54 protein-coding genes and 1 tRNA gene (1 of these 55 running past the window's edge) are annotated in these 57,671 nt (G+C 47.8%); 6 read left to right on the top strand and 49 right to left on the bottom strand.

Annotation, left to right across the window (positions count from 1 at the left end):
* Window positions 1-21: 21 nt before the first annotated feature.
* Window positions 22-897 carry a PAS domain S-box protein gene (locus NTY76_06295; protein ID MCX5678701.1) on the top strand — a complete coding sequence of 292 codons (876 nt, stop codon included), beginning with the start codon at window positions 22-24 and terminating at the stop codon, window positions 895-897.
* A 10-nt stretch (window positions 898-907) separates the two neighbouring features.
* Here NTY76_06295 and NTY76_06290 read toward each other — a convergent pair whose 3' ends face one another.
* The 22 genes from NTY76_06290 to NTY76_06185 form a co-directional block, all read right to left on the bottom strand.
* Window positions 908-7,360 carry a 2-phospho-L-lactate transferase CofD family protein gene (locus NTY76_06290; protein MCX5678700.1) on the bottom strand — a complete coding sequence of 2,151 codons (6,453 nt, stop codon included), beginning with the start codon at window positions 7,358-7,360 and terminating at the stop codon, window positions 908-910.
* Window positions 7,361-7,430: 70 nt separating this feature from the next.
* Entirely contained in the window at window positions 7,431-9,809 is a 2,379-nt protein-coding gene (locus NTY76_06285; GenBank protein ID MCX5678699.1) for an ATP-binding protein, read from the bottom strand.
* Window positions 9,810-9,842: 33 nt separating this feature from the next.
* Complete coding sequence (locus NTY76_06280) at window positions 9,843-10,220, bottom strand: response regulator (GenBank protein MCX5678698.1); 378 nt, start codon at window positions 10,218-10,220, stop codon at window positions 9,843-9,845.
* A 13-nt stretch (window positions 10,221-10,233) separates the two neighbouring features.
* Window positions 10,234-10,695 (bottom strand): hypothetical protein, encoded by a 462-nt coding sequence (locus NTY76_06275; protein MCX5678697.1) that lies wholly within the window; start codon window positions 10,693-10,695, stop codon window positions 10,234-10,236.
* Window positions 10,696-10,792: 97 nt separating this feature from the next.
* Window positions 10,793-11,596 (bottom strand): ABC transporter permease, encoded by an 804-nt coding sequence (locus NTY76_06270; protein ID MCX5678696.1) that lies wholly within the window; start codon window positions 11,594-11,596, stop codon window positions 10,793-10,795.
* A 4-nt stretch (window positions 11,597-11,600) separates the two neighbouring features.
* A complete protein-coding gene (locus NTY76_06265; GenBank protein ID MCX5678695.1) occupies window positions 11,601-12,344 on the bottom strand; it encodes an ABC transporter ATP-binding protein in 744 nt (247 codons plus the stop codon).
* Window positions 12,345-12,359: 15 nt separating this feature from the next.
* The gene (locus NTY76_06260) at window positions 12,360-12,692 is read right to left on the bottom strand and encodes a hypothetical protein (GenBank protein MCX5678694.1); all 333 of its coding nucleotides are present in this window, start codon (window positions 12,690-12,692) and stop codon (window positions 12,360-12,362) included.
* Window positions 12,689-13,030 (bottom strand): DUF5674 family protein, encoded by a 342-nt coding sequence (locus NTY76_06255; protein MCX5678693.1) that lies wholly within the window; start codon window positions 13,028-13,030, stop codon window positions 12,689-12,691. Before NTY76_06255 ends, NTY76_06260 begins: the two co-directional genes overlap by 4 nt.
* A gap of 82 nt (window positions 13,031-13,112) precedes the next feature.
* Complete coding sequence (locus NTY76_06250; protein MCX5678692.1) at window positions 13,113-13,664, bottom strand: hypothetical protein; 552 nt, start codon at window positions 13,662-13,664, stop codon at window positions 13,113-13,115.
* Window positions 13,665-13,758: 94 nt separating this feature from the next.
* A complete protein-coding gene (locus NTY76_06245; protein MCX5678691.1) occupies window positions 13,759-16,857 on the bottom strand; it encodes an efflux RND transporter permease subunit in 3,099 nt (1,032 codons plus the stop codon).
* A complete protein-coding gene (locus NTY76_06240) occupies window positions 16,844-18,268 on the bottom strand; it encodes a TolC family protein (GenBank protein MCX5678690.1) in 1,425 nt (474 codons plus the stop codon). The genes NTY76_06245 and NTY76_06240 overlap by 14 nt, the downstream gene beginning before the upstream one ends.
* Window positions 18,265-18,723, bottom strand: a complete 459-nt coding sequence (locus tag NTY76_06235) for a MarR family transcriptional regulator (protein ID MCX5678689.1) — start codon at window positions 18,721-18,723, stop codon at window positions 18,265-18,267. The genes NTY76_06240 and NTY76_06235 overlap by 4 nt, the downstream gene beginning before the upstream one ends.
* A 106-nt stretch (window positions 18,724-18,829) precedes the next feature.
* The gene (locus tag NTY76_06230) at window positions 18,830-19,159 is read right to left on the bottom strand and encodes a cupin domain-containing protein (protein MCX5678688.1); all 330 of its coding nucleotides are present in this window, start codon (window positions 19,157-19,159) and stop codon (window positions 18,830-18,832) included.
* 19 nt (window positions 19,160-19,178) lie between these two features.
* Window positions 19,179-19,739, bottom strand: coding sequence for a YSC84-related protein (locus NTY76_06225; protein MCX5678687.1), 561 nt, complete (start codon window positions 19,737-19,739; stop codon window positions 19,179-19,181).
* A 68-nt stretch (window positions 19,740-19,807) separates the two neighbouring features.
* A complete protein-coding gene (locus tag NTY76_06220) occupies window positions 19,808-21,172 on the bottom strand; it encodes an SH3 domain-containing protein (protein ID MCX5678686.1) in 1,365 nt (454 codons plus the stop codon).
* A 125-nt stretch (window positions 21,173-21,297) separates the two neighbouring features.
* The gene (locus NTY76_06215) at window positions 21,298-21,807 is read right to left on the bottom strand and encodes a hypothetical protein (GenBank protein ID MCX5678685.1); all 510 of its coding nucleotides are present in this window, start codon (window positions 21,805-21,807) and stop codon (window positions 21,298-21,300) included.
* Between the two features lie 97 nt (window positions 21,808-21,904).
* The gene (locus NTY76_06210) at window positions 21,905-23,146 is read right to left on the bottom strand and encodes a M48 family metallopeptidase (GenBank protein MCX5678684.1); all 1,242 of its coding nucleotides are present in this window, start codon (window positions 23,144-23,146) and stop codon (window positions 21,905-21,907) included.
* Window positions 23,147-23,171: 25 nt separating this feature from the next.
* Window positions 23,172-24,974 (bottom strand): tetratricopeptide repeat protein, encoded by a 1,803-nt coding sequence (locus NTY76_06205; GenBank protein ID MCX5678683.1) that lies wholly within the window; start codon window positions 24,972-24,974, stop codon window positions 23,172-23,174.
* 52 nt (window positions 24,975-25,026) lie between these two features.
* Window positions 25,027-25,440 carry a hypothetical protein gene (locus NTY76_06200; protein ID MCX5678682.1) on the bottom strand — a complete coding sequence of 138 codons (414 nt, stop codon included), beginning with the start codon at window positions 25,438-25,440 and terminating at the stop codon, window positions 25,027-25,029.
* Window positions 25,441-25,464: 24 nt separating this feature from the next.
* On the bottom strand, window positions 25,465-25,662 hold the full coding sequence (locus NTY76_06195; protein MCX5678681.1) for a DUF6485 family protein: 198 nt from the start codon (window positions 25,660-25,662) through the stop codon (window positions 25,465-25,467).
* A 76-nt stretch (window positions 25,663-25,738) separates the two neighbouring features.
* The gene (locus NTY76_06190; GenBank protein ID MCX5678680.1) at window positions 25,739-26,323 is read right to left on the bottom strand and encodes a hypothetical protein; all 585 of its coding nucleotides are present in this window, start codon (window positions 26,321-26,323) and stop codon (window positions 25,739-25,741) included.
* A 5-nt stretch (window positions 26,324-26,328) separates the two neighbouring features.
* Window positions 26,329-26,778, bottom strand: coding sequence for a hypothetical protein (locus NTY76_06185; protein MCX5678679.1), 450 nt, complete (start codon window positions 26,776-26,778; stop codon window positions 26,329-26,331).
* Between the two features lie 90 nt (window positions 26,779-26,868).
* On the opposite strand from NTY76_06185, the gene NTY76_06180 reads away from it, so the two are divergent.
* On the top strand, window positions 26,869-27,234 hold the full coding sequence (locus NTY76_06180) for a hypothetical protein (GenBank protein MCX5678678.1): 366 nt from the start codon (window positions 26,869-26,871) through the stop codon (window positions 27,232-27,234).
* A gap of 14 nt (window positions 27,235-27,248) precedes the next feature.
* Here the strand turns inward: NTY76_06180 and NTY76_06175 are convergent, their stop codons facing one another.
* The 3 genes from NTY76_06175 to NTY76_06165 are packed head-to-tail and all read right to left on the bottom strand — an operon-like array spanning window position 27,249 to window position 28,488.
* Entirely contained in the window at window positions 27,249-27,719 is a 471-nt protein-coding gene (locus NTY76_06175) for a hypothetical protein (GenBank protein ID MCX5678677.1), read from the bottom strand.
* A 19-nt stretch (window positions 27,720-27,738) separates the two neighbouring features.
* A complete protein-coding gene (locus NTY76_06170; GenBank protein ID MCX5678676.1) occupies window positions 27,739-27,891 on the bottom strand; it encodes a hypothetical protein in 153 nt (50 codons plus the stop codon).
* A 3-nt stretch (window positions 27,892-27,894) separates the two neighbouring features.
* A complete protein-coding gene (locus NTY76_06165) occupies window positions 27,895-28,488 on the bottom strand; it encodes a zeta toxin family protein (GenBank protein MCX5678675.1) in 594 nt (197 codons plus the stop codon).
* A 119-nt stretch (window positions 28,489-28,607) separates the two neighbouring features.
* Here NTY76_06165 and NTY76_06160 point away from each other — a divergent pair.
* Both NTY76_06160 and NTY76_06155 read left to right on the top strand, forming a co-directional pair.
* Window positions 28,608-28,683: transfer RNA gene (locus tag NTY76_06160), tRNA-Asn, on the top strand.
* Window positions 28,684-28,944: 261 nt separating this feature from the next.
* Complete coding sequence (locus NTY76_06155; protein MCX5678674.1) at window positions 28,945-29,274, top strand: hypothetical protein; 330 nt, start codon at window positions 28,945-28,947, stop codon at window positions 29,272-29,274.
* A gap of 4 nt (window positions 29,275-29,278) precedes the next feature.
* On the opposite strand, the gene NTY76_06150 is transcribed toward NTY76_06155, so the two are convergent.
* Window positions 29,279-30,712, bottom strand: a complete 1,434-nt coding sequence (locus tag NTY76_06150; protein ID MCX5678673.1) for a radical SAM protein — start codon at window positions 30,710-30,712, stop codon at window positions 29,279-29,281.
* A gap of 116 nt (window positions 30,713-30,828) precedes the next feature.
* Here NTY76_06150 and NTY76_06145 point away from each other — a divergent pair, with 116 nt between their 5' ends.
* Entirely contained in the window at window positions 30,829-31,644 is an 816-nt protein-coding gene (locus NTY76_06145; protein MCX5678672.1) for an alpha/beta hydrolase, read from the top strand.
* A gap of 12 nt (window positions 31,645-31,656) precedes the next feature.
* Here the strand turns inward: NTY76_06145 and NTY76_06140 are convergent, their stop codons facing one another.
* Window positions 31,657-33,438, bottom strand: coding sequence for a diguanylate cyclase (locus NTY76_06140; GenBank protein ID MCX5678671.1), 1,782 nt, complete (start codon window positions 33,436-33,438; stop codon window positions 31,657-31,659).
* A 65-nt stretch (window positions 33,439-33,503) separates the two neighbouring features.
* On the opposite strand from NTY76_06140, the gene NTY76_06135 reads away from it, so the two are divergent.
* Window positions 33,504-34,181 carry a hypothetical protein gene (locus NTY76_06135; GenBank protein ID MCX5678670.1) on the top strand — a complete coding sequence of 226 codons (678 nt, stop codon included), beginning with the start codon at window positions 33,504-33,506 and terminating at the stop codon, window positions 34,179-34,181.
* Here NTY76_06135 and NTY76_06130 read toward each other — a convergent pair.
* The 22 genes from NTY76_06130 to NTY76_06025 all read right to left on the bottom strand — a co-directional run.
* On the bottom strand, window positions 34,166-35,125 hold the full coding sequence (locus NTY76_06130) for a thiamine pyrophosphate-dependent enzyme (protein MCX5678669.1): 960 nt from the start codon (window positions 35,123-35,125) through the stop codon (window positions 34,166-34,168). The two genes, NTY76_06135 and NTY76_06130, sit on opposite strands and share 16 nt — an antisense overlap.
* Window position 35,126: 1 nt before the next feature.
* Entirely contained in the window at window positions 35,127-36,317 is a 1,191-nt protein-coding gene (gene porA, locus NTY76_06125; GenBank protein ID MCX5678668.1) for a pyruvate ferredoxin oxidoreductase, read from the bottom strand.
* A gap of 2 nt (window positions 36,318-36,319) precedes the next feature.
* On the bottom strand, window positions 36,320-36,646 hold the full coding sequence (locus NTY76_06120) for a 4Fe-4S binding protein (GenBank protein MCX5678667.1): 327 nt from the start codon (window positions 36,644-36,646) through the stop codon (window positions 36,320-36,322).
* Window positions 36,647-37,225, bottom strand: coding sequence for a 2-oxoacid:acceptor oxidoreductase family protein (locus NTY76_06115; GenBank protein MCX5678666.1), 579 nt, complete (start codon window positions 37,223-37,225; stop codon window positions 36,647-36,649). It abuts the gene before it with no gap.
* Between the two features lie 5 nt (window positions 37,226-37,230).
* Window positions 37,231-38,028 (bottom strand): hypothetical protein, encoded by a 798-nt coding sequence (locus NTY76_06110; GenBank protein MCX5678665.1) that lies wholly within the window; start codon window positions 38,026-38,028, stop codon window positions 37,231-37,233.
* A gap of 169 nt (window positions 38,029-38,197) precedes the next feature.
* Entirely contained in the window at window positions 38,198-38,803 is a 606-nt protein-coding gene (recR, locus tag NTY76_06105) for a recombination mediator RecR (GenBank protein ID MCX5678664.1), read from the bottom strand.
* Window positions 38,803-40,461, bottom strand: coding sequence for a DNA polymerase III subunit gamma/tau (gene dnaX, locus NTY76_06100; protein ID MCX5678663.1), 1,659 nt, complete (start codon window positions 40,459-40,461; stop codon window positions 38,803-38,805). The genes recR and dnaX overlap by 1 nt, the downstream gene beginning before the upstream one ends.
* 61 nt (window positions 40,462-40,522) lie before the next feature.
* Window positions 40,523-41,827 carry an MFS transporter gene (locus NTY76_06095; GenBank protein ID MCX5678662.1) on the bottom strand — a complete coding sequence of 435 codons (1,305 nt, stop codon included), beginning with the start codon at window positions 41,825-41,827 and terminating at the stop codon, window positions 40,523-40,525.
* 12 nt (window positions 41,828-41,839) lie between these two features.
* Entirely contained in the window at window positions 41,840-42,391 is a 552-nt protein-coding gene (locus NTY76_06090; GenBank protein ID MCX5678661.1) for a hypothetical protein, read from the bottom strand.
* A 45-nt stretch (window positions 42,392-42,436) separates the two neighbouring features.
* Complete coding sequence (locus NTY76_06085) at window positions 42,437-44,860, bottom strand: hypothetical protein (protein ID MCX5678660.1); 2,424 nt, start codon at window positions 44,858-44,860, stop codon at window positions 42,437-42,439.
* Window position 44,861: 1 nt separating this feature from the next.
* Window positions 44,862-45,233: an EamA family transporter gene (locus NTY76_06080; protein MCX5678659.1), complete on the bottom strand. Its 372-nt coding sequence runs from the start codon at window positions 45,231-45,233 to the stop codon at window positions 44,862-44,864.
* A complete protein-coding gene (locus tag NTY76_06075; GenBank protein MCX5678658.1) occupies window positions 45,233-45,643 on the bottom strand; it encodes an EamA family transporter in 411 nt (136 codons plus the stop codon). Before NTY76_06075 ends, NTY76_06080 begins: the two co-directional genes overlap by 1 nt.
* A complete protein-coding gene (locus tag NTY76_06070) occupies window positions 45,633-46,808 on the bottom strand; it encodes a GNAT family N-acetyltransferase (protein MCX5678657.1) in 1,176 nt (391 codons plus the stop codon). The genes NTY76_06075 and NTY76_06070 overlap by 11 nt, the downstream gene beginning before the upstream one ends.
* 48 nt (window positions 46,809-46,856) lie before the next feature.
* The gene (hemW, locus tag NTY76_06065; GenBank protein ID MCX5678656.1) at window positions 46,857-47,987 is read right to left on the bottom strand and encodes a radical SAM family heme chaperone HemW; all 1,131 of its coding nucleotides are present in this window, start codon (window positions 47,985-47,987) and stop codon (window positions 46,857-46,859) included.
* 73 nt (window positions 47,988-48,060) lie between these two features.
* Window positions 48,061-48,735 (bottom strand): hypothetical protein, encoded by a 675-nt coding sequence (locus NTY76_06060; GenBank protein ID MCX5678655.1) that lies wholly within the window; start codon window positions 48,733-48,735, stop codon window positions 48,061-48,063.
* An 84-nt stretch (window positions 48,736-48,819) separates the two neighbouring features.
* Window positions 48,820-51,129 carry a vitamin B12-dependent ribonucleotide reductase gene (locus tag NTY76_06055; protein MCX5678654.1) on the bottom strand — a complete coding sequence of 770 codons (2,310 nt, stop codon included), beginning with the start codon at window positions 51,127-51,129 and terminating at the stop codon, window positions 48,820-48,822.
* A gap of 159 nt (window positions 51,130-51,288) precedes the next feature.
* Complete coding sequence (locus NTY76_06050) at window positions 51,289-51,492, bottom strand: hypothetical protein (protein MCX5678653.1); 204 nt, start codon at window positions 51,490-51,492, stop codon at window positions 51,289-51,291.
* A 65-nt stretch (window positions 51,493-51,557) separates the two neighbouring features.
* Complete coding sequence (locus tag NTY76_06045) at window positions 51,558-53,069, bottom strand: glycosyltransferase family 2 protein (protein MCX5678652.1); 1,512 nt, start codon at window positions 53,067-53,069, stop codon at window positions 51,558-51,560.
* A complete protein-coding gene (locus tag NTY76_06040; protein MCX5678651.1) occupies window positions 53,056-54,000 on the bottom strand; it encodes a PEGA domain-containing protein in 945 nt (314 codons plus the stop codon). The genes NTY76_06045 and NTY76_06040 overlap by 14 nt, the downstream gene beginning before the upstream one ends.
* A gap of 1 nt (window position 54,001) precedes the next feature.
* Window positions 54,002-55,033: a 23S rRNA (adenine(2503)-C(2))-methyltransferase RlmN gene (gene rlmN, locus NTY76_06035; GenBank protein MCX5678650.1), complete on the bottom strand. Its 1,032-nt coding sequence runs from the start codon at window positions 55,031-55,033 to the stop codon at window positions 54,002-54,004.
* A 118-nt stretch (window positions 55,034-55,151) separates the two neighbouring features.
* Complete coding sequence (locus tag NTY76_06030; GenBank protein ID MCX5678649.1) at window positions 55,152-56,705, bottom strand: sodium:calcium symporter; 1,554 nt, start codon at window positions 56,703-56,705, stop codon at window positions 55,152-55,154.
* A gap of 26 nt (window positions 56,706-56,731) precedes the next feature.
* Window positions 56,732-57,671, bottom strand: partial view of an aminotransferase class III-fold pyridoxal phosphate-dependent enzyme gene (locus NTY76_06025; GenBank protein MCX5678648.1) — the 3' portion only. Its footprint extends 416 nt past the window's final position; only the last 940 of its 1,356 coding nucleotides appear in the window; its start codon lies beyond the right edge, outside the window; its stop codon occupies window positions 56,732-56,734.

Below are 57,671 nucleotides of genomic sequence, written 5' to 3'. Positions count from 1 at the left end.
TCAGGAGAGGAAAAGGGAATCATGAAAAATAATCGAAAAGAGAAACCGCCCGCCGCAATTAATGAAGAAGATTTGCGGCTGAAGAATATAGCGCTGGAAGCCGTAAAGCGCAGTTATGAAACGGCAAAGGCCGAGCTGGCCGAGACTAAACAAACCCTCGAAACTATCGTTAACGGCATAACAGACGGAATCCTGCTGATCTCCAAAGATTTTAAGATCATATGGGCAAACAAAGCTATGCTGAAGAAAGCGGGCTGTCTGTCTGAGGAGATAATCGGCAAACATTGCCATGAGATCACACATAAAAGAAATAGCCCATGCGTGCCGCCAAATGATATATGCCCGATCAGGGAAGTCCTGCGAACAGGAAAATCTACAGCTGTTACCCATACTCATTTTGACCGGCAAAATAATAGAAGGTTTGTGGAAGTTACGGCCTATCCCATTAAGAATAAAAGCGGCGAGGTGTTTCAGTATGTCCATATCGAAAGGGACATTACCGAGAGAAAGAAAGCTGAGGAAGCACTGATAAACTCAGAGTCGATCTACCGCACCATATTCAACTCCGTAAACGATGCGATAATAATACATGACGGCGATAATCTCAACATAGTTGAAATAAACAAGCGTGGAAGCGAGATGCTCCTCTCTACATCTGAAGAGATGAAAGGAATGGGCATTGAAAAGCTATTGTGTGACGAGGAGGGTTACACCAGAGAAAAGTTTTCCGAATTTTTCAGGAAGGCATCGCAGGATGAACCGCAAACATTCGAATGGAAGCTCAAGGATAAAGCCGGAAGATGTTTCTGGGTCGACATAGGCCTGAAACGCGCGATCATACATGGGAACCATCGCATAATCGCCGTCATTCGGGATATCAGCGATAGAAAACAATAATCTTCATACATTAGGCCGCTGCGTAAGCCTCTCGGGCCAGTTCATATAGTTCCCTAAGCTGCTCTGCATCAAATTTGGCAGCTTTAGGCACAATATATATTATTCTGTCCCTTATCATCTTTTTCAATTCATCCGGATCAATAGGCTTATCCGCTATCGTGTCATAGAAATGCTTGATAGCATCTGTATCGGCATTTAGATAGGCCATCATATTCAGGGTTATTGCTTCAAATACGGGCAGATAATCACCTGGCACTGAATCATTGATAGCGGATATCCACGCCTTACCTTCTCCTTTTATCGCATCATATACCGTAGTATTATCTACACTGTCTTCCCTGGCGCCTATGAATGCATTGCTTAGATTTAATTTCCTGCCTTCTTCGTCTCCATTTTTATTCAGATTTTTTACCATTTCCGCAAGTTTTGTGGCGCCTTCTCTTTTCATAATGAGGTTTGGAAAAAGGGGATTCCCTTTGCTATCTTTCAAATTCTGAATTTCATCAACCGCTAAGCATAGAGGCATCATCGTTTGAGTTTCCTGATGATCATCCGGACTAGTTTCGATACCCATAAAGAAGATTTGGTCGGGATGACTGGTTAATATTTTGATAAGATTAAACTTAAGCTTTTCGGCGCGTGCGGGCAGATCTTCGGAAATTTGAGTTTTCAGGTTATGGCTCGCCACCGCTTCAGTTGATTGCGGTGTAATAACGCCTGACACGGATAGCTTGCTTCCCTTAGTACGCTCCAGCCAAAGAAGCAGTTCCCGCGCCTGACGCTCATTCATAGTTTGAAAACTTGCGATACCAAATTCACTAAGCGGCCTGCCGCGCAATGCCGCCTCTATTTCCCGTCGAATCTGCGCGTTTTCTTCAATCAGTTTACAGGACTCGCCCCTCTGTGTATTAACCGCGCTATAGGCCATTAAATAGACTACATCGTGCGGCATCAATGCGGATTTACCATATAAAGTGGTGGTATTTGGCAAAGTCTCTATGCCTCCGCCTGTCTTCCCGACGTGTGTCAAAAGGTAAGGGCTGATATCACCCTTGATGGCCTTATACGCTACGGAGTAATCGTTGCCTGGGATCTTCTTTAAATTTTCTTCTCCGCGGTCTTTGGCTACCGGTATCATCGCACTGCTCATCTCATCTCCAAAGAAAGCGATCGGCATTGTTTCTTTTGCTCTGCCGCTATGATCCCGGATAACCTGTTCCACTGTAGGAATCTGCGCCCCCTTACCCATAGAGAGAGGGTCCGGCGCCTGGAGAGGGCCGGAAACCTCTTTCTCCGACACATCGTGCGGCTCTTTCCCCATAGGAGAGAAGATGATCGTGGTCTCTCCGCTGGGCTGATATAAGATATCTATGGGTTTATTAAGCCTCTCTCTCAGTTTGGGTTTTTCGGACAATAACCCTCCGATCCTTCCATAAAGATCTCTGATAAATTCGTGTTGTTCCGGCAGGACAACGACCCTCTCTTCTCCGGAACCGTTTCTGACCAGCAACTGCCATTTCTCATTGCCGCCTTCCGAAGCCAGCAAGCGTTCGACCTGCGCCATAATCTTCGCGGGATCCAGCAATAACTCCCGGACACGCTTACCATGCAGCGTCCTTTTAACACAAGCTGGGCGGGGATCCCAGGTACGCTGTTTATCATCTCTGCCGGACGAAAATATGGATATAGCTGTAAATAGGGTGCTGCCATCCGGCTGCGGATATGGCTCTTCGACCTCCGCCTGATATCCATTCACAGGATAGCCCGCATCCGGCATGGTGAGACGGGCAGCTAACTCGATAAACAATACCGTAAAGTCGTCCATCGGCTCCTGATATACCTTCGCATATCCCGGATTATCCGGATTATTACCATAGCACAATACCGCCCTGCCTGAGGAAACGGTTGTCGGCACCTGGGACAGAAAATCGTTCCCGGCGGTCCCGTCTTCTAAGCTTACTCCGGAGCGGGTCTCTATCCATCTCAGGCGTCTTGTTACGCGCTCAACTTCCTCCAGGACATATTTAAGCGGCCATTCGAATTGCCGGGCTGTTATTATAGTCTTGAAACTCCTGGGGCTTTTGAAAAATTTCCATGCATAGTAAGCCATCTCGGGCGTATGGGGGGTGCCGGAAGCAGCAAATGTCCCATCCATATCGAACATAGTGTTGGGGATACTACCTACGGCGAGTGAGGAACGCAAAAATCTTAAATAAGGGATGGCGGCGGACAGTTCGGCGAGTATGGCGCTGTAATCCTTGCGTTCTCCTGTGGAGGCAAGACGGAGGGGTTCGATAGCCTTCTCATGCGCGGAGCTTTCATCGGTAAAACCGTTTTCCAAAAGATTTTTTGCTTTTTCCAGTTGAAAAGAGAGCGCGACCTCAATGCGTTTTATCCTGTCTTTAAGCGAATCACCGGCGGCCAGAAGATCATAAGGAAGGAATATCAATATATTGTCATTCTGGTAAATAGGCCCGCGAATAACGCCCAGGCGATGCAGTTCCTCATTACGCAGAGCTTCTATATCACCGGTCTCGGCCATGAAGATACGGGACGGCGGAAATATCGACTCCGTTGCGTGCGGACTCAGGAACTCAACTCTGACATCTTTGCCGTGAATATTAGAAACAGTTATCTCCTCGTCTAATTTTATCTTCACGTCAGTTGGAAGATGTCCGGCGGAGCGTTCCACGGCTTTTCTGATCATAAACTGGAAGGTTGTTTCCTCCGGTCTCTTGTCCATCGCCCAGGCTGGGGTTCTACCGCTATTTAACCATTCGCTGAGCTCTTTAGCCAATGTGGGGTTAAAGATAACTTCGTGAATCTGCCCAAGGCCAATGTCCGACAGAGTAAACCCCTTTTCGTGTAATAATCTCTCTATCTCAGCCCCTCTTCTTATCAGATCCACTTCGCGTCCGGATCCTAAGAAGTCTTTCGCTTTATCGCTGATTAAGCTCCATAACCCTTCGGCAAACCGTTCCGGCTCATAATGTACGGCCGCAATATATGAATTAGGATCCGCCCTGGTCGGAGAGAGCTTCACCGAGGCCATCTCCGACGTGACCATCTTTATATTATTACGCTTCATGTAAGCTACATCCTCCGGCGTCGGCGTATTCTCGCCGGCATATCCGCCTGAAGGGTTATTGTAAACCTGCCTTACAGTTCCGAGTTGCGGCCTGGCGGCTAAAACAAGCCTGTCTAAGTTACGATTGACATTTGCCAGGACACGATTAAATACGCTGCCAAGGGGACGCTTCATTAAATTCTCCGGAAAACTCACTGTGGACTCCCGCCAACTCATACCGCGGGTTTCGCCATCACGTACGGGATTAGTAACTAATATCTTATCGGCATTAACGTTATCCGCAACCGCACTGACCAAAGATGGATTCTTAAGTAATATGCCTATGCTTGTCTGCCAGCTCCCGAGGCCGAATAGCAATAATTTCGCCCGGCTTATCGCGCCCATGACACGGCTCCGGACAGCTACCTCCGGATAATAATAATCAATATCCGCGGGCCTTAAAGTCGGACTCTGGCGCCCTCTGTTAAACCCTCTCGGCACGTGCGAATAATAGGACTGGCCTATATATTCCTCGCCATCGACCGACTTGATAATGATTTCATTGCCGATCGGAATATCCGGGATAGCCAGCGATTTCGCGCCAACGAGGCGCCGGAAAGCTTCGAAAGAAGCATAGATACCGTCCGGGTTCATCAATCCGTCACCGATGCCTTCGGCCTGGTACATAAGGCCTTCCAGGATCATATTCTTAACGCTGTTGAAATCTCCGCTCATTCCCTCCGCGTCGATCTTTGCGGCGATCTCTAATAGCTTTTTATAAATCTCTTCGAACCTTTCCGCTTCTTCCGGCCCGGACTGTCTCGCCTTTTTAAGCTTATCGGAATGTTGAGCCTTGATCTCCTCCACCAAGGTCCTCGTTGGGCTGCCGAAACGATGATTCAGGACGTCTCTGATCATTAACGCTCCCGGTGCCCCATCCAAAACCGCCGCTTCGTACATAAAACGAAGGTGGTCGCCGAAACCGCCGACAAAGATACCGTTCTGAATTGTCTCGAATGACCTTACCAGCAATGTAGCTCCGCCGTTATCCGTAGCCCCGATAATAGCAAGGGCAGGATCGGTCACTCCGGACATGGACGCCGACGCTCCTCCGCCTGAGCCGATAACGATATCGCGGTTAAAATTAAGATATTCCTCCCCCTGGCTAAAACTTTCGAGCTTATCCAGACGGTCCAAATTTCCTAAAGTCACATGTAATTTACGACCGACCTTTCGAAATCTTCCCAGGTCATACTCATATCTCCCCTGCGAAATCCCATCCAAAAACAGTATATCTCCAGATAACTCTTTAGCTAAGAGCGCATTTTTTGCTTTAAGCCTTGGCAAAACAGCGCGGGCTATACGCGAGATCACCTTAAGAGCCGCTTGACGTATGAGCGGGTCTTTTAAATCCTTAGAGACTTTGTTATTTTGAAATATTCTGGCGTATTTATTACGCTGGCCCTTTACCATCTCCTCCATCGCATCCAAAAGGAAATTGGCGGCAAAAGCCGTTTCATCATCCTCGATACCGGATATGCGATTCATAATTTTTATCCGTATATCATTACTTATCTCTTCACTACCCAGTGCATCTAATGCGGCCACCAGGCGGACAAACCTGTATTGCCTTTGTTCGAAATTAAACGTTTCAGGATTGTCGATAATCTCTTTTTCCGCCTTTACGCGTTGAATATGCAACATGCTCTGGCCTGCAGCCAGGCCTATGGTCAAAGCGTTAGGGTTAGCCGCTTCGAGATTCGCCGCTAAAAAAATGGTGGACGGCTGCGGAGCCCGGCCTTCAGGCCGGTTCTTGTCCATAGCGACGCTTAAGGCCGCTATCGTCTCTTCTGTCGAATAATCGCGCAAACGATAAGCAGCCTGCTGTCTTACCCAATAATACGCCTCTCCCGCGGCCTGATAATTCAACATTACCGCAATTAAGAAGTCATTGGCTTGTTTGTATTCCGTGCTAGCACTCTCCGCGCGTAATCCCAGATTACTTATGCACTTCGAAATCATATTTTCCATCGCCATCCATCTTCGGACCGCTTCAAAATTGCTCGAAAAGACGATATCGTATTTGCGCTCGACGTCTTTATTCTGCTGTTTTTTCGCGTTATCCAGACGTTTCTGCATCACTTCAAGGCCCGCCTCTTCTCTATGCGCCGCTAATCCTATCTCGGCAAGCATAAGCAATTCAGTTATAGCGCTCGTTTCGCCCATCTTCTCCAGAGTATCAGCCGCCTGCATGCTGGCAAAAAAAGCTTCTTCGTGCATCTCCTCGCGCGGCTTTAGATTCTCCATTTTATCATTCGCCGTATTGTAGGCGATGGGACCAAACCCATTGACTAAATTAAAATATTCCTTCGATTGATTCAGCATAAGCTGCCTTACTGTCTTTCTATCGGCAGGTTCAAGGGGGGCCTTTGCTATCCATTCTTTTATCTCGCGAATCGCCTCATCGGCAACATCAGCGTTGAACTTTTCCTTTAGCTCTACTTTAGCAATGTTGCGGATATAGCTATAAGCGTTATTAAGCCCGGGCCCGACAGCGCCTGAACTTATCAGTTGCCGCATCGCGCCTAACATCGCCTTATATTCCGGGCCTGCCCGAATGCTGTCGCTTCCCCATCTGGCAGGCGGGCTATCCTGAACTTTTAAGCTCTCTTTTTCCTGTAAGGGAAATTTCTCATCTATAACTTCACGCCAATTTTCCTCGAATGCGCTTACCTCCTTCGGCCCGAATATAGCTGACTTGATTCTTTTGTATACGGCTTCATGGCCATCTTTTTCGGTAACCATGCCTTCTTCCGGAATGCATATGTGGAATATATATTGCGCAAGATGTTCGGGTGAAAGCCGATTGATGAGCTCTATCGCATACCCGCGATCATTTCCAGAATTGAACCCTAATAAATAATCTTTCCGGCTATTGATATCGGCATTAAACAGATATGCGTACTTTGATAAATTATTCTGGAGGGCAATGAGATTGGCCGTAGTCTTTTCTACCCTGTCTTGATGCTCCGCAACCACATTATTTTTATTATCAACTCTTAGCTTTATAGCCAGGTCTATAGCCTTTAATAGTTTTTGAATGATAATCTTATTTTCATCTTCCGGCAGTATTATCCTGGGTGGCGGATTTCCACGTAGCAATTCTAATAGCGGGGCACCGTCTCCAATAGCACCCGGATTGGCTTCTCTAGCGACTGCGGTTCGGACAGGATTGACTTCGCCTGGAATTATGTCGGGATCGGAGGCTAAAGGCGGGCTTAACTTATCATTAGAAAAATTGGATGGGATATCGCTAGCAAAGACCTGCGTAGCTATAAAGGTTATAGCTAATGCGGCAGAGATAAATCTGGTAGATATCAATGGCCTGATTATCATATATAGCTATAGTTTATAGCATATAATATGTTAAGTCAATAGAAAGATATCTACCTTTTTTCGCTTTAACTTACTCTTTCGGCAGGATAAATGTGAATTTACTCCCCTTGTCTGACTTACTCTCAACAAATATCTGGCCTTTATGCAATTCTATTATATTCTTTGATATCGCAAGGCCAAGGCCGGTGCCCTTCTCTCCGGGGCCGGCCAAGCGCCCAAACTGCTGAAATCTCTCAAATACCTTTGGCAGGTTTTCTGCCAATATGCCTATGCCTGTATCAGCGACTGAACATTCTACCATCTTACCTTTATCTTCGAGCGAGACATTCACGCTGCCTTCGCTTGTAAACTTTATAGCGTTACCGATAAGATTGACGAAGACCTGAGTTATCCTGTCGGCATCTGCATAAACATATATATCTTTATCGGGAACTATCGCCTTGATCTCGAGCTCTTTCTCCCGCGCCTTAAGAACAAAAGAATGGGCGGTTTTGACCACCAGGTCCTTTATGTTGAACTTCGTTTTATTAAGACTCGCCTTGCCAGCCTCTATCTTGGATATATCGAGCAGGCTGTCTATAACGCGGGCCAGCCGATCGATATTATCTTTCGCGGTCGTTAATATATGGTCCTGTTTCTCGTTTACTTCGCCCGCTATCTTATCCAGGACGAGGCTTATGCCTTCTTTGACTATAGAAAGCGGCGTTCGCAGTTCGTGTGACACTGTTGAGATGAAATCGGACTTAAGCTGGTCCAGTTTGCGCAGTTCCTCATTCTTTCTCTCCAGCTCTTCCCTGGCTTTTCTCATCCCTGATATATCTTTTGCTATATGGACTGAGCCTGTCAGGTTTCCATTCTTATCAAATATAGGCGAAGTTGTGATCAAAAGCGGTATCCCGACATGCGGGTCGTCCACTTCCTCGGTATGCGCCTGCATATCCTCCTTAGTTTTTTTAAAAGGGCAATTGGGCCACGGCACATTATCCTTATGCACAACCTGATAACACTTTTTACCTATGATATCCCCGACCTTCATCTTCATTGCATCCGCGAATGCTTTATTCGCCTTGATTATCGTAAAATCTTTGTCCTGGATGAAGACCATATCCGTTATAGAATCAAAGGTCTTTTGCCATTCTTTCGCGGCGGCAACTATCGCCTCCTCCGCCTTCTTGCGGTTATCGATCTCCTGATTGAGCAGTTTTATCGATGTCGTCTTGGATTTCAGGCTCATCGTCATCGAATTTAAGGCCTCTGCCACATCTTCCACTTCATCATTCGTCTTTACATGTATTCTATAATCCAAATTGCCTCTACCGATCTCCAACGCGCCCTCTACAATTCCCGTTATAGGTCTTACAATAGATCTACCGAATATGAACCCTATCGGTATCATTGTCAATATGGCCGCACCAAAAAATATAAGCATGGCGGTTGCAAGATCATTTAAAGGAGCAAACACCTCTTTGACTTCCTGGGCTATAGTCACAAACCAGACTATATTATTCTTCGCGAGTATAGGGTGCTCAACTCTTTTGAAGGTTGTGAACATATTGGCGTGGTGCAAAATATTCTTATTCAGTATCTCAAAACTGCTGTTTTTACTTAAAATGCGGCTTAGCACATCGTCGCTTAACGCTTTAATACTTAGCGGCTTTACGCCTTCATGGAATACTATCATGCCTTTATCGTTGATTATAGAGGCATGGCCTGTTAGGCCAAGCTTAAATTTATTTAAGCTTGAAAATAACTTTTGAGCATCGAATATGGTTTTACATACTCCTATCACCCTATGTTCATCATCCATGATGGGAGTGGCGATCGTCACACCAAGCATATTGCTTGATTCATCAAGCTCCACATCACCGATGAATACATTGCCTTCGAACGCTACCTGCCACCATCTTTCATCTGCCTGATAGAAATCGCTAGTCTTTCTCGAACTGGCCACGAGGCCGCCAAACTTATCCGTTATAAACAGCTCCACCACTTCATCATTATTTTCCTTCATTTCCGGCATCAGCTGTTTCCTGCTGGTTTCATTGTCGGCGTATTCTTTCACCAAGGGACTATCAACCGGCGCATTTATCCACTCGACATCCATGTTCGCGAGATAACGCCCTATGGCCTCCCGGGACATTTGACTATATTTTAAGTTACTTTCCCCGACGACCTTTTTAATTAAAATTCGTGTTGTAAACACCCTGACCTGTTCAACCTGTTCATCTATCAGATCCGCGATAAACGCTGATACTGTCTCGGCTGTCTTTAGCTGATTTTCTTTAGCCGTTTTGCTCATAGCGGAAATTATCCAGAAGTATTCTATGGCGGAGCCGATAAGGAGAACAATTAATATCGATAGGCAAATAAGCGCAGTGATTTTTCGCCTTAAGCTGACCCGCGCTTTTGGTTTCTCTTTTTCATTATCAAGCAGCCTGCCGATATTCATCGATTTCCCCGTTGTATTGGAACTGACGCCACGCTATTTTTTATCTATTTGCCTCTTTATTTCCGACAAAAGCTCATTTTGATCAAAGGGTTTGGCTACAAAAAAATTGCCATGTATTGTATGTCCCTGCTTCTTTTCTTCTTCCTTTGCGTACAGACATGTTAAAAAGACGATCGGTATACTTTTAGTTTCAGGATTGTCTTTTAATATCCCGGCAACTTCACTTCCGTCCAGCCCCGGCATCATTATATCGAGGAGTATAAGATCCGGGCGCTCTTCTTTCGCAAGGCGTATGGCATCATTGCCATTATTAGCCGTCACGACAGAGTACCCGTTCGCCGCTAACCGCAGTTCTAAAAAATCCAGCATATCTTCTTCATCATCCACAACCAGAATTTTATTTTTACTCATAGAAGCCGCTCCTTTATAATTCAAACATTACTTTGTCTTCGGGAGTTAACTCGTCTGTATATACCAATATTGAAAGCAGGTTGATCTCATTAATGATCTTTATAAAAGTCCCGTCTGTTTTTATCTCCTGGCCTTTACTAAGCGGCTCAACCTTTGCCTTGTCCTTATATAATATCGATATTTCATAAGAGATGCCCGCCTTGGCCGTCTTCGATTCTGTAATTACTTTATAATAATGTCCGGCCGTGTCTGTCTTCTCATCAAACGTGTTCCAGTCTATAACGTCTTTTATTGTGCCGCTGACGCTTATCGTCTTATATCTATATTCGGACTCTATCTGCTGGCGCTGGACTTCGGTCGCATTGACATACCGCGTGACCAGCTCATCTACGCTTATAGTTTCACAATAAGAAAATGAGGATGCCAGCGTTAAAAACAGGACCGCCGCAAAAATACTTTTTATAGCCCGTCTCATATATTTTTCTCCTTTTTTGTAAGTATACACTATATTTTGGCATGTACGAATATTTATTTTTTGGATATCAGAAAAAGGCGGGGGCATTGGTCAGGGGCTAACTCAGGCTTTCCGCGCTATAGCGGGCTATGAGGCCCGTACGCAAGGCGTTCCTGTAGACCTTTGTAAAAAACCAATATGCCAAAAGGATATATCCGACGGCAAGGAACCCGCTGAATAGAAGCATAACTCCTGAGGCTTTACCGCCCAATACGATCGCTCTCAATCCTTCGAATACATATGACGGCGGCAATAGGCGGGAAATTAACTGCATCCACTGGGGGAGCGTCGAAATGGGATATAGAACGCCGACAAACGGCGAGACCAGGGCCGGGATCGGCCAGATAAACCATTCCGATGCAGGACCAAAGTGAAGCACCAGCGCGCATCCGAAGATACCGAGCGATATTCCGAATAAAAATAGCACAAAAAGGGACGGTATAACTGTGAGGCCATAAACAAAAAAAGAGAGCTTGAAAAACGTGACGGCTATAAATAACATTACGCCGAGGCCGACCATACTCGTCGCAATACTTGACAGGATGAGGCCGCCGACATATTCCGATATTAAAAGCGGCGTCGCGAAGATGTTCAGGAAATTACGCGACCAGACGTCCTCGAAGAACGCCATGGTCACGCCCTGCATGATACGGATAAAAAAGTCCCATAGAAGGACTGCGCCTAAAAGCGCTGTAACAAAATTAAATCCGGGAGAGGCGACGGTATTGAGATATTTGGTAAGAAAGCCCCACAGGACCATGTCGACCGCCGCCCACGCAAACAGCGGGAAGACACGCGAGAAACTGCCGCGGATAAGATAGAATTGTCGGATTACGATCGCGAAGATACGGCGGAAAGACATATATTCAGTCTGCCTCCAGTGTAAGCGGTTCACGCGCTACCGCGATGAAAAGCTCCTCGAGCGTCTTCTTGCCATGTTGGGCAGGCATCGTCTTCGGATCCCCTTCGAGCAGGATCTTGCCGTGCGAAAGAAAGAGCACCCGGTCGCAAATATCCTCGACCTCATACATATTATGCGATGTCCATAGCACTCCTCCTGTTCCCTGTACCGCGAAGCCGCGGATCTTAGCGCGGATTTCATGAGCGGTGGCCGGATCAAGCGATGTCGTCGGCTCATCAAGCAGAAGAAGGCGCGGACGATTGAGCATCGCCTTGGCAAGGCCGACGCGCGTCTGCTCACCGGAAGATAGCACTCCGCACTTTTTATCGCGGAAAACCTCAAGATCGAACTGCTCGAGAAGTTCATCGACGCGTTTCGACAGGCCTTCTACTCCATATAAACGACCAAAGATACGCAGATTTTGGGATACGGTTAAATTCCCGGGTAAAGGAGTGTACACGGCCGCAAAATTAGTATGCGCGGCGGCCTGGGAACGGTGCGAGGCTATATCGAGGCCCTCGATATGAACTGTCCCCGCGGACGGCGCGAGGACACCAAGTATAATATTTATAATGGTGGTCTTTCCCGCACCGTTTGGGCCTATGAGCCCGACTATCTCATTACTATTAACATCGAAGGACACACCATCCACAGCGATGGTGTCGCCGTATGTTTTGCGCAGCGTTCTTACCGATAGCGTCTTTGGCATGATTGTCTTATTCGGCTAATGATTTTTACGCGCGGCGTAAGTGAAATTTGAAAAGTATTTCTTTAGCGATTCTTCCGTAGAGATGAATTGATTCGTTCCGAAGAAATAATCCGTGATTGATTCCCGCAAACGGGCAAGCTCTTTAAGGCGGGCAAACCCCCTTACGCTATCCAGCGTCAAATCTATTAACTCAAGAGAGCGCTCGAAAGCCTGTTGGCAATAGGCGGCGTTATGCTTTGCGCGCCAATTGAGAGCACGCTCTACCTCGCTTCCGATATTTGCCATTTGCTCTAAAAACGATAATTTACTCCAACGGCCTGCCGCAAGATCTTTATGCTGATAGTTCATCGTTTAACCATTTTCGTAACAATTTCGATGATCTTTTTACGCACCATTTCATTTTCCACGCCGCGGCTCCTATTGCCTCGAGACGGACGCATATTGATCATGGAATCAAATTCAATGAAATCATCGCCTTGAATTTCCGTATAAAGATTTATTCCCCAAAGGTTATTCTGTTTTGAGCCGTCCTCTAAGAGCAGCGCTTCAAGGTCCGAATGAAGTTCGGCATCAACTGCAATCAGCTCTCTCTCGACATCGATAACTGCCTTTACCAGGTTTCCAAAGGTGGCGACAGCCATCTGCTTAAGCTCGTTAACCGCCAATGTTGTTTTTATTATTTTCATATGACGAATTATACCTTAAACAAAAACCCTCCGCAAGCACTTTACTTGCGGAGGGCAGAGACGCGCCTTCTGGTAATAACCCTTACTTCCCGTACAGAGTTTTTAACTGTAATACGGTCGGATTTTCAGAGTAATATTCGCCTTGTGGTCCGACGAATCCATTGCCGGATTTTTTCAGTGTAACCGCCGTGTAACCACCACTCGAGTTAGGAATATTTATTGTCACCATATCCTGACTCTGAACCTGATATTGCGCCGAAGGCATGGGAGCGGTCATAACGACCGGAGGGGGCGGCGGGGGGACAGTCACAATAGGCTGAGTAACTAAAGGCGGTGGAACGACTACATATCCGCCGGGATACGGCCTGTAATAATAATTGTCATAATAGTAGTATGGTACGCCTCCGACTATAACAGTGGTATGCCTTGGCGGCAGCGAATCAACAAGCGCTCCTATAGCAAGAGCGGAAACGGCGATATCAAATCCCAACAAACCATGCCTATACCATGTACCATCACGGTAGTAATGCCCTCCATCACGACCTCCGTCGCGCGCGAACGCGTCTGAGTAAAACAGCGTCAGCGCCAGGCACAAACCTATTATTACCCGAAATGCTAAAGTTCGATTTTTCATATGCCTTCCTCCTTTTACATATTTAGACAAGCTAGGTGTCAAAAAAGTTCCCTAAAACAGTTTTATGAGATAGCGCCAAAATCATGAGTGAGAATTATTCTTTTTTATCGCCGGATAACTGATTGCGATGAGCTTCAAATTTAGAGAATATCTCATAAGCGCATGGAACGACAAACAACGTCAGGATCGTGGAAAGAGCCACTCCGCCGATAACGGAAACAGCCATAGGCACCATCGTCTCTGAACCGGAACCTTTTGAAAGCGCTTCCGGTACGGCGGCCGCGATTATAGCGATAGACGTCATGAGGATCGGCCTTAAACGTATAGGGCAGGCATCAAGAAGCGCTTCACGCACTCCCATCCCCTGCTTGCGGCGCTCGTTCGTAAAATCCACCAGCAGGATGGAATTTTTCTTAACTATGCCCATTAAAAGGATAAGTCCGATCATGCTATAAAGATTCAGAGAGTTACCGGTTAGAAAAAGGAACAGGAACGCGCCGGTGATACTGAAGGGTAAAGCCAGAAGCACCGTAAGCGGATGGATGAAACTGTCGAACTGAACGCCTAAGACCATGTACGCTACAAAAATTCCCAGAATAAGGGTAAATACTAAGCCCTGAAAAGATTCTTTGAAGGCCTGAGCGCCACCGGAAAATACTATACGGTAGCCTTCGGGCAAAACTTTCTTCCCTATTTTTAAGACTTCGTTCAGCGCTTCCTGCTGAGAGTGTCCCGGAGCCGGATTTCCATAAATGCTCACAGCGCGCTCACGGTTCTTACGGGTAATCGAAAACAACGAAGGCTTGACATGCGCCGTTACAACGTCCGACAATGGTACGACCTCTCCGAATTCATTACGGACCCACATCTTATTGATATCCGTCGTGTTTGACCGGTCGGCTTCGAGCAACCGGACCCGGACATCGTAGCGTTTACCACGGCTTGTGAATTTACCCTGGCGGACCCCTCCTATCATAGCATTGATCGTGTTGGCTATTGAAAGGACACTGACGCCGTGCGAGGCGGCCTTCTCGCGGTCAGGATAGATCTGCAGCTCCGGCATACCAAGCTGATAGTCGGTATCGACATCCGTCATAAAACCGGATGCTTTCATCTGTTTCATGATCTCCTGGCCGTATTCTCCCAGCTTATCCCAATCCGGCCCCCTGACCGTAAATTCGATGGGAAAACCGCGCTGCGCCGTGAATCCGGATAGAGAAAGGTCCTGAATTACGGCGCGATCGACTCCGGGCAGCGAACCGAATGCTTTACGGGCGATCTGCATGAATTCGGCTTGAGTTTCGTAATGGCCGTTTACCAAGGGCCTGTTCTTCCGGTCTTTCATCGTGATAAATAGAAATCCCGAATTGACCTGTCCGCCCGTGAAACTGCCCACTGCGCTGAAATACGTCTCTATATCTTTTCGCCCCATCAGGAACTTCTCGGCTTCTAAGAAAACACCGTTCGTCTTTTCGATCGATGAGCCGAGAGGCAGCATTATCCTGGCAAGAAAACGGCCCTGGTCCTGTGAGGGAACGAACTCTTTTTTCAAAACCGCCGTCAGGGCCAAAGAAGCTATAAAGACGATGACTGCCACGGTCAATACCAGCTTCGGCATATTTAATAAACGGGAGAGGGTCGCGCGATACCAGTCGGATGTCCGCTTCATGAGCTTATCGACAAATTTCCCTAAGGCGGATGTATGCCCTACGGTCAGAAATTGCGAACATCTCATCGGTGTTATAGTGATCGCTTCCAGTAAAGAGAACATTACAGCTACGGAGATAGTAACTCCGAACTGGAAGAAGAACTTACCGATGATCCCCTGCATGAAGATGACCGGCAGAAATATCGCCAGGATCGCTACCGACGTAGCGATCGCGGCAAATGTGATCTCGCGCGCACCTGTCAGCGCGGCGTTCATGCGCGACTGGCCCTGCTCCTGATAGCGCGAGATATTCTCCAGTACCATGATCGCGTCATCCACTACTATACCTATGACCAGGGAAAGCCCGAGCATGGTAAATACGTTAATAGTGAATCCCATGAAATACAGGACCAGGAAGGCGCCGGCGAGTGAAAATGGTATCGATAGTAGGACGTTAATGTTCGCGCTCCAGGAGCCCAGGAATATAAAGCATACGAGAGAGGTCAGGATAATAGAAAGAAACAGGTTACGTTCCAGCTCATTTACGGAATCCTGAATAAATTGAGTCGCGTCAAATACAACCGCCAGATGCATTCCTGAGGGTAAAGTTTTTTGCAGCTCCGCCGCCCTCTTCTTTACGCCTTTAGCCACATCCATGGCATTTGTGCCGCGCTGCTTTACTATCCCAAGCCCGATCGCGGTCTTGCCTCCGCTGCGAGAGATCCTGCGGATATCCGCCAGGCCGTCTTCTACCCTACCCACATCCCCGATGCGCATATTCTTCCAGATGGGCCCGCCGCGCACACGTTGAGGTATTATTATATTTTCGAATTGTTCCGGAGTTGAGGCCTCGCCATAGACGCGGACATTGACCTCCTTAAGGCCTGTATCGATGTAGCCCGCCGGAAGGTCCGCGTGCTGGAAACCGATAGCATTCAGAACATCTTCAACCGTAAGCTGCTTATCCTGCATCTTCCCTGCATCCAGCCAAACTCTCAAGTTGGGATCGACAAATCCCCCCAGCCTGATTTCGCCGACGCCCGGGACAGTGGTAAATTGATCTTTTAATGTTTCGTTCACATAGTGAATGAGCTCTTTAAGAGGCTTGTCTCCGGAAAGCCCTACAAACATTATCGGTTGGTCTTCGGGATTAGTTTTGGTCACGATAGGCGGATCGATATCGCGCGGCAGGTTCCTCTGCGCCTGAGAGATCTTAGTCTGGACTTCCTGCATGGCAACGTCGATATTACGGCTAAGGTCAAATTCTATCGATATCTGCGTAATACCCTGCATCGATACCGAAGTGACTTCCTTGACGCCTTCCACACTCATTACGGCGTCTTCGACGATATCGGTTACGTCTGTTTCCATTACCTCCGGGGCCGCTCCCTCCCAGGTTATCGCCACAGTTACGACGGGAAAATCGATGTCGGGGAGCTGACTCACTCCCAGGCGCGTAAAACCTATGGCGCCAAAGACGATGACACCGATCATCAGCATCCAGCCGAATACCGGCCTCTTAATCGATAGGTCAGAAAGCGTCATTTAAACTCTCCGTTCCGCTCTGGCCGATAGCCACTCGAAGCTGCCAGTACTGGCGCTTCGCTTCATAGAGCGCATGTATGTAATTTCTCTCCGAATCCTGCAGTGTCTGTATGGAGGCAAGAACGTCCAGGTTATTGACAAGATTCCGCATATAGTCTTTCCTCTGCAGATGATAATTAAGTTTTGCGGTGGTATATGTTTTCCGAAGCGCGTCGCAAACAGCCATCGCGGTCTTCAGGGTTACGTAGGTATTCTTGATATCGTATGGCGCCAGCCGTTTTGTCCGGTGAAATAACAGCGCCGCCTGATCCGCCTGCAAATTCGCTTCCTTCGAATTACCCAGCGTCAAGCCGCCGTCAAAAATGGGCACGTCCACGGTCAGCATAATATCCCAGTCAGTCCCTTTATCAAACCCGGTCCGCTGTGTATAATAATTGGTCTCGAAATTCACTTCCGGCAAGAAGCCGCTGTCCGCCACTAATATTCCCTCTTTCTTCAATTGCCAGGCGTATTTTGCGGCCGCAACATCCGGCCGATAATCGGCCTTCGCGACATAATAGCTCTCCGATAATAACCTCGATGGGAATCTGTACATATCAACAACTTCCCCGACAGGCTGCCCCACCAAAAATTCCAATAACTGGCGCGCGATGACCTCCTGGCTCCTCGAAACTTCGAGCGCAGCCTCAACACTGTAGAATTGAGCCTTAGCATTCACTATTTCGCTGGGCCTCGATTTACCGATGTCCGCTCTGTCCCGCAGTTCTTTGACGCGGTTGGCAAGAGCGTCCCTGGTCATGATAAGCACTTTAATATCCTGCCGCTTTTCGATCAGAAGATAGAACGCGTTGGATACGTCGACCAGGAGCAGCTGCTCGGCGCGTGTCTTCTCTTCTGTACGCTGACTGCGCTCATATTTTGATCCTCTCATGGCGGCTATCGCCTTAAAACCGTTAAAAAGGGTCTGTGTAGCATTAAAGTTACGCGTGGAATTCTTAAGGCTTGCAGAGGCTGAGGATGCTCCCCCTCCCGTATCTTCAATGGTAGCGTCCGCCTGCTGAAAATCGCTCGATTGGAATGAGACGTGCGGCAATCCTATCGACAGGGCCTGCAGGAAATGGGCCTCGGTCACTTTAATGAGATCCGCGCTGATAGCGATTATTTCGCTCTGCACCAGGGACATCTGGTAGCAATCGGAAAGCGTGAGAGCAGGCCTTACTTGAGAAAGTTGGACAGGCAAAGAGCCGGACTCATGGACCGCCGGGGCCAAATCATTATTTTTCGGCCTTGCCTTAGCGGATGTTTTATGCGCGGCGAGCGACGCAGAATCGCTTTCGCTCAATACATAGGTTGGGTTATAACCTAACGCCAGAGCGCACATCATTATAACAGCGAGTATTCTTTTTATCACGTCGTTACTGCTCCTGGCGTGCCTATACGATCGCGTATTATCGTCAGTATCCTTAAATACTCTTCCCTATCATCCTGGGATATGACCCCAAACATCTTTCGAAAGATGGCTTTTTTATGCTCGAGCGCGCTCTTCGCGACCCGCGCGCCTTTAGCGGTAGGCTTTATCTTTATAACGCGCCTGTCCTCTAAATCGCTTGTCCGTGTAACGTATCCATCCCTTACAAGCCTGTCGACTATGCCGGTCATCGCGGCGGTTGTGACATTTATAGAACGGGCAAGGTCCGTCATACGCGACTCGCCGTCACGCGTCAGCATCTCGAGCACCACAAGCTGAGGAATAGTGATCTTTACATTATAAAATTTATCTGATTCCTGTTTAAGAAATTCCCGCATGATCGCGGGCATCATCTCGCTCAGCTTATCCACGAATTCCGACAGCGTCAGCTGGGACATTTTTAACCTCCTTGATATTTAACTACATTAAATATCATTGGAGTTAATATACTCCCTTGGCTCGCCGTTGTCAATCTTTTTCGGATTATTGGGGAAGGTATTCTGTTTAAACGCGGGACCTTATCATTATTAAAAGCATCTTAAAACGCTCTATCGCTTTTAAGGCATGGGGCTTATTTGCCGGCATCATTATAATCTCTCCCATCTTCAAAAGATGCGGCCTCCCTTCGATCGTTACCTCCGCCTTACCGTCAAAATTATATACTAAGGCATCGAAAGGAGCGATATGCTCGCTCAAAGCCTGCCCTTTATCGAAAGCAAACAGCGTGACCGTACCCTTTTCGCTCTTGATAATCTCTTTGCTTAAAATAGAGCCTTCCTGATAATCGACCAATTCGGAGAGTTTTGCCGCCTGGGCTATTATGCTCTTTATCATACTACCATCCTTTTTATACCTACCTTTGGATCTTCGAGACCTTCGCGCCGTTAATGCTAAGATCGTACATCAGTCCTTTTTCGCCGAACACAAACGCGACTATCGGCTTATTAGAAATCTGGCTGCTGACCGTGGTGCCGGCTCCGAGCGCTATAACAGCTACGGAGGCATCAGCGCCTATCTTCCAGCCCTGGCTATCCCTGAAATTCTTCAAGGCCTCGTCATTCATGAACGCGATTATAATGCTCTTCTTCTGTCCGCCCAGCTGAATCCCTATCGAAGCGGCGGCGGTGCTGTAATAATCAACCGTCTTGCCGTGTATCCTGAGGGCGCCTTCGCCGTATTCGCCGCCTATCCCGATAGCCCCCTTAAACACTCCCGGAAAAATAAGAAGCCCCTTAGCCTTATTTATAACGTCATCGCCGCCCTTTATATCTCGAAGGTTTTTAAGCGCTATCTCCACTCCGGAGTCTATGTCCTTTGCGCTTACAGCGTATGAAGACGTCTCCACGCAAAACATCAATACAAAGACCATACATAAAAGAGAGAACACTGCCTTTACTATGTGTACTGTTTTCATATCCGCCTCCCAGCGTTTGGTTTATCTATATCCTTATTTTACCATTTTTTTGCAAAAGGGGTAGTCCGCTAATTGACATTGCGTATGGAGATGATCCGTTCCAGCAAAGAACCTTTTTGAGAACCCTTGCCCAGAGAAAGATCACTGACCACCACCCTATTAACTTCACGGGCTATATCACCACCCCACCACATTCTTTGCCTATATGCGTGAGTTTCATGTATAACATATGGCCTGTCTTCATACATCCCGAGGTATAAAAATATATGGCCGTTTAATTGCATGATCGCCACTCCCGCGATAGCCTGATCTTTTAAAACGTGCATCTTCAATTCATCGCCTGTCTTCTCTGTAAATTCGCCTAAAGAGCGGCCGACCTTGCCCTGATCCGAAGAATTTCTCGGTAAGGCTATTCCGGTCGTGGAGAAGACTTCCTGAAGGAAGCTGGAGCAATCCTGTTCGCCGTTCTTGCCTCCCCAGGCATAAGGAGCATTGAGCAGCTTAAAAGCCTGTTGCATGATATTGCGCGAAGTATATGCTAAGTATCCGAAATTCACGTCCGATCTTCTTATATAGGCGGCTCTCTCGGCAAATTTCCCTCCTTCCGCCTGAAAAGGAATACTGATCTGAATCACTTCGGAGTTAAAACCGGCTATACAGGGGAACCTTGCGCCCATTCTCACATAATCGAGATATTGCGTTAATCCGTTGTCTAAAAAAATATCGGCCTTGGCGCCGGTCACTATAAGAAACGGCGTCTTCTCTAAATAATTCTTAAGCTCGGCGGCCCCGCAAAAAGCGATCCTGTCCTTCATTATCCATCCAGAGCTTGCAGGTGAATGCGCGTATACCCAGGCGCCGTCTTTCGTCTCATGCAAAATAGCCAAGGGAGTGCCGGTATCTAAAGAGCTGTTCTGGAGTTCGTCAAAATCGACATCACCCGGTTCGGTAGTTACGATCTCCTCCGTCGGCAGAGTCCGCTGGTCGGCATAACGGCAAATAAGACCGTAACGCACATTAATCTGAGATGGAATTACCTCAAGATTTATCCGCTCTTTCATCTTTTGGTAAAAAAGTTTGCCTATTCGCCTTGCGTCTTGAGAATAAAGTTTCTGATCAAAAATATTCCGCATCTCTTCCGTCAAAGAAGAGGTCAATTCTTCGCCGGAATATAGAGGGCCCACCTTAGACGGATCCCGTGTCAGCTTAAGCTCTTTTTCTGTTTTGGAATTAAATGATGCGATACCCGCAGGATCGAGGATAACCTTATCCGTAAAAGGCTGGCGGGAGATCCAGAACCCGGCGCTCTTCATCTGTCTATGTGTATTCGGGATCACGCCCGGCGAAGAGTAATATACTCTTTCCTTATTGTCGCATCCCGGTGTAAAAAATAAGCATAGGATCAATAATGAAGAGCAGATTTTTTTAATCATGCCTAAATTATAAACCCTTGATAGGCAAAAATGAAGAGAAATTATACCAATTTCCAAGGTAAAAATAAAAACCCCCGCCGGCCGCATAATAGCCTGCGAAGGTTTCGTTTTCCTGGCCCGCCAACTTACTCTCCGGCCTTGGAGAGTATGCTGGCTACGCATTGTGAATAGATCAAGCCGGCTCTGTCCTCGACATTGGCAATAAATTTTTTTTCATTATTCAGGGCTGATTTTTCCGCGGTTTTTTTATTCAGGATGTCGTGGAATATTTCCTTATCCTCCCTGTCCCTGATAAGCCTTACCGCGTCTTTGTATAATTTGATCGTTATCTTATTGAGCTCCAAACCCAAATTGACAGCTCCCAAAATGGAGAAATCCTCCGGATCTGTTTTACAGGTTTGACATCCGTTCTTTAAAACATAATCCGTCACGCCAAGGTCGGAGAAATATTTTGTCAGGCGATCCCTGTTCGTTTTTGCGGATTCGGAAAAAGTATGGAAGGATTTTCTTGTCTTGCCGTTAGGGGTCAGCTCTGCGAGGCACTTGCAGCAGGAATGCATCATATTCTCCGCATCCGCCGCATACTTCAATAATTCCAACAAAAGATCTTTGTTCTTTTTAATTACGATAGGCATATTTCGATCCTATCTTTTAGGCAAAAGAAACACCTATATTATATAACGGAATACGAAAAAATACAATGAACATAAATCCACTTTTTACTGACTTTTTTCAGCTACCGCTTGCCTTTATGGCCTCTATCCTCGTAAGGACGGGCGGATGGCTGTAAGACAGGAAGACTTTCAAAGGATGCGGGGTGAGGTTTGACAGGTTATCGGAGCTAAGGCGCTTAAGCGCCTTTATCATCGCCTCCGGATTCTTATAGGTATGGACCGAGAATATATCGGCCGAGGTCTCAAAACGCCTTGATAGATAATTTGATCCGATGGAGAATATATCGTTCACCGGCTGGTACAGGAACGTGAATAGGAAAAGCCCTGCGTAAACGGAAACATGCTCCATCTTAAACGCCGCGAAGAAATCTTTATTGTAAATAAAAAACGCGAGCGCGAAGAACATGAGCCCCGTGCTTATGACCGAGACAGCGAGGCCTTTAAAGATATCCTTGTGCTTGTAATGCCCTATCTCGTGCGCGAGGACCGCCACAAGCTCGTCCGTCTTCATCTTCGCTATCAGCGTATCGAAGAGCACGATCCGCTTATACTTGCCGAGGCCCGTGAAGAAAGCGTTCGATTTGGCGCTGCGGCGCGAAGCGTCCATCTTATATATGCCCTTTATCTTAAAATCCTGCGAACGCGCATAATCGGTGATGGCGGCCTTAAGCTCGCCCTCTTCGAGAGGCGTGAATTTATTAAATAGCGGCATGATGACGACGGGAGCGATGAATATGAGAAAGAGCTCGAAGACCGTCACGGCTATCCACGAATATAGCCACGCCGGCTTTCCGGAGACGCTGAAGAACCACAATATGGCCGATAATATCACTGCCCCGATGAGCATCATTAATATCAGGTGCTTAAAGATATCTGCGATGAATGTCGCGGGCGACGTCCTGTTAAAACCGTACTTCTCCTCTATAATGAATGTACGATAGGCCGTGAATGGGATGGAAAAGAGATGCTGAATCAGGTACATTATCCCGAGAAAAATCAGCCCTGTAATAAGAGGCGGCTGCCCAAGAGAGCGCGCAAAACCATCTATCAGGTTAAACCAGCCGGCAAGAATAAAGATAACTATACCTGCAGTAAAGAATGCGCTTTCGATGAGGCCGAACCGCACCCTCTCCTTAAGGTAGTTTTGGGACTTCCGGTATTTTTCGGCATCGTAATATCCTTCGAATTCTCGAGGTAGTACCGGAGAGGCGTACGCGACATCCAGCTTCTCAATGATGAAGTCTAAGATGTATCCGCCTATAAGGATAAATAAAATTACCGGTAAATAATAATTATGCATGGCATATCTCCATTATGCGCCCCCCCTATTTCCGAGGATATCTGTTATATATCATCGCCCGGCTGTAGTAGGCTTGTGTGAAATTAGGATTTAATTCGATCGCTTTGGTATAATCAGCGATGGCCTGGTCGAGCATATTTTTGCGGGTATAAACAAGACCCCTGTTATAGTAGATTTGCGGAAGCGTTGGATTAAATTCTATAGCTTTACTGTAGTCAGAGATAGCCTGGTCATAGTTGCCCTTGTCATCATAGACGCCCGCCCGATTACTATAGGCTTCGGCATAACCAGGATTTAGTTCTATGGCTTTGGTGTAGTCGGAGATAGCTTGATCATAGCTGCCTTTAGCATAATATGAATTGCCTCGGTGAAGGTAGGCTTCGAAATAATCAGGTTTTAATTCTATGGATTTGTTGTAGTCGGAAATGGCTTGATCATAGCTGCCTTTATCATTATATGCATCTCCTCGGTTAGCATACGGCCTTGCCTTTAATGACGATTTACGAATTACATCATTCCATAAGCTAAATTCATTTTTCCAGACTTGATTCCTCTGATAGGTCAGAATTGAATAAACGATGATCAATAAAGAGATAGCTAAAACACTAAATTTAATTCTTTCTTCCCTGAACAGATAATAGATCCCGCTTACCAGAAAAATACTATAGCCGACCACCGGCAGATACAGCCTGTGCTCGAAAATCACATCTTTTATAGGGATAACGCTGGATTCGGGTAAAAGGCTGAGTAAAAACCAAAATATGCCGAATGAAATCAATCGATAATTTCGAAATAGCTTTATAGCAAGAATTAAGACGCCGATGAGGAAGAATAGGCTGGCCAGAGTAGGTAAGTCCAACAATGTCTTCGCGATCGGATAATCATAATCCAGGTTTTGATTGAAAGGCAAAAAGACCAGCCTGATATAAGTAGTTATAACTCTGAACTGCGTCAGGAGGTAATGCCATGAAGAAATCCCCGGCCCGGGCTCTGCTATACGATGCATTCCCGCAAAGCTTACCGACTTGGTCAGCAACATAGTAATAGGAATAATGAACAAGGTTAAGATAAAAGGGACGAGGCGTTTCCAGGTTGAGCTTTTTTTGGTCATCAAGAAACTAAACTCATAAAGGCAGATCATTAATGGAAGAGTTATGGCTGCCTCTTTAGCAAACATCGCCATGACAGCCGTTATTAGTGAAAGGCCGTAGAGGCATTTTGAAACTATTCGGCTTCTTCCCTCTTCTTCTAAGAGCCTTGATTTGACATAGAGGCTTAAAGAGGCCAGATAAAGCAAAGTCGTCAAAGAAACCGCCCGCTGGATAATATAGGTTACACCTTGAGTCTGAATCGGATGCGCCACAAAGACCATGCCGGTAAGGAAAGAGATTGCCATGACATGCCGGGCGATCTTCTGATCTTTTAAAGCAGGCGTAGAGAGAGTTAAAAAGGTAAGCCACCAGACTAAGATCGCCGAACCTAAGTGGACTACCAGGTTAAATAAATGATAGCCCCAAACATCAAGACCATGAAGATGATAGTTAAGGGCGATTGTGAGGTGGGTTAAGAAGCGTGTCGGCCAATAATTCCAGATATATCCGGGATTATGGATATCTCTTATGGCGCTATTATCGACTATGGAATCTATGTCATCGAAATGAAATGAGCAGGAAAACGTATTCGAGTAGATTAAATAACCGACTAAGAGCAGGACGCTGAGCATGACGATCGAGGGCCACACAGGCTTGCGCTCATGCTTCATAATAACTGTTGCCTGACCACGAGACTGCGGAATAACCGGCTTATCCTTTTTTCTATTCCGCTTCATAAGCTCCCATTATTAGTTAGCTTAATCTTTTTCATAGCACATTCTTAAAAGGTTATTCGCCGTATATGGCGGCAATTATAAGACCCTTAATGGGCATTTCGATCAGACCAAGGATAGTCCAGTAAATCACAACGCCGGTGGCCACTGTCATGAAAGAATAGGTCGAAAGCATCCCCGGCAACATGCCGACAGCCCAAACGCACAATCCGAAGATAAGGCCTTTGGTTAATTTATTTTTTCCCGGGATACCTTTACGGAGTAACGCATACACAGCTACCAGGACTATATTGAGCAAGAAAGAGCCTATCTGAAATCCTAAACCTGGCGGGCCATCCATCGGCCTCCAGACATTTGTCGGCGGAAGCTTATATACCCAATTAAAGAGCCATCCGCAGGTAAGCCCTCCAAAGATCGTGCCAAATAATGAAAGTGCTGCCGCGGCAATAAGTATTTTTCCTATCTTCATAACGTACCTCCTTAAAATTTTATACTACCTATTTTTCCGTATATAATTTTCGATCGAGCGATCATAGGACTTTTCTGCGGCTTTATCAAAATAGCAAGCGGGAAGCTCGCTGGAGCTCCTGTGATATGCAAGGCATTCGCAGCAGATTCCATGCCTGGGACATCCCGGGTAAGTGCAATTACAATTAGCGATATTGAATTTCTTATTCGGACAATCTCTCATAACTCATTTTTCATTTTGGGGGCACCCTAAACTTGTAAGGTGGCACTTTGTGGGATGGCACCATTAACATATGCGATTAACTGTGCGATGCGGCTGAGCGCTCTTTTCGTTTCTGACGTTTATAGAAAGTGGTATAAGATACACCTATAATGATGCATAATGGGCTGAGGTAGGAATAGACATAACCAGGCAAAGCAACGGGATAGAATAATCGGAAGACATTGAAAGCTGTCGGGATGGAAAGTAGCACTCCCCAGAAAATGGCGATGAACTGACAGCCACGGATCATATCTTCATTATACCATTGCTCTTTCGGCAGTTCGGCTCGCGCATATTGCAATGTGAACGGCTTGCCTATCAGCACCGTGAAAAAAATAACACCGGTCAGAAAGCCATTTGAAATAATCGCCATATGGTAAGCCAGCCAGACCCACTTGAAGCCGTAGAATGATATTGTGCAAAAAAGAAAGAACAGTACAGAAGCCCACTGCAAAATGAAACCCTTGCGCAGCTCTTTCCATGCGAAGATAACGGATATAACCAGGCATATCGCGACCGCTCTCTGCAACTGGCCCCAGCTATTGGTCGGCAAAATCAACAACAGGATCCAGGGTAAGAACCCGATAATAAATTTCACTATATACAATAATTCTTCAACCATGTTGTTTACCGCGCGGCCCTTTCGGTCATACCTTTGCGATATCCGCTATTATAGGCGCCGCTAAGCTGGGAGGCCCATGTCTCTTCTTCTTGCGCCGCGCGTCTCCTCTTAATAACGCCTTTTATCGCTCCGGCGCCTGCGCCCCATGCGGCGCCTTTACCTGCGTCGCCGTCGCTTAGGCTACCTATGGCGGCTCCGCCTAAAGCGCCTCGTCCTGCTCCGCGAGCGACTTGACCGTTATTTTCCGGGCCGGTAGCTTTATAATCTATCGCTTCCCTGCCGCTTTTTGCGTCGTTATATCCTCTGTAATAAGCGTCGTCAAGCTCCTGCTTTTGAAGATCGGATGGGCCTGAATTACGCTGCAATATGCCTGCGTTTGCAAAACCTACTGCGGTTAACATTAAAAATATAACCACTAACGAAAACAGCGCACTGCGGTTAAAAAAGTTTTTCATAAATAGATCTCCTTTCTTATTTAGGAATGGCTCTAATATTATATCATATTATATGATATACTCTTTATATAAAAAGTGAGGAGGATAGCCATGCTGATACTTGCGAAACTCATTGGAACCGTAATAATAGTTATGGGGACCGCTATAGCAATTAGCGAAAAAGTCTTTATCGATATGATGAATTTCTGGAAAAAGGGTAATAATATATATGCGGCAGGCGCCATAAGGCTGATCTTCGGAGCTCTCTTCATATCCATCGCCCACGCATGCCGGTTTCCGAAGGTCATATCCGTATTGGGCATCCTGATGATAATAGGCGGAGTGATTATATTTATTATAGGGCCTAAGAAGATATCAGCTATATTCGAATGGTTTCAGAAGAGCCCGCCTATCATCATGCGCCTTGCAGGGCTTCTTGCAATCGCCATCGGCGCGCTAATAGTGTATTCGATATAAAGAAGGTGTGAGTTTTATTCTAGCGAGTCACGAGCCCTTTTTTCCTTCTTTTCCCGCTTCACTTTATTGGCATTTCTGTAGCTTATTTCGTCTTCAGCTAAACCCTTCACTATCTCTTTATAGATATTATTGGCGCTATAATAGCCTATGACATCCAAAGTCTTAACAACGCCAGGGCGATCTACGACACAGGCGATCTTAGTTCCTGCCTCTTCTTTACTCACGTTTATCCGAGCACGGACCGTGGTGTGCCCTGTTAAAATACTGTTGCAGGAACCTGATACGGAAAAGTTATCCGCATTCTTCTCTTCTATCTTATATCCTAAGTTTTTTAATGCAGTGCACGAGGCATCGAACGCGACATTAATCGGCGCGTTAGTATATATTACGTTGGCAGAGTCGGTATTCCTCACCGGCGCTTTAGTCGCGCAGCCGGCGATTAAAAATGCTCCCAATAATAAAATTGGCAATAGCTTTCTTTTCATAGTTAACCCTTTTGTGTTTTCACCTAACAGTGTTCGGTGAAATGCGAACGGTTTTACCATTCTGCCACACAGCCAGAGAGCGGCCTGTTTTTTTATGCCTCTCCACTACTTGCCGCACCGCTTTCTTCAATGCCGCTTCGGCTTTATCTTGTAAGGACATTCTTTTTTTCATATGCTATCCTGCGCCTTTCCGAATTATTTTGAATAAATCTTCGTTAACTACTTCAATATTCCCGCCCTTTCTTTTGGCAATCAAAACAGGCTTTGCCTTGGAATTATCAAATAGCATCCATGAGTCAACTAATGGCTCATATAGATTGAAAAAATTATACATGCTGCGAGTAAAACGCCGCCGGACATCTTCTGCGGGAACATTATGACCGCCTTCCGCAACCCTGTCCTTAATACGGGCTATGGCCAATTCCGGACTAGGGATCCATAAAAAGAAAAGATGTAGCCCATATCCCTTTTTCTTAAGTTCATTAAGTAAGGTTGCATATGATTTACCTGATAACGTTGTTTCAAAAGCAAGATCAACGTTTCTCTCTGCATACTCATGAATTTGCTGTAAAACAAGCTTTCCGGCTTTTATTGCGGCAGCGCGAGGTTCAAACGGAGCTAGCCCTAATGCAATAAGATCGGCATTTACAAAGTTAGGGCAATTAATATAATCCGGCAAAAATAACCTTGCAAATGTTGTTTTACCTGACCCGTTAGGACCGGCGATGATATAGACATTTTGCTTTGCCATGGTATGATTATAACCCAAATAAAAGCCCCCTACAAGCAAAATGCCTGTAGGGGTTATCTAGTTGAAATTCGTTTGAAAATAGATCCTATATGTGTTATATTCCTATACACGCAATTTTGCTCTTTGAGCATTTCCGTTCCCCTGTAGCTCAGCTGGTAGAGCATCTGGCTGTTAACCAGAGTGTCCGAGGTTCGAATCCTCGCGGGGGAGCCAATTGAAGAATGCCCATCGTCTAACGGTGGGCATTCTCGTTTTGGTGGCTCCTGGAGAAGGATTCGAAGCCAATTTTCGCCGACCGAAGGGAGGAAAAGCCCTCTGGGCGACAGAAAATTGGCTGGCTACGCAGCGAGCTCTGCGAGCGGAGTAGCCGAATCCTCGCGGGGGAGCCATATTAAAACATAGCCCTCTGTAGCTAAAATAGTTGCAGAGGGTTTTTGTTTGGAGTAGAATAAAAATAAATAAGGAGCTACAAAAATGCCACAGGAAACTTTTATTGAAAAACAAGAAGAGAATATCGCAATTCATATTTTCTCGGTATCTGCCGCCATGGTTGGAGTATGCCTTACCGTCATAGGCATTTTAAATATCATTACGACCTTCACTAAAATCGATACGCTTGGTGACGAGGCCACTGCTATAGACGCCATAATCTTTCTTAGCGCATGTATGATTTCTTATGCGGCAATAAAAACAAAGGAAAGAAAACGTAGGCTTATATTAGAAAAGGTATCCGATATCGCTTTCTTGGCTGGGCTGGCAGTAATGGTTTTTGTATGCGTGCTTATCGTAATTAAATTCGTGTAAAACGTTACTTGTTATGCCCAAGTATCTGTTTTATGGACTTGACCAGCCGTTTTTCCTTTATCTCTTTCCTAATGATCCTGCTCAGCAATAAAGGCGCGACAGCCGCAAACGACATTATCTCGCGGAAGGTAAAAAATCTCACCCTCAGGATCTTTGCGGCAATATTCAGGACCCTGAACGGCGTATAGAAAGAAAACCTCAATTTTCTGTGTATCTTTTTCAAATACGAGTGGCTGTACTTGTCGGAATATACTTCTCCTTTGACGGTAAGGTGATAGCCCGGCGTATTCTTTACGATCTCTTTAAGCGGCGAATACTTGTCCACTCTCAACTTGCTGAACGCGATGGAATCCAGGCCTATCTCTTTGGCGAATTTTGCTATATAGAGCATCTCCTCTTCGGTCTCGCTTAAATTTCCGTAAATGAAATAACCGTGAAAAATTATGGGCAGTTCCCTCAGGACAGATAAGCGTTTTCTTATCGTGGCCTGGTCAAAGCCCTTATTAAAGGCAGTCAGTATGCGGTCATGGGGGCTTTCTATGCCCAATAAGAGCATCTTGAACCCCGCCTTCACTGTCTTTTTTAATAATTCCGGATATTCCGCCAGATCGATCCTGGTCTGCGCGATAAAACGCTTCTTTATCTTCCGGGCTATCAGCAGATCGCATATCTCTTCGGACCTCTTGGGCTCGGTGAAGAAGTTATCGTCGCTGAAAAGTATGATATCGGCGGAGATGCCCTCTATCTCCTTGACCACTGATTCCGCGTCGCGCGACGCGTAGTCTCTTTTCTGCCCCAAGGGATTCATGTTAAATGTGCAGAATTTACAATTAAACGGACAACCCCTCGAGCTCAGGATCGTATCGAAGGTTACGCTTGCCATCTTTATGTCGTTTGACATCATGGAATATTCATACTGCCTTAAGCTACGGTCCGGGGGCGTTATGGTATTTATATCGGGTAAGGGCCTGTTCTTATTGTGAATTATTTTGCCGCCGGCCCTGTAAGAGATTCCGAGTATCTTTTCCAGTGGCTCGTCTCTGGCTATTTCCTTTATAGTCTCCTCGCCTTCTCCCCTCGCTATGATGCCCACTTTCGGGCATCTTTTAAATATCTCTTCGACATCCTCCGTCGCCTTATATCCCCCTACGACCAAAGGTATCCCATCCGGCATCAGATTCAAAAGCCCGTAGACTTCGTCCACCTGACGGTTCCATGAAACACTTACGCATATTATATCTATCTCCTTGCGTATAAAATCCATCAGGTTGCCGGTATCGCACAATACCTTATCGTATCTCAGATCTACAATCGTAACTTTACCGACATGATCTTTGGCGCTTGTGGCCACATATTCCAGGCCTGTGGGCGGGAATAGGCACATCCCTATACTGTTTTCGATATAAGGGTATAAGAACAAAGCGTGTTTATATTTCATCTGCGTCTCTTTTTTTGAAATTTTTGAAACTTGATTATAGCACCTATCTTTTATTGCGTCCACAGTTAAAGTCTTGCCTGTGGCAAGCTGTTTGAGGTAAAATATAACTTAATCATATGAGCAGAATCCAACTGGTCTTATTACTCGCCTTATCTATCCTTATAGCCACGGGAGCCTACGCCCCGGCTTTCGCTGAAATCGAATCCGGCACCCTGCGCACTTCCGATAATATCTCTATAGCATATGAGCGGTATAAGAACGGTTTCAATAACGTGATCATCGTTTGCCCAGGCTTCTATAACAGCGAGCGAAACAGATGGATGCAGAAGACAGCCGAGCTCCTCTCCTCTTCCTATGATGTAATAGTATTCGATTTCAGGGGGCACGGGATGAGCGGCGGAAAGTTTACATGGTCGGCAAAAGAGCGCCTTGACCTGGAGGCCGTCCTGGACTACGCAAAATCCTGCGGCTATAAAGGTATAGGCGTAACCGCTTTCTCGTTAGGCGCGGCGACGGCTGTCGATACAGCCGCTGAAAGAAATGACATCGACAGCATGGTGCTCTTCAGCTGCCCATCGAAGATCAATATGATAGATTTCCATTTCTGGGAGCCGGCCATGCTCTCCGACCTTAAAGACAATATGGATTGTGGCTGGGAAGGCAAAGGTGTAAGGACAGGCAATCCATTCATGAAAAAAAACGACCCTGTCGATATTGTTGGCAGGATAAAGAATACGCCCATATTATTCATACACGGCGATGATGACTGGATAGTCAAACCCCGCCATTCGAGAGAGCTTTACGCCGCGGCGCATGTCGAGAAAAAACTTGAGCTAGTAAAGGGCGGGCTCCATGCAGAACGGCTCATTCAAGCCGATCCCGAAGGAATGAAAAAATTGATGCTGGACTGGTTTTCAAAAAGGCTAAAGTGAAAAGTGATCTGATCAGCCTATATTCGGCGAATAGATCGTCACCTTATTCTTACCGGTTTTTTTGGAGCGGTACAGCGCCTTATCGGCCTTCTCTATAAGCTCATTCTTGGTATTTTCATTGGAATATTCCGCGATACCCAGGCTCACCGTAGTGGAATATACCTCGTTACCGACCCTGAACTTCCTGTCCTCCACCGCCGTCCTTATCTTTTCCGCCAGATTAGCAGCATCGGAGGCCTTAGCGCCGCTGAGCATTATGATGAACTCTTCTCCGCCGTACCTTCCCACTATATCCAGCTGCCTGCATTTTGACTGTATAATGTTGGCGATGTCTCTCAGTATCAGATCGCCCGCCTGATGGCCGTACGTATCGTTCACAGTCTTAAAATTATCGATATCCGCCATTATTATCGAAAGGGCGCGGAATTTCAGGACAGAGGCGTTACTGAATTCGGCTTCGAATAAGAGATTGAAATGCCTTATATTATAAAGCTGAGTGAGCCCGTCGCGGGTCGCCTGTTTGAATAGATGCACCCGCTCGATCGATTGCAAAATTTGAGTATAGGACGCCGTCAGGATATACGCAAGGCCTATGGCCAGGACCGGATAGAATGTCACCACTATCGTATTGTGCAGAATGAATAAGCCTATCGAAAAGATGGCGTATGACACCGAAGATATCATCGTGATCATGATACCGCTTAAGAGGCGGTGGTCACAGAGCGCGAGGGTTGCCCCGATCGACACTATTATCAGGATAAGGATATTGACCCAATTCGGCGCTTCGGTTACGAAATTTTCCGTCAATATGCTCGATATTATCATCGCGTTGGTCCCGACGGCAGGATAGGCGCTCTCTATGGGGATCGGCCTTATATCTATAAGGCCGGCGGCGGTAAGCCCTATGATGCATATCTTGTCTTTAAACACATTCAGGTCTATAAGCGGCTTCTGGCCCTCTTTAATAGACGCATAGCTCTTTATGACATCGATATAGGAATAATGGTTGAATTCCCTGCCCCACTTGCCTAGCCAGTTAATTATCAACTGGTTTTTATTATCCAGTGGTATATTCTCTATATTTTCGCGATCCGGCCGCTTCAGCGATATCCCGCGCTTCGCCGGGTCAAACGACACATCCTCGTCCTTAACGCCAAGGAGATCCGCTCCCACTTCTATGCCGAGCTGGTAAGTTATCTTATCTCCAAGCTTCATTACAGCCGGCACCCTTCTTAATATTCCGTCCGAGTCCGGCACCGCGTTTATATGCCCGGAGCCTTTCAGCACGCCCCTGAACCTTGCCAGCGGCTCATGGATCGCTATGACCCCATCTCCCTTATAGAGGGCCTGGCTCTTATCCATTTCGATATCATATATCGACGGCATATATACAACCCCTGCCTGCCTTATAGATTCTTCCAGAGCCGCGTCATCTATCTCATCCTGGGGCTCAGAGAATACTACGTCGAAAGCTATCGCTTTGGGTTTGTAAGGAGAGAGTATCTTTATAAGAGCGGCATGCCATTTTCTCGGCCATGGCCATCGGCCTATCACATTGATGCTGTCCTCGGCCATATCTATAAAGACTATATCAGGATATCCGTGATGGACGGGCCTTAAGTTAAAACGATAATCCAGAGTGAGAAGTTCGAACCTGTCGAGGACATTAAACTGATATGAGGCGATGATGAGCACCGCCACTATAATAGCAAGGAGCCATGACACACCCTGCTTGTGCTTTATGGCATTCTGGTATATGACATTATACAGGTTTCTTAATATATCGGAGCGCATATGTTTGACATTTAGAATACCTTAATCTGGAGATGTTTGTCAAGGTCTGGTATAATGATATTAATATGATAAAGACGGATCTAGAGATAGATTGGGGCTGGGTGAAAGAAATCCTCTTTAAGAAAGAGGGGATCGCTGCCGGCTCGCCCGGCGCGGTATTGGATAGCGCCGACGAATCGATCGATAAGGCCCGGCGCCTGGCTCGGCCTAAAGCGATCTTCACAAAAAAAGCTGTTCTCTCTTACAACACGGACTCCATAAAACTCGCCGGCGGCGCGGAATTTTCCGGCAAGACTATTTCGTCATATATTAAGCCCGCGCAAAGCATATATATCTTTCTCGTGACCATAGGCCCGGCCATCGAAAATGAGGCTTCCAGACTCATGAAAACAGGAGAAAGCTTATCGGGCTATCTTCTTGACAGGGCGAGTTCTTTTGCCGTCGAGTCGCTTGCTGATAAATTGGAAAACCATCTGCGGAAAGAATATAGATCTAAAGATAAAAGCGTCTCTATGCGGCTCAGCCCCGGCTACTGCGATTGGCCGATAGAGGAACAGGCGAAGTTCGATAGGATGCTGGATTTTTCCAAAATAGGCGTCCGTCTTACCGAAAGCTATATGATGATACCGCAAAAATCTATTTCGGGATTAATAGGTATCGGACCGATGGGATTATTCTCCAATGTAAAATCTCAGTGTGAAATTTGTAATATGAAGAAGGACTGCGGCTATCGCAGGGTTTGAGAAGGTTTTGGTTCGGCGGCCGGTGAAGTAAGCGATTCTTTCCTAAGCAAATCTTCCCAGTTTTTATCCGTAGCGGTCTGTAACTCGTCGAGCAACTGTTTGTTCTCGGGCTTCAATAGATGCCTGAAACGCCCCTGCAGCTTTATCCACTCCACTAGAGGCTTCTTCTCTTTAGGCTTGGTGACTTTATACTGTCCGTTCACTACCTCGTAGAGCGGCCATACGCAGGTCTCTACCGATAATCTGCCGATCTCGCATGTCATCTCAGGATCATAGGACCAGCCGAGCCTGCAAGGCTGGAATACATTTATGAATTTGGGCCCGTCCATCGCGAGGGCCTTCTCGACTTTAGAAGTCAGGTCGCGCCAGTTACCTACCACGGACTGGGCCGCATATGGTATTTTATGCGCTACCATGATCTCGGTCAGGTCTTTTCTGAACTGCTCCTTCCCCTTCTTAACCTTGCCTACGGGAGCGGTAGTAGTATCGGCACCTTTCGGGGTCGCCCCGGAACGTTGGACGCCGGTATTCATGTATGCTTCGTTATTGTAACAGACGTAAAGTATATTATGTCCCCTCTCCATGGCTCCGGAAAGAGACTGCAAGCCTATATCATAAGTGCCGCCGTCGCCGCCGAACGCTATAAAGTTTACTTTCTTATTATATTTACCCTGACGCACCCATGATTTATAAAGTGCCTCGACGCCGCTTATCGACGCCGCAGCGCACTCGAAAGCGCTGTGAACGAACGGGACGTTCCATGCCGTATACGGGAATATGGTCGAAACCACCTCGAGACAGCCTGTGGCGTTAGCGACAACGGTATTGGGGCCCGCGGCCATAAGAACCTGGCGCGCTATTATTACGGCGCCGCAGCCCGCGCACGCGCGATGCCCGCCTGTGAATAAAGCCTTCTGTTTCGATAGATCTTTCAGGTTTGCCATATTATTCCCTTACGCCCAGGTACGTTACTTTCTGTTTTGCCTTGCCCTTCGCCGCTTCGCTAAGGTCGTTATATACATGCTCTATGTCCTCGGGTTTTATTTCACGGCCTCCGAGGCCGTATATGTAATCGAGCACCGTCTTATTGGCTCCGGATGAAGCCGAAGCGTCGAATAACGCCGCCTTTACTTCGACAGCGAGCGGGCCTTCCTGGGCATTCATCGCGTCCGACCTGTCCATTACGGCCACCGCTTTCAGGCCTTTAAGCGAGTCCGCCAGCTCTTCCTTCGGGAACGGCCTGAATACTCTGGGCTTTATGAGCCCCGCTTTCAGGCCCTTGCTCCTCAATCCGTCTATCACAACCTTCGCTGTCCCGGCGGTGGAACCCATGGCGACTATAGCGATCTCGGCGCCGTCCATCTTATATTGCTCGAATAACCCGTATGTGCGACCGAACTTCGTTCCGAACTCTTTAGCTACATCGAGTATCACTTGCTTGGAAGTCTTCATCGCTTCGGCAAGCTGTCTCCTATGCTCAAAATAATAGTCCTGAAGGTCGAGAGCGCCCACCGTGATCAGCTTTTCGAAATTCAAAAGGTAATTTTCCGGCTTATACGCGCCTACGAACGACTTGGCGTCGGCATCGGACAATATCTCCAGCCTCTCCATGCCGTGGCTTATGATAAATCCGTCGGTCGTGACCATCACCGGCAGCCTGGCTTTCTCCGCAATCCTTACGGCCTGGAGCATGTTATCGTAAGCCTCCTGGCAGTTTTCCGAGAATATCTGGATCCAGCCTGAATCCCTCACCATCATCGTATCGGAGTGGTCGCAATGTATATTGATGGGGCTCGAAAGGGCCCTGTTGACATCAGCCATGATTATAGGAAGCCTCAATCCCGCCGCTATATACAACATCTCCGCCATCAACGCCAGGCCCTGGCTCGAGGTACCCGTCATCGTTCTGCCGCCTGCGGAAGAGGATCCTATGCAAGCCGACATCGCCGAGTGCTCGCTCTCGACCGGGACGAACTCCGTATCGACCAGGCCGTCCGCCACATAGCCGGCGAATATCTGGACGACCTCGGTGGCCGGCGTTATCGGATATGCCGCTACTACATCGGGATTGATCTGGCGCATGGCTTCCGCCATCGCCTCATTGCCGGTCCTCGCCACTATATTGGAATTTGCCATGATTATTTTTTCTCTTTTGCCTTGGCTTCTTTTTCGCTCACCATCATTATCGCCTTACCCTTCACAGGGCACTCATGATAACAGATGCCGCAGCCCTTACAATGCTCATAATCGTATCCCACGACTTTGCCGTCGGCCGTGATTATCGCCGAATCCGGGCAATAGGCCCAGCAGGTGAGGCAGTGTATGCACTTATCTTTCAGGAATACGGGCCTCCTGGATCTCCAATCGCCCGTCTTGAATTCGAAAGCGGTGCCTCCTCCTATTATAAGGTCCCCTTCGGGAAGCTCTTTCCAGCCGGGTTTTTTAACTTTCTTCTGTGTCGCCATTTATATCTTAACCTCGTTATAAGCGCGTTCTATCGCCTTTAAGTTTCCATCTATGACCTCGGGCTTCGTCCTGAACTTTTTCTCGAGCTTCTTCTTCGTGTCCGCGATCATCTCTTTAAAATCCAAAATGCCGGTCGCCTTCACAAGCGCGCCCAGCATAGGGGTGTTCGGGATATCCCTTCCTATGGTATCCGTGGAGATACCGGAAGCGTCTACCGTGCATATCTTTATTCCGGAAGCGATATCGAAGAAGCTCTTGACTTCAGCCGGGGATTTATCGATATTCACAAGCAGGGTTCCATCGGATGGCATACCTTCCGTGACATCGACGCTGTCCATAAGCGTGGGATCGAGCACTATTACGATGTCCGGATTAGTGACGCCGGAGTGCAGACGTATCGGCTCGGATGAGATCCTGTTAAATGAGGCCACAGGAGCCCCCATCCTTTCGGGGCCATACTCTGGAAAAGCCTGTATATATTTGCCTGACGCGAGAGCCGCGTCGGCAAGCAAGAGGGCGGCCGTTTTTGCCCCCTGGCCGCCCCTACCATGCCAGCGAATTTCTATAAGATCTTTCATCTTTACTATTTAATGCCTTGAGGAATGCTTTCTTTTTTAGAAAGATAATACAGCATAAAAGCCGCTGTAGCCACAACGCCAAGATAACTATTTATAATGCTTGATACTAATATCATCAATATCCTTCCAGCCATCACGGGAAGCGCCGCCGATATCAATCCGACCACCAGTCCTACAAGGAATCCTACACCCAGCGCGATCAGGACCAATACTACCGTCAGGGCCAATAGCGCGAAAACTCTTGAGAATGGCGTCCTGCCTATCGCGATGCTCTTCTTTAGCGCCTCTATCACGCCGGTATCATCGCAGACGACAGCGTACGGCGAAAGAATGAACGGAATGAAGAAGTATAAAGCCGTTACAACGGCGATCCCTATCGCCACCACTATCGCTACTGCGGTTATTACCGCGTTATTCAGCGGAGCGGTAACAGCTATAATAATCCCTGCTATCAATGCTACTATTATTACAAATAGCAATATTATAGCCCCAAGGAGAAGAAGACGAATGAAATATTTGGTTCCATACTGAGCCATGGCAGCCAGCTTTATCTTGCCTTCCTTTATAATATCTCTGATAAGGCCAAGAGCGCCTCCCTGGATAAATATGCTGATGATGATAAATATTAAACTGATCGCTAAAAGAGGCAGGGCAGCTTGAGGCGCCGCTGTCGCGCCGGGTGCGGGCGTAAACGGCAGAGTTACCAGATTACTTACAAAATTAAAGACAAATAACGCTACTATCAGGCTCAATCCCTTGGATGCGACACCAAAACCCTTCTTAATTGCTTCCATAATACCCATAATGACCCTCCAAGTTTATTCAGCCCTATTGTAGGCTAAGTGCCGATATCTCTGATATCGGCCAAGTTTATTCAGCCGTATTACAAGCCAGGTGCCGATGTCTCTGACATCGGCCTTTTAGACAAGCTTTAAGAATATACCAAATAAAGTTTCGGAAGTCAACTGCTATTTATACCTTGATCTCGCGGCGGCCCTCAAATGCCTTTATTATCGTAGCCTGGTCCGCGTATTGCAGGTCACCGCCGACAGGGATGCCATAGGCTACCCTGGTGATACTGGCGCCTGAACCTTTCAACGCTTTTATCAGATAGAGGGCCGTGGCCTCGCCCTCTGTATTGAAATCAGTAGCTATTATTATCTCTTTGAACTTCTCTTTCTTTACCCTGTCCAAAAGCTCTTTTATTTTAAGGTCGGAGGGGCCTATGCCATCTAGCGGCGACAACGAGCCCAATAGCACATGATAAACTCCGTTAAAATCTCCCGCGCGCTCTATGGTAACGATATCATTGGGCTCTTCCACTATGCATAAAAGCGCCTTATTCCGCGAGCTGCTCTTACATATCTCGCAGATCTCCTCATCGCTTAGATTATTGCAGATCCTGCAAAACCTTACCGAGTCCTTTACCTTTAATATAGCGCCGGATAACGCGGCGGCGTCTTCTTTCGAAGATCTTAATATGTAGAAAGCCAGGCGCTGGGCGCTCTTCGGCCCGATGCCCGGCATCTTGGACAGCTCTTCTATCAGGGAACGCATCGAAACAGGGAAACCGCTCATCAGGCCTTTCCCCTGCCGTTAGCGCCGGCCAGTTTGCCGCCGAACATCTCTATCGCCTTCTTCACTATCGGGTCGGTCTCTTCGATTGCCGCTTCACCCGCCGTTTCATTTCCGGGTCCTGAATCATCCGCGCTCCGGGCGCCTTCATTGGAGGAACGATCCCTGGTTGTGACCGGCTCCGTTACAATAAGGAGAACTCTCAGTTCCAGGCCGAGCATATCTTTTATGGCAGTCTCGATAGTTTTCTTATTGTCGGAAGACTCCAGCACCTCTTTATGAAATTGAAATTCTTTGGCGAAACCGATAGTGAGCGTATTACCTTCAAGCGCTATCGGATCCCCTTCCTGAAGGTATGACGCGATCGAAATCTTTTTAGCTTTTATATAACTTATGACCTTCATCCAGGAGCTCAATATCTCATCGAGGCTGCCTGATTGCCGCGGGACGATCCGGGGACGGGATTCTTCTGTTTCGGGCTCAACATGCGCACTCTCTATACTCGCCTGGTGGGCCGTGGTTTTACCTTCGAGAGCTTCTATTCTTTTCATTATATCGGCAAGCGGCACGATGCCGCCGTTCAGAGTAAGCTTAACTAGCGCGGCTTCAAACGGTATTCTCGCCATATCGGTCTTGCGCATAAAATCTATCGCGTTAGATAATGTGTATATTATGTACAGCATCTCTTCTATCGTGAATTTCGCGGATTCTTCCCGGTAACGCTCTATCTTATCGCTTCCGGCGTCGATCAGCGAATCGAGCTCCTTCGCCACTTTCGCGATCGATATGTTCCGGAAATGCTCTATCAGCCCCACTACGGCCTGCATGACGTCTTTGCCGCCATTAACAAGCCCGTCTATTATTTTTAAAGCCGTCTTCGGGTCCTTGTTATGGATGGCTCCGGAGAGAGCGAATAATATCTCGTCGTCGACTACCCCCAGTATTTTGGTCACATCGCTCGCGCCCACCTTCTCTTTGGTAAACGACGCTATCTGGTCCAGAATGACCTGGGCGTCACGCATACTGCCGTCGCCGTATTTAGCGATCAGGCCCAGAGCTTCATCGTCTACAGCGAGTTTCTCTTCTTTCGTTATCTTTTTTAAATTCGCGAGAATATCCTTGGTAGGGATGCGCCTGAAGTCAAATCTCTGGCATCTCGAAAGTATCGTGGGCGGCACCTTATGGGCATGAGTCGTCGCGAATATGAACTTCACATGCGGCGGAGGCTCCTCCAGCGTCTTCAGAAGCGCGTTAAACGCCTCGTTCGAGAGCATATGGACCTCGTCTATAATATAGATCTTGAAGGCGCCCTTGGACGGCATGAACTTAGCGTTCTCCCTGAGGCTCCGTATCTCGTCGATGCCCCGGTTTGAAGCGCCGTCTATCTCTAATATGTCTAGGCTCGAACCCGACGTTATCTCCTGGCATGACGCGCATTTATTGCACGGCTTCGTGGTGGGCCCTTTCTCGCAATTAAGGGCCTTCGCCAGTATCCTGGCGGTAGTGGTCTTGCCCACGCCTCGGGGACCCGCGAACAAATAGGCGTGGGCGACCCTGGACTGCTCTATAGCGTTTTTTAATGTGGTAGTTATGTGGGATTGGCCGGTTATCTCTTCAAAATTCCTGGGCCTGTATTTACGCGCGAAGACTATATATGCCATAGCAGAATTAAAATATCACACCATGTTAGTTAAATCAATTGAAATCAACCATTGGCCGATATCAATCTTCCGACCTTACGATAAGTTCCGAGGCGGTATTTATGCCCGAGGCCATTTCGGGAATAATACCTATCTTCCGGTATATAGGATGGATGAGTTTCTTGATCACCGGCAGCTTACTTGCGAAGAATATCGACGCCGCTATGCAGATCGTGCTCCCTATTACCAGAGTGCCGGTCACACCTATCTTGCCGGCTAAAGCGCCGGCTGCAAGGCTGCCTATAGGAGCCATGCCCATAAACGACATCGTGTAGAAGCTCATCACCCTGCCGCGTTTATCGTCATCTGAGACGGTCTGCAGGATCGTATTGCACGCGGCCATATTCACCATCATCCCAAAACCGCTTACGGCGAGCACCGCCATGGATACCCAGAGTATGCGGGATAATGAAAATAGTATAACCCCTACGGCAAATACCATCGAGGAAACCGGAATTAGCCTGCCGAGCCCAACGATGCTTTTTCTGGAGGCCAGATATATCGTCGCCGCGGCCGCGCCTATGCCTCCGGAGGCCATCAGGAAACCCAGCGTCTGGGGCCCGCCTCTTAAAATATCTTTGGCAAATACAGGCATCAGCACCACATACGACATGCCCATGATACTTATCACGCTGAGAAGTATCAATATGAGCCTTATCGGCTCGAAACCGAATGTATATTTAAAACCTTCTTTCAATTCCTCCATCACAGCTATGCGCCTAGTCCTAGACTCCCGGGGTCTAATACGCATCAGAAAGAGCGAACACAGGACCGCGAAGAAACTTACGCCGTTTAACAGGAAACAAATCCCCTCCTGCAAAATCGCTATAACGAGCCCCGCTATAGACGGCCCTATTAAACGTGAGGCGTTAAACATAAGTGAATTCAAGGCTATCGCGTTACCGAGGTTCTCCTTCTTCTCGACCATCTCTACCAGGAAGGACTGCCTGGCCGGTATGTCGAATGAGTTTATGCATCCCAGGGCTACCCCCAAAGCTATTATATGCCAGACATGGATAACGCCTGTGAGCGTCAGCGCGGCCATGATAAACGCCTGCACCGCAGAAAGGCCTTGAGTAATTATCAGAAGCTTGCGGCGGTCGAACCTGTCAGCCGCTACTCCGCCTAATGGGCTCAATATGAAAGTGGGTATCTGACTCGAAAACGCTACGACGCCCAGAAGCAGAGCGGAGTTCGTGAGCCTGTAGACGAGCCAGCTCATCGCGATCTGCTGCATCCATGTGCCGATGAGCGATACATTCTGCCCTATAAAAAAAATCCGAAAATTGCGGTAACGCAATGTCCGGAACATATTTTGCAATGCCATATATTATCCGCTTTAGTCCCGCCCGTGACCGCCGGCGCCGCCCTTGAGCTGTCCGCTCCTGTCGTAGTAAAGCACCTTCTCGCCCATTATCGGCTGAGCCTCAAACTGTTCGTAAGGGTCAAAGTCCTTATCCCCCATCATCTGTCTCACAATCATCCTGCCGGACTCGTTATATATTTTACGCGCCACTATCTTGCCATCCTCACCGTAGAAACTCTCGACCATAGGCTTCTTATCTTTATAGCGGGCCCTCATGGCCGCCCATCCGTCGATATTGGTCTGCATCTTTCCCGCGGTATTGTAGTGGACCTTCTCTACGGCATTGCCCTCGAGATCATACTTCTCATCCTGCTGGGGAGTTACTCCATCCTTCCAGTAAAATATCTTCTCTCTGAGATGTCCGTCGCTGTCATAGCGCCTGCAGGTCCTCACAGTCTTAGTGCCTTCCCAGTAATCGAATTCATCGTATCCGACGCCGATGGCTTCCGCCATATAAGTAATTACTGCGGACCCGAGCAATATTGAAAGCGTTATCACGATCTGTAAATATCTCATATATTTCATTACTTTATACCCTATAGGCGGCGTTTTTGCAATATAATCCTGGGCCTAGCGCTTAAACATGGCATTTGCTATTCCGCCCATCACATCCGCCAGGTTCGCCTGAGTCTTATATTCGGGTTTTTCTAAGGTGCCTGTTATCTTGACAACGGTGTTACTGCTCACCGCCACAGCGATCGCTCCCGCGCTTCCGTAATCTACCGCCGATTCCCTGATCTCGGGCCTCAGTACAGCGTCGACAGACTTATTAAACCCTATGGTGCCGGAGCCGTAAAGGTTAAGGAGATCGCTATTAAGCACAAAATTATTGACCGTGAAGAATTCTCGCGCTATTTTTATATCGCACGAGCCTTCAGTAAAAGCGATATCGCTGAAATCTCTTGAAAATATTATCGCTCCCAGGCCCTTAAAAAGATTCAACTGCCAAAGCCTGCCGTTCTTAATCGATAGCCTGCCGGTTCCGGAGAACTTCGCGCTATCCTTAAACGCTCCGGTCAGCTTCGCTAAAGCCGTTATGTCGCCGGAAACATCTTTATCCTTAAATCCGGTATCCGCCTTAAGATCCTCGAGCTTAACATCTTTAATATCGATATTGAAAGAATACGGCAAGTCTCCGGCCTTCCAGTCAATGCCGCCCGACGCATAAAGGCTCCCGCCGTATAACAGAGACTTTATGAATTTTATCTGCCCGGCGCCGCCGGTTTGCGCATAGTCGATGGCCATGCCTGTAAATTTCAACCCGTAAACAGACACGTCCGGGCTCTTTATCCTGGCGCGGATCTTACAGGCCTTCAGGCTTCCCGGATCCCCGTTAAGGTTGAACTCCGCCGTTATCTTCCCGGCAAGCTTTATCTTTTCGAACTCCGCAAAGTCCTTAATCATCTTCTTAAGGTCCGTGAGATCGAGTTTCAGCGCGCCTTTAATATCGGCTTTAATCGGCTTCCGGTCCGGAAATACGGCGTCACCGGATACGGAAAATGTCGAACCGAAATACCTGCCCTTCAGGCTGGAAATCTTAACGGCCGGGCCCTTCACGGAGAGAGCGGACTTAAAGGAGAGGTCTGGCGAAGATGCCTCGATATCTATTTTAGGCGCGGCGAAATTCACAAGAGAGCCTGACGAAACATATGAGGCCTCGCGGTACCTCAGTTTTATCCCGGACCATTTCGCGCCGTCCAGATTAAACTGGGCCTCGCCGGTGACGCCCTCTATCGGAAAATTGCCTGCGCCGAGCGAGACCGTCGCGCCATCGAGAGTGACATATCCGTTCATCTTCAGGGGCTTGTCGGGCTGCATCTGTATAGCAAGCTTGATACCCGCTTTACCGGCGATATCGGTCGGTAATTTTATGTTGAACTCCTCTTTGAGCATATTCTGGATAACGCTCAGATGGGCTTCGGAATCGGCATATATGTCGAATATGGGAGAAGCGAAATTAAAGATATTCACCCTGGCCTTCCATCTCATGCCGTAAGCGTCCGCGATTATGTTTTCCGACCATAACCTGGAATCATTGAATTCGATGTTGGCCTTTATATTTTCCAGTTTACCCACCGCTTCGACACCCGACAGGTCCATACGGCTCACATCAAGCTTACCCGCATACTCGAACGTCTTATCTTTAAGCTCATACCGCGCCATCAGTTTTATAAGGGAATCGAGCTTTATATTTAATTTCTCCTTATTGATACCGAGGCCCTCTATCCGGCCGTCGAAATCGAGCTCTACCGCGTTATCTTTTACGCGTAAGTCGCCTTCCGCGTCTATAAAGCCCCTGGGGAAAGAGATGCCGGAGGCCCTGTAATAATCTTTAAACTCGTTTGGATTGAAATTCTTCACGCCCAGGCGGCCGGCAAGTTCCATGCTTGAAGTATAGTAGACCCCGGAGAATTTAAAATATGCCGAAGACTTGAGCGGGATATCGCAGGAAAGGTTCAATGCCACCTTATCCGGTAAAGACAGCCTTATATCCATCGATATGTCGTCGATGCGTTCTTTGAACGCCGGCTCGAGCGTCCTATCGACGAATATCACGCGGGCGTTCTTTACTATTATCCTCTGTAGGACCACCACGGTTGCCGCGCTCGGCTTATAGGCCGCCGGGATCAGTTCCCTTATATTAAAAGAGCTGTCGGGCCTTCTATCTACATATACGGCAGGCGAATCAATCATCACCGCAGGTATCGCTACCCTATTTTCAAGCAGCCCCGAAAGCGGTATTCCGCAGGATACGCTCTTTGCCCATACGAATATCTCATTCCGGTCATATATCACCAGGTCCTCGAGGACCAGCCCTTTAAATAGATTGAACCGGATGGCCTCTATCAGGATCTTCTTGCCGGTCACCTTCTCCAGCTCTTCGACGACTGTCGTATTGATCTTTACGGGCAAAGTGATAACGCCGAGGTAAGACACGGCTCCCGCCAGTATTACGGCAAGCGCTACTATGACATGAATGAGTCTTCTAGTCATGCTAACTTATCGTTATAAGGATTATGCCCAGGACCACAAGGAAAGTTCCGGCTAACTTCATCTTATCTATCTTCTCGCCCAGCAAGTAGTGCGCCAGGAAGAGTATCATGATGTACTGAATGCTGCCTATGGAAAATACGAGGCTTAAGTCCGCCTGCGCCAGCGCCATAAGCCAGACGGCCATGCCGATAGTCATCGCTAATAACCCGGTCCAGATCATGGGCTTTGAGAGCACACTCTTAATAAAGCTCATCAGGCTGTCATAGCTGCGCAGGCTGTGATGCTCGATGGAGTTGGTGCTCTTCTTGAAGAGCACCTGCCCTACCGCGGTCCAGATTTCGGCTATTATTATGAAGATCAGGACTTTCGTCATCAGGATATCCCTTTTTCAGGCTTTCGGCTCTGTGAAACAAAATGTATTCCCAGCACGATCAATAATATTCCGGCCCACCTTAAGATGCCCACATGTTCATGCAGAAAGATCATGGCCGCTATAGGAACAAATATATAGGAAGTGCTGCCCACGGGCATCGCGATGCTCAGGTCCACACGCGACAGGATGATTATCCATACGAAAAAGTTCAAGATAAATACGAATATCCCCAGCCAGACAAGCGGCGATGATATATTCCTGGCGGCGAATTCCGCTATATTACCGAAATTGATATTATCGATCCCTGTCTTGATCAGCCCTTTCTTCATCAGAAGCTGGGCGATCGTATCACCGACGTCGTTTAAGACTATCAGCAGGAATATCTTTAAAGTGAGGCCGCTACTTTTCATCAGGCGCCTTCTGCGATTTATGGTTCTTGCCTTTCTTTAATGTCGGATCAAAATTTTCGAATTTTAAGAACCGGCATGCCATTTTAAATACGGGCCTCATCCATCTGTTCCGGAGCTTTGCGTAGATGTAAAGAGGGATGAACTCAAAACCGAGCCTTCTCTTCGGTTCGTAGCCGGTGATGCCCATCTCATACGTCTTTATCTTATGCTTGATGCACCAGTTCATAACATCCCGGAACTTTATAAAATAAAGGTGGTATTTATGCGCAATCGAGTAATCCATCCCTACGTAATAATCTATGAACCGGTCCTTCGATACAAGGCACAGAAGAAAAGCGGCAAGCTTCCCGTCTATATGCCATAAAAAGTATTTCGTCTCTTCCGGCATGTTTTTAGACAGATTTTTAAAGAATGCCATCGGCAGAAGCTCGAATCCCATATCATGTTTGTCGACTATGTCCAGGTAGAGCTTATACACTTCCCTGAGCTCATGCTCATTAAGCGCGCCGACCATCTTCATATCGATTTTGACATGGCCGTCCACCCTTTTGAATTTTCTTCTCAGGTCGTATCTGGAAGCGCCGCTCAAAGTATTCAGATACTCCTCAAAGTCCTTAAACCATATGTTCATCTCGGTCGTCGGCAGGCTGTCGAGCTTTATGAACCCTTCTTTCTGAAGCCCGTCCAGCGCGCCGGTATATGAATGGTCGAAGTCCTTGAACGCCACTATAGCGCACTTCTCTTTACTTGCGATCTGTTCTATGCGCCTTACAAGGGCGTGCATCACCTTATCCTTATCGCCCCCAAATCCTATCCTGCCCTGTCCGATCGGCATGCCGCATATAAACGCCTTGAGGCTGAATATATTGCCCTTAATGCGCTTTATGGCATTAGACAATCTACGGAGCGGGCCGCTGATGCTGGTATCGAGGGAGTAGTCCATCAAGAAACAGTTTGCCGCCCCGACGACATTTTTGCCCTCATAGGCCAGGATATAATAGAGAGAGAATTGATCAAGGCCGGATTCGTCTAAGGTCCTGAAAAAATTATAACTTTCCAGGATATCGGGATAGACTTTATTCCAGGTCTCCGGGGAGATATCTTCCATCCTTCTAAAGACTTTGGTTTTGAACGGCAGTCTTTTATGGCGTTTGGATATTATCATAATGATTTAAATATAAACCTTTACTGCTTGTTAGTCAATAATTATGCTCTACAGAAAAGCGGCGGAGACGGTGTCGCAGAAGAGGATCCCCTTGTGTTTTAACGCGATACCGGTTATGGAAGCGCCCTCTCTCTTATATTTGATCAGGTCCTTATCCGCAAGTTCCAGTAAAGACTTACGCTCGAGCTCCTGAAGATCATATCCCGTCTTCTCCCTGAACCACCTGAGATCTATACCGTCCCTGGTCCTGATCTTTATCGCGGCCGTCTCTTTCGCCCTTCTTACAGGCGACAGCTTCTCGCTCGACTCGATAAGGCTCGCGCCGGACTGATAGCGTTTTATATATTCCCGGATACTCGAGACATTTTTGGCCCTTACGCCGTCCATATATGATACGGCCGATGCGCCGAGGCCAACATAGGGATTATTTTCCCAATAATTTAAATTATGCCTGCACCGGAAACCTTCATCTTTGGCGAAATTCGATATCTCATATTGTTTGAATCCCCGTACAGCCAATAATTCCATTGCTGTCTCGTACATCGCCGAGGAGAGGTCATCCTCAATGGGCGCGATACTCTTATCGAGGATAGCCTTAAAGAGAGGCGTGCCTTTTTCGTATGTGAGAGAATAGCAGGATATATGGCTCACCGGAAGTTTGACAGCCTCTTCGATTTCACTCTTCCAGTTTTCGGAAGCCTCGCCCCATACGCCGAATATCAGGTCGATGCTTATATTAGAAAAGCCTCTCTTTGCCGCCAGATAAACCGCTTCGCGGGCCTTTTCGGCGTTATGGAGACGCCCGAGTTTTTTAAGTTTTCTATCATCGAAGGACTGGACGCCGATGCTGAGCCTCGTCACTCCCGAATCCAGCAAAACCTTTATCCGGTGATCGTCCAGGCTTTCCGGATTGGCCTCCACGGTGAATTCGGGGCTTGCGCCGGCGAACTTCGGCTTTAATGCCTTCAAAAGGCGCTCCAGGAGTTCCGGCTCGAGGGCGCTCGGGGTCCCGCCGCCGATATATATGGTCGAGAAGGCTTGTGGCAGTTCCTCTATCTGGTTTATTATCACATCGATATAAGCGGCGGAGAGTTCACGGTCATAGATCTCACTGTAAAAATCGCAGTAAAAACATTTGCGTTTACAGAAAGGTATATGGATATATAAAGAGGTTTCCATGGGTTCCGGGATAAAAAAGGAGGCGCGTCTTCAACGCGCCTCCTTTAGCGAAACTGTATTTTAGACTTTCGTCCTATTTATTCAGCTTATTGATAACATCCTGCATGAACTTGCCGGCGATATCTTTACAGCCAAGGCCGAAGGCAAGCGCCATGCCCACGCCTATCGATATCAGGACTATATTTACCGCTAGCACCAGAAGAGCTGTAGCTACCTTAAGCTGCTCAATAGCTATTATAACGGTGAATACTATCAGGATCACCTGGGCAAGCTGAGCCATCAACTTCGCGTTCTTAAGGCCCGCATTCGAGCCGGCGGTGCGTATCACCGTGGCGATGAAATTGGCAAGAAACGCTCCTATTACAAGAATGAACACAGCGGCTATTATATTCGGTATATATTCGACCACTCTGGATATAAGATCGGACGCCATCTTAAGGTTAAGGGCATCCAGCATCGTAGCTACCGCCACAAGCATAACAAGCCAGTAAACTATCGCGCCAATGAGCTCGGACAGGGAAAGTTTTATATCGCCCTGCGCCAGCACTTTGGAGATACCTATCTTATCGCTTGCCATGTCCAGACGGACAGTCTTGAGAACCCTTGTAACTACCGCCTCTATAAGCTTAGCCAACAGCCACCCTACTACGAGGATGATTATGGCTCCCATTATGGCCGGAATATAGCTCCATATCTTAATGGCCATAACTTTTATCGGCTCCATCACCACAACGTTCAAATTATCCATCCAACACCTCCCTTAATTAGTATTAATGGTAATATTATACCATGTAATCCTGTTTTGGCAAGAGCGACGGACGTAATTTTACCGTTAACCGCATTTCGAATAGCCGCAGGAGTTACAGACCATGCAGCCTTCTATATGCCATAGAGCGCTTCCGCAATCCGGGCAGACCCCCACTATATCGCCTTTTTTACTGTTACCGGGCTTGTAAGTGCTTTCGCCGGAGGATGTCTGGGCCTCAATGGCCACCTTTGTATTTTCAAGTACGTTTACCTGGGCCTTGGCCTTAGAGGCGCCATGAAGCCTTCTTTCCAGGACGCGCGCTATAGCGTCCGAACAGGAGAATATCCTGCCGCCCTTTTCCCAACTCGGGGACGGGCATCTTATGCCGCGGATCTGTTCTATTATAGCCGTAGCTTCTATGCCGCTCCTGAGCGCCAGCGATACGAGCCTTCCCAGAGCCTCAAGCTGGCTCATAGCGCAACCACCCGCTTTACCCATGGACATGAAGACTTCGAAAGGCAGCCCCTTCTCATCCACGTTGATCGTAACATAGAGGTTTCCGCAGCCTGTGGCTATCTTTGTGGTGGTGCCTACAGTGACGTTCGGGCGAGGCCTCGGTATGATCTTTACCGGCATGGCCTTCTCTTTGGATGAAGCATCCTTCGACTCCTGAGGCTTACTCAATACCTGCTCCGCCCTGGAATTATCCCTGTAGATAGTGGCGCCTTTGCAGCCGCTTTCGTACGCGAGCATATATATGACGCGCACGTCCTCCACAGTAGCTTCCTGCGGCAAGTTTACGGTCTTCGATACCGCGTTATTGGTATATTTCTGAAATGCCGCCTGCATCTTTATATGCCAGTTCGGCGCTATATCATGCGCAGTCACAAACAATGCCTGCACCTCTTCCGGGATCTCCTGCATCCCGCGTATAGTGCCGTGCTGCGCGATCAGGTTCATCAGTTCGGGCGTGTAGAAACCTTTTGCCTCCGCCACCTCTTTAAAATAAGGATGGACCTCGACCATCTTCACGTTGTCCATTATGTTCCTTATATAGGATATGGCGAATATGGGCTCTATCCCGCTGGAGCAATTGGCTATGATCGAAAGGGTACCCGTAGGAGCTATCGTGGTGAGGGTCGCGTTCCGGAGCGGCTTCGCGCCTTTGGTATCATATATGCTTCCTTTGAAGTTAGGGAAGGCCCCTCTCTCCGCGGCCAGTTTCTGGGACGCCGAGGTCGCGCGCTCCAGGACGAACTTCATGGTCTTCTCGGCGAGTTTTATCCCATCGCTTGAGTCGTACCTTACCCCGAGCATGAAAAGCATATCGGCAAATCCCATGACCCCGAGCCCGATCTTGCGGTTCGACTTTGTCATATCCTGTATCCTCTTCAAAGGATAGGAGTTCATGTCTATTACGTTATCGAGAAAATGGACGGCCTTCTCGACCGTATCCCCGAGTTTGTTCCAATCGATCCCTCCGGAAGATACCATATTCGCGAGATTTACGGAGCCGAGGTTACAGCTCTCGTAAGGCAAAAGCGGCTGCTCGCCGCACGGGTTGGTCGACTCTATCTCTCCACACTGAGGGGTGGGATTATCCTTATTTATCCTGTCTATGAATATTATGCCGGGTTCTCCGTTCTGCCACGCCATCTTTATCACAAGGTCCCAAACTTCCCTGGCGTTCAGTTTTCCGAACGATTTCTTCGAGCGCGGGTCTATCAGGTCGTACTCCTCGTTCTTCAATGCCTTAGCGATAAAATCTTCCGTGATGGCCACGGAGATATTGAAGTTGGTGATCTCTTTGTCTTTTTCTTTGCAGGTGATGAATTCCAGGATATCCGGATGGTCTATCCTCAGGATGCCCATATTCGCGCCGCGGCGCGTGCCGCCCTGTTTCACAGCCTGGGTGGCCGCGTTAAATACCTTCATGAACGAGACAGGGCCGCTCGAAATGCCGCCAGTAGATCTTACGGGAGAGTTCTTCCCTCTCAAACGCGAAAAACTGAAGCCGGTACCGCCGCCCGATTTATGTATCATTGCCGTGTCTTTTATCGTTTCGAATATCGACTCCATCGAGTCGTCTATCGAGAGTACGAAACATGCCGACAGCTGCTGCAGCTCGCGCCCGGCGTTCATCAGGGTCGGGGAATTGGGCAGGAAATCAAGATCTGTCATCATCTCGAAAAATTCTTTTTCGGTCTTCGCCACCTCTCTGGAGGTCTTGCCGTAATACGAATCGGCCGTGGCGATATTCTTCGCTACGCGCCGGAACATATCTGCCGGCGTCTCTACAGGCTTACCATCATCGTTTTTCTTCAGATACCTTTTCTCTAAAACCTTTACCGCATTCTCAGACAACTTCGAATTCACGCCCGTATCTTTCCCCATTCTCTTTCTCGCGGCCTCCACTTTTCCTTGTTTATAACCGATTAAATAGACCTTGGAGATAATATCACGCGCGGGATATGCTGTCAAGAAAAAACACTACATATTGTATGTAGTGTTTTTAAAAATACTATTAGTAGTGTTTTTACCGTCGGCTGCTATTTATTTTGTCTCTTCTTTTTTTGCCGCGGCCTCATCTTTAATTTCGCTCAAGGCCGCTATCACAGCTATCGCTCCGGCAAATATTATTATCGGGGGGATCGAGCCTTTGAGAAGCGCCGCAAAATAATACCACCATTTCATGAGTCCGACTATTCCGATCAAAACGGCTATGGCGCCTACTACTACGCCGGTATATTTTCCCATTGGCCCCTCCTTAGATTAACAGTGAAAGTATAGCACATAAGAGTCCCGGAAACAAGAGAAAATAGTCACTTAGCGCGGGCGTGGTGGCGCTTCTTTTCGGTGACCTGGAAGTGCATATACTTGCCGAGCATCAGGCGCGTCTGCGCGTCGATAGCGGGAGTCGAGCCGAGGAACGCCGCAACGAACGGCGCGAGCAGCCACTGCGTATACATCACGAGGTGCTTCTGCGGTTTCACATCTTTCGGCCTTGGCGGCAGGAGCTTTATGCTCACAAATATTAATATGAATAACGTAAATAACGACATGTTAAAGAGTGTGGCGGAAACGCTCGGAAGATTGTACCCCATCGCCGTCTGTCTGAAGAGCCCGCCGCCGAATATTATGGGAAGGGGCGCGATGAACGTGACTATTATGGCCCAGACGGCCCAGGTATAATGGCTCTCGAGTATATTCAGCGACCTTCTTATCTTGGTCAGGAGCGGTATCTTCTTATTGTGCATAAAACCGATCACCAGGTAAGGAAAATTCTCGACACCCCACGCCCAGCGCCGCTTCTGCTTATATTGCTTTACGATAGTGGGCAGGACTTTACTTTCCGTGGCGACATCCATTGAGACCGTTACGTACATGGGCACGACGGCGTAGTGCCCGTCAAAATGCAGGAAACATTTCCAGTATATTACAGAATCGTCGGATATCATGTCCAATGGCCAATAGTTGACTTCGACCAGCGTCTTAAAACTCATGCTGTGGCTCGAGAATGTGACGAACTTTTCGATCCTCATGGTCTCCACCAGCTGCATAAAACTGGAGCCAAGCTCCAATAGCCTGGCAATAGAACGGGCATGCCATATATTATTATTGTAGACGGGAATAGGCTGGTAGCTCGAACGCGTCCGGTCGGGACTGGCAATATATTGGTATGTAAGGCACCCGAAGTATTCCCTGTCAGCGCAGGTATCGGCGTCAAAGCATGATATCACCACATGCTCGTAATCTATCTTGTTGGAATCGAGAAAATCCTTTATCGCTCTCGCGCCCCAGGTGGCATTAGCGCCTTTTGCCTTTATCTCTCCGGGTAAACCATCGGGGTGAGACGTCACTAAAAACTTCCAGAAATTCTTCTCGTGCGCTTTCTTGAGAGCCAGCGCGTTATTCCAGGCATCCTTACCAGCCCTCTCCTCCACGCTCAGGACCATTATCATCTTATCTTTAGGGTAGTTGGAATTCTCGATCGACTCGATCGACGGTTTCAATATCTCGGGGCCCTCTTTATACACGGGAAAGAGCACCGCATGATAGATATTTTTATGCTCAAGGCCCCTGACCCTGCCCAGCAATTCACATTTCTTAAACCAGTCCCAGTTCCGCTCCCTGGCAAGGCGGCGGTAGGCGAAGAGCAGCAGCATACTGAGGTATGTCATCCTTATCACCCAGTACAGGTCGAAGGTTATTACAAATATCGCCACCCAGAGCGGTTTTATGAAGGCAAAAATAAATAGCCCCAGGATCGTCGTCCATGTGAGGAGCCCCGGGATTATCTCGAAAAGCCTTCTATAGAACCTATCTCTTTTCATATCCGGCTTCCTGCTCTTTCTTAATCAAACTCTGTATTATGCTGTCGAAGAATTTCTGTTTAAGGTTAAGCCTGTACAGGTAGTTCGATTCTTTGGAATCCGCGCCTATGTGCGTATCGATGAAATATAATGAGCCGCTATTCTCATCGTAACCGACATTCTGCGGCTTCGAATTAAATTTGTACAATGACACTATATTGCGCGTTCCGGCGCCGGATAACTCCACCACCTTTATATCTTTATGGGTGACCACTATTATGTAATTTGCGCTGGGATACCAGAACGCGTCAATGATAAGGCCGTCGCCCGTAAAGACCTCTTCCACCTTCACGGCTTCCTGCTGCATATGGATCACTCCGAGCGTGCCGGGAGAGAAAAAAAGGAGGTCATTACCATCTGAAGAAAATCTCTTGCCGATGATACCGTCGGGCCAATTTCCGTAAGTTGCCAGCCTCGTCATATTGCCTCCGTCCATATCGGAACGAAAGAACCCCGACTTCTTCATATAGTATATGTAATTTTTATTCGAGACGATAAAGTCGTGTATACCCCTCTGGCTTATGGCCTTCATCTCCTGAGTGATCGGAAAGAGGATTATCCGGTCCGCCTTCGTCGCCATGTTCGGCTTGACGACTATATCCTTCTCCCACGGATAAAAACCGTCCTTGCGCACTTCTACCTTATAATCGCCGGGCTTCAGCTCCTCTATCTGGGCGGGTGTAAGTTCCTGGCGCATGGCGCCGTTTAAATATATCGAAGCGCCTGCCGGGCGGCTCGCGATGTAAAGGATGCCCGTCTTATATATCTTGAAATTGCGATAATCTATCTTATAGCCAAGCGCATACGACAATATCACCGGCAGCAGCACGCAGAACAGCATCACCGAAAAATAGAACGCTATCGCCCTTCCTATCTTATCTATGGGCCTCATATTATAACCTCGATATCCTGAGCTGGCCGCATCCGGCGTCTATGTCTTCACCCTTCGACTTGCGGTGGGTCACGTTTATACCATTATCCTTAAGGATCCCCAAAAAGGCTTTTATCTCGGTAAGCGACGGCCCGGAGTAACCCTTGATCCTTATCTTATTGTAAGCTATCGTATTCACTTTACACTTCACATTTTTTATCAGCTTCACAAGCTTAAGCGCGTCTATAGGCGAAGCATTGGCGCCTTTTATCAATATGTATTCGAACGTTATAACGCGGTTAGTCTTCTTTATATACTCATCACAGGCGCGTATCAACTCTTTAATGTGATACTTCTTATTTATAGGGACAAGTTTTGAGCGGAGATCGTCATCGGCAGAATGGAGCGATACCGAAAGCTCGACCTGAAGGGCTTCGTCCGCCAATCTCTCTATCCCGGGTATTATACCACAGGTCGAGATGGTGATCTTCCTGGCTCCTATATTGAACGCATCCGGGTCATTGAATAGCCTCACCGCCCTCAATACATTATCATAGTTATCGAACGGCTCGCCTATCCCCATGAAGACCAGGTTCGTAACAGGCGCCCCCGGATTTTTTGATTTCACAAAGATGACTTCGTCCAGTATCTCCGAGGCCTTAAGGTTCCTCACAAATCCGAAAGGAGCGCTCGCGCAGAAACTGCAGGCGAACTTACAGCCGACCTGGCTCGACAGACATATCGTCGCTCTCTCTCCTTCCGGCAGGAAAACCGTCTCGATCGTGCTCGCGTCTTCCAGCTTCAACAGATACTTCGTAGTGCCATCCGAGGCCGAGCGCCTGGAGTCGAGCATAACCGGGTGCGTGATATGAAATCTGCCCTTGAGCTTATGGCGCAGCTCATCCGAGAGGTCAGTCATCTCATCGAACGACCTCACTCCGGACTTATAGAGCCAGCGGAATATCTGCTTCGCTCTGTAGTCCTCAGCGCCGAGTTCCTCCAGCGCCGGGCCGAGCTCCGCTTTCGACAGGTTCTTTATATCAGTTTTATCCATAGTAACTATTAGGTCTTTTAGGAGATTTTTTTCTTGGCGAAGATCTTGTAGAAACAGAATATAACTAGCGCTGTTATGAATCCCCATGACAGGACCAGAAACGCCCAGCCCGACGGTCTCATAGCCTGGTCCTCCTCTTTCTCGCCCACGCCACCTTCACCATAACCGCCAGGGCGATAAATATCGCTATCAGGAATAGCCTCGTCCCCAGGACAAAAGGCTTGTCGGCATCCGGCACGTTCTTCATAAGTATCGTGGGTATGCCGTCCTGGTAAAACCAGAAGCCGAGTATCGCGAACAGGAAAAGCGGAGTTATATACTTTATTATGAACTTGTAGATCTTCGGAATGTTCATATCGGCGCCATGGTGTATCTCCTTCCACGCCTTCTCCATCCCGAATATCCAGGCAAAGAGTATTATCTCGATGGTCGCGAAGAATACGAGGCAGAACGTGCCGCCCCAGAAGTCGAGCTCGTTCACAACGCCCTTGCCTATCAGGAATATCGCCGGCTGGCAGAGCACAAAAGTGACGGCGCCGAATATCTGCACGGCGCGAAACCTGGTTATGTTAAACTCGTCTTCCAGAAACGCGACTGCCGGCTGAGCCAGCGATATGGACGAGGTTATCCCTGATAGGAATAACAACATAAACCATGCTCCGCCGAAGAGGCCCGCGAACGCCACCTTCTGAAATATCAGCGGCATCGTGACAAACCCGAGATTGAACGCTCCGCCTCGGGCTATAGTCTGGATATTCTGGGGCCCGAAGAATACGAATGCAGCGGGAATAATGATGCTTCCGCCGATGACTACCTCGGCGAATTCATTGGTTCCAGCGGCGGAAAGTCCCGACAGCACCACATCATCGCCCTTAGAGAGATAGCTGGCATAAGTGAGTATAACGCCTATGCCTACGCTGAGCGTAAAGAGTATCTGGCCCGAAGCGGCGAGCCACACCTTAGCGCTAAGGAGCGCCGAGAAGTCCGGGTTCCACAGGAACCCTAACCCGTTCATAAGGTTCCATGACGGCCTGGAAGGGTCGGGAGTGCCTAACGAGAGGACCCTGGCCATCACTATGAACCCGCAGATGAAAAGAAGCGGCATGGCTATTTTACACAGCTTTTCGATGCCGCCCTTGATACCATGATATATCACCCATATATTGGCCAAAAATGTTATCACGAAAAATGTATAGGCCGGAATGATGCTCGAAAAATACTGATTCTTTTCGAGCCCCTGGAAGCCGCGCAGGAAGGATTGCATCGCGCCCTCCGTGCCCGAGCCGGAATACTTCCCGATGATAGCGAAGAAGCTGTAGGCAAGGGTCCAGGATTCTACGTAAACGTAATAGATGAATATGATGAGCGGGCCGAATATCCCGATGACGCCGAAGTATTTTATGAAGCGGTTCTTTTCCCACATCGTGTGGAATATGCCGGGCGCCGTGCCGTGCCCGAACCCGCCGCCGTAACGGCCGAGCGTCCATTCCACCCACATAAGCGGTAAGCCTAAAAGTAAGAGGGCTATGAAGTACGGTATCATGAACGCGCCGCCTCCGTTAGAGGCTGCCTGGACGGGAAATCTCAGAAAATTTCCCAGCCCGACGGCGCTTCCGGCCACCGCCATTATGATACCCAGCTTTGTCCCCCAGGTCTGCCGCTTATTCGCCATATCCATCCGTTTTAGCGCTGGTATGCCTACGAGGTCTCTTTTATCGCTTTGACGAGAGCCTCTTCAAAGAGATCCGTTCCGAGATCCATCTCTTTTTCGGTGATATAGAATGAAGGCGCGAGCGTGAAGACATTCTTATAGTATCCTCCGACATCGAGCACAAGCCCGCGGGTCTTTCCACCTGTGGTGAGACGCCCGCTCAGGCCTATCTCTTCTATCCTATCGGTGAGCTCTTTATTAGGAGTGTACCCGTCCTTCTGGCAGATCTCGATCCTCAGCGCGAGGCCGAGGCCGTCGACATCTCCTATCTGCGGATACTTTTTACGCAAGGCTTTCAGCCTCGAGAGGAAATATTTGCCTTTTTTCGGTATCTCTGTAGCAAAGTCCGATTCCTCTATAATCTTCATCACCTCGAGCCCCGCTGCGGTGCCCTGAGGGTTGGATGAGAACGTCGAATGGGTCGAGCCCGGCCCGAAGACCTTAGGGTTGATCAGCTTCTCCTTCGCCCATATACAGGAGATGGGGTTCATGCCGTTCGTGAGGGCCTTGCCAAAGACTATTATGTCGGGCGATACGTTGAAATGCTCGATGGCCCAGAACTTTCCCGTCCTGAAGAATCCCATCTGGATCTCATCGTCGACGAGCATTATATTGTATCTATCCAATATCTTTTTAAGGGCCGGGAAATATTCCATCGGCGGCACCACGTATCCGCCCGTGCCCTGCACCGGTTCGACATAGAACGCGGCAAATTCGCAATTATTGTTCTTCTTGTTAACAACGCCGTAATATTCCGTCGCGAAGAGTTTTTCGAACTGTTTCAGACAGAACATATCGCAGGATTCTCTCTTCTCGCCGTACGGGCACCTGAAGCAGTACGGATACGGAACGAACAGCGCCCTGTCGCCGAAATGGCCGAACCTCTCCCTGTAGCGGTAACTCGATGTTATGGCCGAAGCCCCCAGC

It is taken from the genome of Candidatus Omnitrophota bacterium, assembly GCA_026387175.1.
Classification (GTDB): domain Bacteria; phylum Omnitrophota; class Gorgyraeia; order 2-01-FULL-45-10; family 2-01-FULL-45-10; genus CAIMPC01.
Note: the sequence above shows the minus strand (reverse complement) of the source record. Positions and strands in the feature narration are given on the sequence as shown.

Excerpts from the sequence above, each read along its gene's own strand:
- hemW (MCX5678656.1), bottom strand. The coding sequence starts at position 47,987 with ATGGAAACCTCTTTATATATCCATATACCTTTCTGTAAACGCAAATGT.
- NTY76_06080 (MCX5678659.1), bottom strand. The coding sequence starts at position 45,233 with ATGACGAAAGTCCTGATCTTCATAATAATAGCCGAAATCTGGACCGCG.
- NTY76_06210 (MCX5678684.1), bottom strand. The coding sequence starts at position 23,146 with ATGCATAATTATTATTTACCGGTAATTTTATTTATCCTTATAGGCGGA.
- recR (MCX5678664.1), bottom strand. The coding sequence starts at position 38,803 with ATGAGCGGTTTCCCTGTTTCGATGCGTTCCCTGATAGAAGAGCTGTCC.
- NTY76_06120 (MCX5678667.1), bottom strand. The coding sequence starts at position 36,646 with ATGGCGACACAGAAGAAAGTTAAAAAACCCGGCTGGAAAGAGCTTCCC.
- NTY76_06070 (MCX5678657.1), bottom strand. The coding sequence starts at position 46,808 with ATGATAATATCCAAACGCCATAAAAGACTGCCGTTCAAAACCAAAGTC.
- NTY76_06225 (MCX5678687.1), bottom strand. The coding sequence starts at position 19,739 with ATGAAAACAGTACACATAGTAAAGGCAGTGTTCTCTCTTTTATGTATG.
- NTY76_06050 (MCX5678653.1), bottom strand. The coding sequence starts at position 51,492 with ATGGGAAAATATACCGGCGTAGTAGTAGGCGCCATAGCCGTTTTGATC.
- NTY76_06190 (MCX5678680.1), bottom strand. The coding sequence starts at position 26,323 with ATGGTTGAAGAATTATTGTATATAGTGAAATTTATTATCGGGTTCTTA.
- NTY76_06115 (MCX5678666.1), bottom strand. The coding sequence starts at position 37,225 with ATGAAAGATCTTATAGAAATTCGCTGGCATGGTAGGGGCGGCCAGGGG.
- NTY76_06295 (MCX5678701.1), top strand. The coding sequence starts at position 22 with ATGAAAAATAATCGAAAAGAGAAACCGCCCGCCGCAATTAATGAAGAA.
- NTY76_06250 (MCX5678692.1), bottom strand. The coding sequence starts at position 13,664 with ATGAAAAATCGAACTTTAGCATTTCGGGTAATAATAGGTTTGTGCCTG.
- NTY76_06260 (MCX5678694.1), bottom strand. The coding sequence starts at position 12,692 with ATGAACTATCAGCATAAAGATCTTGCGGCAGGCCGTTGGAGTAAATTA.
- NTY76_06040 (MCX5678651.1), bottom strand. The coding sequence starts at position 54,000 with ATGAGGCCCATAGATAAGATAGGAAGGGCGATAGCGTTCTATTTTTCG.
- NTY76_06175 (MCX5678677.1), bottom strand. The coding sequence starts at position 27,719 with ATGAAAAGAAAGCTATTGCCAATTTTATTATTGGGAGCATTTTTAATC.
- dnaX (MCX5678663.1), bottom strand. The coding sequence starts at position 40,461 with ATGGCATATATAGTCTTCGCGCGTAAATACAGGCCCAGGAATTTTGAA.
- NTY76_06045 (MCX5678652.1), bottom strand. The coding sequence starts at position 53,069 with ATGAAAAGAGATAGGTTCTATAGAAGGCTTTTCGAGATAATCCCGGGG.
- NTY76_06180 (MCX5678678.1), top strand. The coding sequence starts at position 26,869 with ATGCTGATACTTGCGAAACTCATTGGAACCGTAATAATAGTTATGGGG.
- NTY76_06235 (MCX5678689.1), bottom strand. The coding sequence starts at position 18,723 with ATGTCCCAGCTGACGCTGTCGGAATTCGTGGATAAGCTGAGCGAGATG.
- NTY76_06130 (MCX5678669.1), bottom strand. The coding sequence starts at position 35,125 with ATGGCAAACCTGAAAGATCTATCGAAACAGAAGGCTTTATTCACAGGC.
- NTY76_06270 (MCX5678696.1), bottom strand. The coding sequence starts at position 11,596 with ATGTCTTTCCGCCGTATCTTCGCGATCGTAATCCGACAATTCTATCTT.
- NTY76_06110 (MCX5678665.1), bottom strand. The coding sequence starts at position 38,028 with ATGGGTATTATGGAAGCAATTAAGAAGGGTTTTGGTGTCGCATCCAAG.
- porA (MCX5678668.1), bottom strand. The coding sequence starts at position 36,317 with ATGGCAAATTCCAATATAGTGGCGAGGACCGGCAATGAGGCGATGGCG.
- NTY76_06145 (MCX5678672.1), top strand. The coding sequence starts at position 30,829 with ATGAGCAGAATCCAACTGGTCTTATTACTCGCCTTATCTATCCTTATA.
- NTY76_06185 (MCX5678679.1), bottom strand. The coding sequence starts at position 26,778 with ATGAAAAACTTTTTTAACCGCAGTGCGCTGTTTTCGTTAGTGGTTATA.
- NTY76_06060 (MCX5678655.1), bottom strand. The coding sequence starts at position 48,735 with ATGGATAATTTGAACGTTGTGGTGATGGAGCCGATAAAAGTTATGGCC.
- NTY76_06215 (MCX5678685.1), bottom strand. The coding sequence starts at position 21,807 with ATGCCTATCGTAATTAAAAAGAACAAAGATCTTTTGTTGGAATTATTG.
- NTY76_06205 (MCX5678683.1), bottom strand. The coding sequence starts at position 24,974 with ATGAAGCGGAATAGAAAAAAGGATAAGCCGGTTATTCCGCAGTCTCGT.
- NTY76_06155 (MCX5678674.1), top strand. The coding sequence starts at position 28,945 with ATGCCACAGGAAACTTTTATTGAAAAACAAGAAGAGAATATCGCAATT.
- NTY76_06055 (MCX5678654.1), bottom strand. The coding sequence starts at position 51,129 with ATGGGGAAAGATACGGGCGTGAATTCGAAGTTGTCTGAGAATGCGGTA.
- NTY76_06095 (MCX5678662.1), bottom strand. The coding sequence starts at position 41,827 with ATGGCATTGCAAAATATGTTCCGGACATTGCGTTACCGCAATTTTCGG.
- NTY76_06285 (MCX5678699.1), bottom strand. The coding sequence starts at position 9,809 with ATGAATATCGGCAGGCTGCTTGATAATGAAAAAGAGAAACCAAAAGCG.
- NTY76_06170 (MCX5678676.1), bottom strand. The coding sequence starts at position 27,891 with ATGAAAAAAAGAATGTCCTTACAAGATAAAGCCGAAGCGGCATTGAAG.
- NTY76_06245 (MCX5678691.1), bottom strand. The coding sequence starts at position 16,857 with ATGACGCTTTCTGACCTATCGATTAAGAGGCCGGTATTCGGCTGGATG.
- NTY76_06030 (MCX5678649.1), bottom strand. The coding sequence starts at position 56,705 with ATGGCGAATAAGCGGCAGACCTGGGGGACAAAGCTGGGTATCATAATG.
- NTY76_06140 (MCX5678671.1), bottom strand. The coding sequence starts at position 33,438 with ATGCGCTCCGATATATTAAGAAACCTGTATAATGTCATATACCAGAAT.
- NTY76_06090 (MCX5678661.1), bottom strand. The coding sequence starts at position 42,391 with ATGAAATATATGAGATATTTACAGATCGTGATAACGCTTTCAATATTG.
- NTY76_06195 (MCX5678681.1), bottom strand. The coding sequence starts at position 25,662 with ATGAGAGATTGTCCGAATAAGAAATTCAATATCGCTAATTGTAATTGC.
- NTY76_06255 (MCX5678693.1), bottom strand. The coding sequence starts at position 13,030 with ATGAAAATAATAAAAACAACATTGGCGGTTAACGAGCTTAAGCAGATG.
- NTY76_06280 (MCX5678698.1), bottom strand. The coding sequence starts at position 10,220 with ATGAGTAAAAATAAAATTCTGGTTGTGGATGATGAAGAAGATATGCTG.
- NTY76_06150 (MCX5678673.1), bottom strand. The coding sequence starts at position 30,712 with ATGAAATATAAACACGCTTTGTTCTTATACCCTTATATCGAAAACAGT.
- NTY76_06220 (MCX5678686.1), bottom strand. The coding sequence starts at position 21,172 with ATGATTAAAAAAATCTGCTCTTCATTATTGATCCTATGCTTATTTTTT.
- NTY76_06085 (MCX5678660.1), bottom strand. The coding sequence starts at position 44,860 with ATGACTAGAAGACTCATTCATGTCATAGTAGCGCTTGCCGTAATACTG.
- rlmN (MCX5678650.1), bottom strand. The coding sequence starts at position 55,033 with ATGGATAAAACTGATATAAAGAACCTGTCGAAAGCGGAGCTCGGCCCG.
- NTY76_06265 (MCX5678695.1), bottom strand. The coding sequence starts at position 12,344 with ATGCCAAAGACGCTATCGGTAAGAACGCTGCGCAAAACATACGGCGAC.
- NTY76_06075 (MCX5678658.1), bottom strand. The coding sequence starts at position 45,643 with ATGAAAAGTAGCGGCCTCACTTTAAAGATATTCCTGCTGATAGTCTTA.
- NTY76_06275 (MCX5678697.1), bottom strand. The coding sequence starts at position 10,695 with ATGAGACGGGCTATAAAAAGTATTTTTGCGGCGGTCCTGTTTTTAACG.
- NTY76_06290 (MCX5678700.1), bottom strand. The coding sequence starts at position 7,360 with ATGATAATCAGGCCATTGATATCTACCAGATTTATCTCTGCCGCATTA.
- NTY76_06200 (MCX5678682.1), bottom strand. The coding sequence starts at position 25,440 with ATGAAGATAGGAAAAATACTTATTGCCGCGGCAGCACTTTCATTATTT.
- NTY76_06230 (MCX5678688.1), bottom strand. The coding sequence starts at position 19,159 with ATGATAAAGAGCATAATAGCCCAGGCGGCAAAACTCTCCGAATTGGTC.
- NTY76_06135 (MCX5678670.1), top strand. The coding sequence starts at position 33,504 with ATGATAAAGACGGATCTAGAGATAGATTGGGGCTGGGTGAAAGAAATC.